Source organism: Rossellomorea yichunensis (assembly GCF_032337515.1).
Lineage (GTDB): Bacteria > Bacillota > Bacilli > Bacillales > Bacillaceae_B > Rossellomorea > Rossellomorea yichunensis.
The window spans coordinates 1-57671 of record NZ_JAVYAD010000005.1 but is presented as its reverse complement, the minus strand read 5'-3'; the positions used below and the strand labels follow the sequence as shown (position 1 = coordinate 57671).

Genomic DNA, 57671 nt, shown 5'->3' with positions numbered 1-57671 from the left:
AAATTTCGTTAAGCCAGATCGTTGGGTTCAAACGACACCGGTCATTTTGTCTTCAGAGACAGAAGAACTATATAAAGAGCGCTAAATATACTCTGTTTTAATAATTTTAATAATTGGGAAGCATAACTAGTGAGAAAGCAATTATAGGTGGATAATCGAAGAAAATGGGTTTAGTTGCAGAGGTCTGATAGAATAAACTTTTGCCGAATCACGGATTCTATGATATAATCTACAATTGCGTGTAAAGACGAAAAATAATATATATACTAGGAGTGTTACCATGACTACAAAATTCGAAACAGGAACTGTTGTAACAGGTAAAGTTACAGGCATTCAACCATACGGTGCGTTCGTTGCACTTGACGAAGAAACACAAGGATTAGTCCATATCTCTGAAATCACTCACGGCTTTGTTAAAGACGTTAGCGAGCACCTTTCAGTAGGCGACGAAGTAAAGGTTAAAGTATTATCAGTGGACGAAGCAGCTGGTAAAATCAGCCTTTCTATCCGTGCTACAGAAGAAGCTCCTGCAGCACCACAAGCAAAACCTGCAGCAGCGAAAAAACCTCGCCGTCAAGGTCAAGGAAGTGTAAAGCAAGCTAACGAAGAAACAACACCAGCTGGCTTCAACACTCTTAAAGACAAGCTTGAAGAGTGGATCGAGCAATCAGAACGTGAAGATTTAATCAAAAAATAATACAATTTTTAAGAAGACTGCCTTTCTTGAAGGGCGGTCTTTTTTTTAAATCCATTTTTTAAAAAAGAGGAGTTCTGCTCTTCCATAGAGAAACTATACTATAATTGGAAAAACCAGTTGAAAGGCGGGTTGAATTGAAAGAAAAAATAGGGAATCTATTAAATGAAAGTCAATCTCATATCCTCTATTCATATAATGATCGAAACCGATATCTACAAAATGCCATTGCGTATGTTCTCGAGGGAATCGAAAAGGGGGATTCTATTGTTCTTATTGAGAACGAGAGGAACCTGAATGTATTGCTTAAACAGTTAAATAATCAATTAACCAGCGACCAATTAAAGAAAATTCATGTTATTAGTAACTTTGATTTCTATCAATCGAGTGGTAGCTACCATCCTCCAGCCATTTATGAACAATTAACGAAATCCATTACCCCATTTTTAGAGAACGATATTTCTTTCCGTTCGTGGACAAATGTGGAATGGGGCACATTGGAAGACCCCGCATCAATCATTGAGTGGTTCGAAACAGAAACGGATCGTGCTATTCATGAGCATAATCTGACCATCGTCTGTGCGTACGAATCAGAGAAAATGCCTGACCACCTGGAAGATGCACTAAAGAAAAGTCATGGGCACATCATGACGGATGAAGATATCGTGATCTCGAAAGTATACAGTAAAACTAAATAGTCTGCGACCAGGACGATGCCACCCATGAAAGGGGGGAGTCGTCTTTTTTTATGATCTTTTCGTAAAGTTTATTGCTACTTTTCACCTAAAAAATTTATCATAAATTAACGAAAAATAAAGAATTTTTAAACAATATACTTGTCCGTACCTCATAAATGACCTATAATAACAATGAAAGCGCTTAATTAACAGAAAAATACATAAATATAGGAGGATCTTAGATGCTTTATAATAATCCGAATACTGAAGGTTCATTGGTACAATTTAAGGACAAGTATGAGAACTTTATTGGTGGAGAATATGTGCCGCCAGCAAGTGGAGAATACTTTGAAAATGTATCGCCTGTCACGGGGAAAGTTTTCACGAAAATTGCCCGTTCAAACAAAGAGGATGTAGAAAAGGCATTGGATGCTGCACATGCAGCGAAAGACGCATGGGGTAAAACCTCTGCTACGGAAAGATCCATCATCTTAAATAAAATTGCGGATCGTATGGAAGAAAACCTAGAAATGCTTGCTGTAGCCGAAACATGGGATAATGGTAAGCCGGTTCGTGAAACATTAGCGGCAGACTTACCCCTTGCGATTGACCATTTCCGTTATTTCGCCGGATGTATCAGAGGCCAGGAAGGATCTCTTGGTGAAATCGATAATGATACGGTCTCTTATCATTTCCATGAGCCAATCGGGGTTGTAGCCCAAATCATTCCTTGGAATTTCCCGATTCTGATGGGTGTTTGGAAGATTGCACCTGCCCTAGCTGCAGGAAACTGTGTAGTCTTGAAGCCTGCTGAGCAAACACCGGCTTCCATCATGGTTCTGATTGAACTCATTGAAGACCTGCTGCCTAAAGGTGTACTGAATGTGGTGCAAGGATTTGGAGTGGAAGCAGGGAAACCCCTTGCGCAAAGTAAGCGTGTTGGTAAGGTAGCCTTCACGGGTGAAACGACAACAGGTCGCCTGATCATGCAATATGCTTCTCAAAACATTATCCCTGTTACGTTAGAACTTGGTGGTAAATCACCTAATATCTTCTTTGAAGATGTAATGGATCAGGATGATGATTTCCTTGATAAAGCAGTCGAAGGTTTCGTGATGTTTGCACTTAATCAAGGAGAAGTGTGTACATGTCCTTCAAGGGCGCTAATCCAGGAATCGATCTACGATAAGTTCATGGAGCGTGCAATCGAACGAGTGAAACAAATCAAGCAGGGGAACCCGTTGGATTCAGATACAATGCTGGGTGCTCAAGCCTCTCAAGAACAATTGGATAAGATTCTATCTTATATTGAAATCGGGAAAGAAGAAGGAGCGGAATTACTCATCGGTGGTGAGCAAAATACACTGGATGGAGATCAGGAAGCAGGTTTCTATGTGAAGCCGACAGTCTTCAAAGGCAACAACAAAATGCGTATTTTCCAGGAAGAAATCTTTGGCCCTGTTGTTTCCGTTACAACGTTCAAAACGAAAGAAGAAGCCCTTGAAATCGCCAATGATACTCTTTACGGACTTGGGGCAGGTGTGTGGACGCGTGACATGAACACGGCTTACCGTTTTGGTAGAGAGGTTCAAGCAGGACGCGTATGGACTAACTGTTATCACCAATACCCGGCACATGCGGCATTCGGTGGATACAAAATGTCCGGTATCGGTCGCGAAAATCATAAAATGATGCTATCACACTATCAACAAACGAAGAATTTACTAGTTAGCTATAGCCCTAAAGCGTTAGGTTTCTTCTAAAATGGAACAGCGACTAGAGGCAACAGAACAAGCCCTCCATCTAATTGAAACGTTAAAAGGAAAGCATGGTGCCCTCCTGTTTCATCAGTCTGGAGGATGTTGTGATGGCAGTTCTCCTATGTGTTTAAGTCAAGATGATTTGATCATCGGTGACAGTGATGTATTAGTAGGTACTGTAGCCGACTGTCCTTTTTATATGAACGAACAGCAATATGAGTATTGGAAGCATTTCCGGATCATATTGGATGTAAAAGAAGGAAGGGGAGGAGTGTTCTCTTTGGAATCAACGGAAGGCGTACGCTTTATCACGGATTCTAAATTGATCAAACCATAAACGTGAAGGTTTTGGTTCTACTCTTCCAAACCCGATAATATTTTTTAGAGACAACTTTTTGTATAGGTTGTCTCTTTTTTATGCTTGATTTAATTATTTTTAATGATTACTAATTTAAAATAATTATAATTTGTGATTGACTTTCATTCTCAAGTAGTTAAAATAAAACTATAATCACTTAATAATAATTATAATCTAAAGGAGTGTTTTTAGTGGAGAAAAGAAAACTCACAACGAATCAAGGTGCCCCGATCGGCGATAACCAGAACTCAATTACAGCTGGAGAAAAAGGACCTGCACTGCTTGAAGATTATCAGCTAATTGAGAAATTGGCTCACTTCGATCGTGAAAGAGTTCCCGAAAGAGTCGTTCACGCCCGAGGAGCGGGAGCGCATGGTGTATTCATTACAAAAAACAGCATGAAAAAATATACAAAAGCCGCACTTTTTCAGGAAGCAGGCAAAGAAACACCTGTATTTGCCCGTTTTTCCACTGTCGTCCATGGCCAGCATTCTCCTGAAACCTTACGGGATCCCCGTGGATTTGCCGTGAAATTTTATACAGAAGAAGGGAACTGGGATTTTGTCGGGAATAACCTCCCTGTCTTCTTTATTCGTGATGCCATGAAGTTTCCCGATATGGTTCATTCATTAAAGCCGAATCCCCAGACGAATATCCAAGAACCAGAGAGATATTGGGATTTCATGTCCTTGACTCCGGAATCAACCAATATGCTCCTGCATCTCTACACGGATGAAGGAATCCCCGCGAACTATAGACAAATGCGCGGATCCAGTGTGCATGCGTATAAATGGGTGAATGCAGCTGGCAATACAGTGTACGTAAAGCTTAGTTGGAAGCCGAAACAAGGTATTAAGAATTTATCTGCGGAGAAAGCAGCTGAGATTCAAGGGAAAGATTTTAACCATGCAAGCCGTGATTTATATGATTCGATTGAAAAGGGAGATTTCCCTGAATGGGATCTGTATGTTCAGGTACTGGACCCAATGGATATGGATTCCTTTGATTTCGATCCTCTCGATGCGACGAAGGATTGGTCAGAAGATGACATCCCATCTCACTTTGTCGGTACGATGATTTTAAATGAAAATCCAGAAAACATCTTTTCTGAAACTGAATCAGTGGGCTTCAATCCGGGAGTGCTTGTGAATGGAATGCTTCCTTCTGAAGATAAGTTGCTGCAAGGAAGGCTATTCTCCTATTCTGATACACAGCGTTACCGGATAGGTGCCAACTACCTCCAGCTCCCGATCAACTGTCCATTTGCTCAGGTGGCGAATAATCAAAGGGACGGACATATGCCATTCAAGCAGCCAACGGGCTCAGTGAACTATGAGCCGAACAGCTTCGATGATACACCGAAAGAAGTGGCGGGATATTCGGAAATACATCAGCCGATGACGGGTGAAAGAGGAAGACAGAAAATCCGGAAAACAGATGATTTCGGTCAGGCCGGACGTATTTACAGAAGCTACCCGGATGAGGTGAAAGAGCAAGTAGTGAAGAATATTTCCAGTGAACTATCTCAAATCAACGAAAGAATAGCCTTGCGCGCGGTGTGTAATTTCTTCCGGGCAGATGTAGAGCTCGGTAAGAAGCTAGCGGAGAGTATTGGGGTGGATTTGACTCCTTATTTGCAGCATATGGAATAAGCATGGAGGAGTGAGTGCTGGTCTTTTTGTCGGTGGAGTGGTGCTGATGAAGGGGCTGGTGCTCTTTTTATGTTTGGGGAGATATTAGGTGGGTGGGAACGGGAGAAGAAGGATTCTAATCATTGAATAGTTATCAACAATGATTATCTGCCATTTTCAGGTTTTATCTTCCATATTCAAGATTTACGTGCCATTTATAATTTTTATGTGCCATATATTCATTTTACCTACCATTTTCAAAAAACGACAAAAATCGCATCTCCAAACAACCCCAATCACCACAAAAATAACAAAAGCCACTTCCAAAAAAAGAGAAGTGGCCACCGCCTTCAAAATGAATTCCGTTCGATCCCGTACTTCCTAATCCGATATTGCAAATTCTGCCGGCTCATTCCAAGTGATTTCGCCGTTTTGGTAATATTAAAGTCATGGTATTTCAATGACTTCTGAATATAATAGGTTTCTGCTTCTTCAATGAAAAGCTCCAACGGTTTGATCTCGGCTCCGGATTGGTAGAGGAACTCCGATTCATCCTGGCTTTCACCTCCGACAGCTGAGTGGTGGATGCGCTGCCTGAAACCAAATGGAAGATGATTGAAACCGATCTCCTCTTCAAAGCCAACGAGATTAAACGCTCCCTCGATGACATGCTCAAGTTCCCTCACATTGCCCGGCCAGTCATACTGTTGGAAAATCTCCCTTACTTCATTCGAAATCCCCTTGATACTCATGGCAAAATGGTGGTTGTACTGGTCAATGAAATAGTTCACGATCTCCGGTAAATCTTCTTTTCTCGAACGGAGAGAAGGGATGAAGATTGAAACAATGCTCAGCCTGTAATAAAGGTCCTTTAATAACCGCCCTTCTGCGATGGCGTCGATGGGATCCTCGTTCACCGTCGCCATCACCCGTACATCGTATGGAAGGTCCGTCCCTTGGGAAAAGAAGTTTAATAGCTTCTTTTGAAGGGAAGGGGTTAAGGAGTTGATTTCGTCGAGGAGGAGGGTTCCTCCCTGTGCTTGTTGGAAGAGGGATGGTCGGTGATCTTCCGGGTTGCTGCCTTCCCGCTCCTCATGAAATAGGATTTCTTCAAGCATATCATCGCGTAATGATGAACAGTTCTGGGTGATGAAGGGACGGTTGGCGCGTGCGCTGTCGTTATGGATGCTTTGAGCGAAAAGCTCCTTGCCTGTCCCGATTTCACCACAGATCAACACAGGGGAAGAAGTCCTTGCCGCCCGCTTTCCAGTTTCGACTGCGTCCTGCAGGCGGTGATGCTTACCGATAATGCTATCAAAGGTATATAAGCTGCTCGGGCGCTTATGTATATGATCCCTCATCACCTTTTCGAGTTTGGTGATGTCCCTGGCAATTTCAATCGCTCCAATCAACACCTCATCATGAAAAATAGGGAATGTATCGTTCATCGTGGTGATTTCGATTCCATTTATATTAAAGTAAGTTTGCTTAACGTTGAGGGTAGGCTCCTTTGTGCTTAGAACTTTAAGAAGTGTACTTTCCTCTTCGGAATGAAATTGGAAAACATCCAGCAAATTTTTATCAAGGACGTCTTCAATTTCCATGCCTTCGATTTCGCGCATTTTACGATTGTAGATGATGGTTTTCCCGGTAGAATCGATGACATGAACGCCTGATTCGATATGTTCAGCGACTTTTTCGTACATATACAAACGCTTTTCAGATTCCAGCATGCTGTCTCGCTCCTCTTCATTTTTGTTAGATCTTACTGCAAAACGTATCGTCTATTGTCTTCTTTTTGCGCAAATTTTCCATCCGTTCGATGTTAGATTCAGGAGTTGGTGTCAATGGAATCCGCAAAAAGAGTGGAATTATAAGAAATTTTAAAAAACTCTTGAAAAATGCAACTATCTTTTGCATTATTATAAGTGTAAGGGTTTTCTAAATGCAAATATTTTTTGCATGCCTGTTAACTAACCTCGTCGTTGTACAGGAGCTATCGTTGGCTACCAACCATTTGGTGGATTCAACATGTCAGGTACCGACTCCAAAGCGGGCGGACCGGATTATCTTCTGCTTCACCTTCAAGCGAAAACAACATCAGAAACACTTTAAGAGTATGAAAACGGGAAGGGGTCTTTGTCTACAGGGGCTCCAACCTTGTATATAAACAATAATATTTTTTTCATTACCTAAGGAGGAACCTATATGGCAGTAAGTACTCATTCGATTATTGAACAAACGGAGAAATATGGTGCGAAAAATTATCATCCACTTCCAATCGTCATTTCAGAAGCGGAGGGTGTATGGGTCAAAGATCCGGAAGGCAATAAGTATATGGATATGCTTAGCGCTTATTCAGCGGTCAACCAGGGACATCGTCATCCAAAGATCATCCAGGCGTTAAAAGATCAAGCAGACCGTGTGACACTGACGTCACGTGCGTTCCACAACGATCAATTAGCCCCTTGGTATGAGAAGATCTGTAAGATGACTGGTAAAGACATGGCCCTTCCAATGAATACGGGTGCCGAGGCAGTGGAAACGGCGATCAAGACAGCTCGCCGCTGGGCGTATGATGTGAAGGGTGTAGCAGAAAACAGTGCGGAAATCATCGCGTGTAACGGGAACTTCCACGGAAGAACGATGACAGCTGTTTCCCTTTCTTCAGAAGAAGAATACAAGCGTGGTTTCGGCCCGATGCTTCCAGGGATCAATTTGATTCCTTACGGTGATCTGGATGCGTTAAAAGAAGCCATCACTCCAAATACAGCCGCTTTCCTTATCGAACCGATCCAGGGAGAAGCAGGGATCGTATTCCCTCCTAAAGGCTTCATGAAAGCAGCATATGAATTATGTAAAGAAAACAACGTTCTATTCATTGCAGACGAAATTCAGGCAGGTCTTGCCCGCTCAGGGAAAATGTTCGCGTGTGAGTGGGAAGATGTTGATCCTGACATGTACATTTTAGGAAAAGCACTTGGAGGCGGAGTGTTCCCGATTTCATGTGTTGTGGCCAATGAAGAAGTATTAGGCGTATTCAACCCCGGCTCCCACGGTTCTACTTTCGGAGGGAATCCGATGGCATGTGCGGTTTCTGTCGCATCGCTGGATGTATTGATCGATGAAAACCTGGCAGATCGTTCTCTGCAAATGGGAGAATACTTTATGAGTAAACTTCGTGAGATAGATAATCCTATGATTAAGGAAGTTCGAGGCAGCGGATTATTTATCGGAGTGGAACTTAAAGAACCAGCCCGTAAATACTGTGAACAACTGAAGGAAGAAGGACTGCTTTGTAAAGAAACACATGATACAGTCATCCGTTTCGCTCCACCACTTGTCATCTCACAAGAAGATCTGGATTGGGCAATTGAAAGAATCAAAAAAGTATTGTCTTAATTCCCGCTGGGGTTAAAAGTTTTTTTCTTAAATAGAGTGGAAAAGGCATGAAAATAAAAATTATTTCTTTCCCCAGTCAATGGTTAAAGATACGGTAATATGTTACAATTACAACGTTTCAGATCACATAATAAAGAGGCGAATGTTTACAATGGGAGAAAACCTTAATCTGTTTACTTCTACACAGCATGTCATCAATGATGCTTTATCGAAGCTTGGATATACGGAAGAAATGTATGAACTTCTGAAAGAGCCGATTCGTATGTTGACCGTTCGTATCCCGGTTCGAATGGACGATGGCAGTATCAAAGTATTTACGGGCTACCGTGCACAGCATAACGACGCAGTCGGACCTACCAAGGGCGGAGTACGATTCCATCCTGAAGTGGATGAAGAGGAAGTAAAGGCTTTATCCATGTGGATGAGCTTGAAATGCGGAATTGTTGATTTGCCATACGGTGGAGGAAAGGGCGGGATCATCTGTGATCCGAGAACGATGTCTTTCACTGAACTGGAAAAGCTAAGCCGCGGTTATGTTCGTGCCATCAGTCAAATTGTCGGACCTACAAAGGATATCCCGGCACCTGATGTGTACACAAACTCACAAATCATGGCTTGGATGATGGATGAGTACAGCCGTCTTCGTGAAAATGACTCACCAGGATTCATTACAGGAAAACCGATTGTTCTTGGTGGTTCCCAAGGTCGTGAAAAGGCAACGGCTCAAGGTGTTACCATCTGTATTGACCAAGCTGCAAAGAAACGTGGCATCGACATCAAAGGTGCACGCGTCGTCATCCAAGGTTTTGGAAATGCAGGCAGTTTCTTAGCGAAGTTCATGCACGATGCCGGTGCAAAGGTCATTGCCATTTCCGATGCCCATGGTGCCCTTCATGATCCGGCTGGTTTGGATATTGATTATCTGTTAGACCGTCGGGATAGCTTCGGTACGGTAACGACACTATTTGAAAACACGATTTCAAATAAGGAATTGCTGGAGCTGGAGTGTGACATCCTTGTCCCTGCTGCGATTTCAAACCAGATCACTGAAGAGAATGTCTATGATATTAAAGCATCCATTGTGGTAGAAGCTGCAAACGGTCCGACTACCTTTGAAGCAACACGAATTCTTTCTGAAAGAGGAATCCTGCTAGTACCAGACGTGCTTGCAAGTGCGGGTGGAGTAACGGTTTCATACTTCGAATGGGTTCAGAATAACCAAGGGTATTATTGGACAGAAGAAGAAGTAAACGAGAAGCTTCATGCTAAACTTGTCGAAGCTTTCAACAATGTATACGAAACATCTCAGAATCGTCGAGTGAATATGCGACTCGCCGCATACATGGTCGGCGCACGCAAAATGGCTGAAGCCTCTAGATTCAGAGGTTGGGTGTAACGATCGCATAAGATAAGAACGTATTCTCAATTTATTGGGGATACGTTCTTTTTTCGGTTTTAAAGGATTTATCTATTTAATTACGAAATGATTAGAGAGCATCGATTATGGGTAAAATCATTGAAATTGACAACAGATGCAAATCATCGTACGATATTTATGTTCTTATGTTTAAACTATTAAACATTAATGTTCTGGAGGGATTCATGTGTCAACTGAAATGATTATAGAGGAAGCTTCTATTGAAGCGGTTGAATCAACACTTCATCAACATAAGCAATTTTTTAAGTCCGGGGTTACGCGGCCAATACAATATAGAAAAGACTTGTTAGAGAAGTTCTCAGCAGTCATAAAAAATCATGAAGCAGAAATCATCGATGCATTGAAAAAAGATTTAAATAAATCCGAGATGGAAACGTATGCGACAGAAATCGGAATCCTGCTTGAAGAAATTCGTTTCGTTCTCAAGAATATCGACGTATGGGCAGAACCTAAAAAGGTCAAAACGGCGAAAACACATATTGGCTCGAAAGCCTATACCGTCCCGGAACCTTACGGGGTAACACTGATCATAGCACCTTGGAATTACCCGATCCAACTTGCACTTGCTCCTGTCATTGGAGCGATCGCAGCCGGTAATACAGCCATCATTAAACCATCAGAATTAACTCCTTCTACATCAGCTTTATTAGCTGAAATGATCAATACTCATTTTGATCCAAGACAGCTTTTCGTAATTGAAGGAGGAGTGGAAACAACACAGCATCTCCTGAAACAGCCTTTCGATTATATTTTCTTTACCGGGAGCGTCCCAGTCGGAAAAGTAGTGATGGAAGCAGCAGCAAAGCAGTTGATTCCTGTCACTCTTGAATTGGGCGGGAAAAGCCCGTGTATCGTGGATGAAACCGCTGATATTCCTCTGGCTGCCAAGCGCATCGCATTCGGGAAAGTGACGAATGCCGGACAAACGTGTATTGCACCTGACTACCTGTTTATTCATAAAAGCAAGATAGATGAATTTATAACTGAATTTAAGAAAACGGTTATTGAATTTTATGGAACAGAACCATTAAAGAGTGAGAAATTTGGTAGGATCGTCAATGAGCGTCATTTCAATCGTTTAACAAGCTACTTGGAAGATGGAGAAATCCTCTTAGGGGGAAATGTAGATGCTGGGAGCTTAAAAATTGAACCCACTTTAATGAAGCCAAGAGATTTTACTGTACCGGTGATGCAGGATGAGATATTCGGCCCGGTTTTCCCAGTCATAGAATATGAGGAGCTTGATGAAGTCATTGATTTGGTGACAGAGCGGCCGAAGCCGTTGGCCCTGTATTTATTCACGAGCAATCCAATTACAGAAGAAAAAATAAACGGATCGATTTCCTACGGTGGCGGTTGTGTAAATGATACACTTATGCACATCGTTACACCGTACCTTCCTTTCGGGGGAGTAGGGGAGAGTGGGATTGGGAATTATCATGGAGAATCAAGCTTCTCAACCTTCTCACATTACAAAAGCATCTTAAAACAGACGACGAAGTTTGACTTAAGCTTCCGTTATCCAAGTGGAAGATTTGGTATGCAGATCATTAAGAAGTTACTGAAATAAGAAAGGTGACCCAGAGGATGGGTCACCTTTTAGAGATTGTACGGAGATCCAGTTTTTAGCGCGTAGGCTCAGTATGAGGTTCTCTTTCAAGCTCTTCTGTCGGTTTAAATAACAGCCCAAGGTTAATTAGACCGGCAATACCAACTAAACCGTATATGATTCGTGATAGAGCGGCATCTTGACCACCAAAGATGGCTGCAACAAGATCGAATTGAAAGAAGCCGATAAGTCCCCAGTTCACAGCACCAATGATGGTAAGAACCAAAGCAATGCGTTGAATTGCACTCATGTTGTTTTCCTCCTTATTGAATGGCTCATTTATAAGTTTCCCATTGCTCCTATTCCTATTCAATTTGACTGCAACAAAATTTCCTTGTGCAAGTTCTTTGCATTTTGGGGATGATATATTCGATAATAGGAAATGTGTTTAAGACATTTTGGGTAACGAAATAGTTCGGCCCTTATAAAATACAAGGAGGTAACAAAAAATGAATGACTTTACTTTTTACAATCCAACCAAATTGATTTTTGGAAAAGGGCAAGTAGAACAGCTGAAAGAATTGGTACCTCAATATGGTAAAAAAGTGCTTGTCGTGTATGGTGGCGGAAGCATTAAGCGTAATGGGTTATACGATCAGGTAATGTCTGTATTGAAGGATATTGATAGCGAAGTATTCGAGCTTACCGGAGTAGAACCGAATCCACGTCTTTCCACAGTCAGACGAGGTGTAGAGATAAGTAAAGAAAATAATATTGAATTTATATTAGCTGTGGGTGGCGGAAGTGTCATCGACTGTACAAAAGCAATTGCTGCTGGTGCAAAGTATGATGGTGATGCATGGGATCTTGTAACGAAGAAAGCTTTTGCGAAAGAAGCTCTTCCATTCGGAACAGTCCTGACTCTTGCAGCGACCGGCTCTGAAATGAATGCAGGATCAGTTATTACGAATTGGGAAACGAATGAGAAATATGGTTGGGGCAGCCCGGTGACATTCCCGCAATTCTCTATCCTGGATCCGGTAAATACCTTCACAGTACCGAAAGATCATACAATCTACGGTATGGTGGATATGATGAGTCACGTGTTTGAACAGTATTTCAATAATGCAACCAACACACCACTTCAGGACCGTATGTGTGAGTCCGTTCTGACTACGGTTATCGAAACAGCTCCGAAGTTGATCAATGATCTTGAAAACTATGAGCTTCGTGAGACGATTCTGTACTCTGGAACAATTGCCCTTAATGGAATGCTGCAAATGGGCTACAACGGTGACTGGGCCAGTCATAACATTGAACATGCCGTTTCAGCCGTATACGACATCCCACATGCAGGTGGACTCGCGATCCTATTCCCGAACTGGATGAAGCATAACTTGAAAGTGAATCCTTCACGATTTGCTCAACTGGCAGAACGAGTATTCAATGTAGACCCTGCCGGTAAGTCAGAAGAGGAAGTGGCACTGGAAGGAATCGAAAAGCTTCGTGAATTCTGGACGAGCATCGGAGCACCGTCCCGCTTGGCAGACTATGACATCGACGACAGTCAACTGGACCTGATGGCAGACAAAGCCATGGTGAACGGCGAATTCGGTAACTTCAATAAATTAAACAAAGATGACGTACTTGCGATTCTGAGAGCATCTCTATAATGAAATGTGGGAGGGACGGACCTTGTGAAGGTCCGTCCCCCTCTGTATTGGTTTGTACACCAATAATTAGGGGAATATAAGCGGGTGAGTACAGTTGTAGAAAAAAGTTTGCAATGCACACGCTTACATAAAGGGGGCTTTCTTGATTCTCGGGTCAGCTTTCGATAAAGTGAGATAGAAGAAAATATTTTAATCGGAGGATGGTTATGACACACATTCGTTTTGATTATTCAAAAGCGTTATCGTTTTTTGGAGAACATGAACTTACATACTTAAGTGATGCCGTGAAGGTTGCTCATCATTCGTTACACGAACAAACAGGTGCAGGGAACGACTTCCTGGGATGGATCGACCTTCCTGTTGAGTACGATAAAGAAGAGTTTTCCCGCATTCAAAAATCAGCAGAGAAAATTAAAAATGATTCCGATGTCCTTCTTGTCATCGGTATTGGTGGTTCTTATTTGGGAGCCCGTGCAGCGATTGAAATGCTGAACCACAGCTTCTACAATGCTCTTCCGAAAGAAAAGCGTTCCACTCCACAGGTCCTGTTTGTTGGACAAAATATCAGCTCCACATACATGAAGGACTTAATGGACCTTCTTGACGGAAAAGACTTCTCCATCAATGTGATTTCGAAGTCCGGAACTACGACTGAACCAGCGATAGCTTTCCGTATCTTCCGTAAAAAGCTGGAAGAAAAGTACGGGGTGGAAGAAGCTCGCAAACGCATCTATGCGACAACGGATAAATCGAAGGGTGCCCTTAAAACATTGGCATCTGACGAAGGCTATGAAACATTCGTTGTTCCTGATGATATCGGCGGTCGCTATTCTGTCCTTACAGCCGTTGGACTGCTTCCGATTGCTGTAAGCGGAGTGGAAATCGAGACGATGATGAACGGTGCTGCACAGGCCAGTGAAGATTTCAGTAAATCCGAGCTTACAGAGAACCCTGCTTATCAATATGCTGCTGTTCGTAACGCGCTATATAATAAAGGAAAAACGATCGAAATGCTCATTAATTATGAGCCTGGTTTACAATACTTTTCTGAATGGTGGAAGCAGCTATTTGGGGAAAGTGAAGGGAAAGACCAAAAGGGAATTTATCCTTCTTCAGCTAACTTCTCAACAGATCTTCATTCTCTTGGACAATATGTTCAAGAAGGACGCCGTGACATTTTTGAAACGGTCATCAAGGTTTCAGAGCCACGTCATGAGCTGAAAATCGAGAAGGCTGACAGTGATTTGGACGGCTTAAACTATTTAGCCGGTGAAACGGTTGATTTTGTAAACAACAAAGCGTTTGAAGGGACCCTGCTTGCCCATACAGATGGTGGCGTACCAAACCTGATCGTTGAAATTCCGGCGATGGATGCATACACATTCGGTTACCTCGTGTACTTCTTCGAGAAAGCGTGTGCGATGAGTGGATACCTGCTGGGTGTAAATCCATTTGACCAACCTGGAGTGGAAGCATACAAAGTAAATATGTTCGCCCTTCTTGGGAAACCAGGCTTTGAAGAGAAGAAGGCGGAGCTTGAAAAACGCCTTAAATAAGGAAAGAGCACTGAGGAAATCTCAGTGCTCTTTTTACATTTTTCTTTCACTTTAGGAGAAACTATCCCTAAAAGAAAGGGGATGGATCCACGTGATAGAGCTTTCATCTAATATTGAAGGACAGCATTACCAACTGTATAAGCTTGAACAGCTATTAAAGCCGCTTGGATATTCGATAGGTGGTAATTGGGATTATGATCACGGCTATTTTGATTACAAAATTGATGACGAAGTTGGCTACCAATATTTGAGAGTGCCGTTTACGTCTGTTGACGGTCAATTGGATTCAAGGGGGGCCACGGTTGAGTTCGGTAAACCGTTCCTTCTCTCTCATAAATACCAGCGTGGCTTGGACGATAACGCATCAACCGGAACCTTCTCAGGCTCGGTCAATCAATTTTCCGAACCACAAGATCCCGATGCAAGCTTCCCGGAAGAATATATTGAAGTCGGGAAAGAACTTGTAAAAGAGCTGGAGAACGTTTTATTCTCTAGTTAGAGATCACAAGCAGTTCATCCGTTTCTTCAACCAAAGTCGTCAAAGGAGGATTCACAGTCGTGTTTTCTCCTTTTTTTATGCCTAATAAGATAATATTGTTCTTCAGAAGGTGTGCACTCAATGAATGGAAATTTTCATTGATGTATTCAACGGAAACAGGGATCAGCTTCAGGTTATTTCCTTTAAGGTGGTTCAACAGCTTTAAAATCGTCTTAGACATCCCTTGAGAAATGATGCTGTTCATCATCACGTAGCTGGTTTGCATATTTGTTTGTATTACTTCATCGGCTCCAGCGCGTTTGGCATTGGCCACTTGATCCTTCTGGAGGATTTCCACGACCGTGTATAAAGCAGGATGATTCCCCTTTATCGCGAGGAGTGTTAAGACAGAATTCATGTCTGCTGTCATCTCATCTTTATTTTGGTCTGCAGTGATAATGGCAATCGAAGCTTCATGAAGGTTCACTTTGTTCAAAATTGCATCTTTAAAAGGTGTTCCTCTAACGAAATGAATATGGTTATTATTATAGGGGTTCTTTTGAAGGGTTTCATCGACAAGAATGATATCACACTGGGATTGAAGAGAAGTCAGCTGGTTAATCACTTCCCGCGTTCGTTCATTCCAGCCTACTATGACGACATGCTCTTTTCCCTTAAAGGCAGCTCTTCCTTCCAGATAGGCATTTTGTGTCATGACCGTTTCCGCTGCAAGTGTGACAAAATAAGTTGAAAGAAAGCCTGCACCTACAAGGATGAGAACAATGCCAATCAATCTGCCTTCAAATGATGTAGGAACAAAATCCCCATAACCCACCGTTGAAGTCGTAATAATCGCCCACCAGATCCCATCGAATAAGGAAGGGAAGGTATCGGGCTCTATGAAATGAATGATCGTTCCAAATGAAAGCATCAACGTAATGGCGATTGTAAATATTCGTATAACTAAAGGCCAGCGCAAGAATCCATGAAACATTTGCTGCACCATACTACCAGCTCCTTTTTCATCTGCACTGACCATTATTGCCTATTCAAGTTCGTCTAAAACTCTGAAAGCCATTCTTTCTTCAATAAACTGTACATATATGCATCATATACTTGATCATCCTGAAGGATATATTCCCTTAGTAAGCCTTCCTGTTTGAAACCGAGTTTTTCAACTACTCGTGATGAAGCCTTATTATAAGGAACGATCACTGCCCCTACACGATTCATTCCTTTATCTGCAAATAGGTAGCTGAGTAACGGGGAGAGTGCCTCACCCATGATTCCTTTACCCCAGTGATCAGGGCTAAGGTCATATCCGATTTCGCAGCGCTTATACGCTTTCGAAATGCCGTGGAAGCCACATGTCCCGATCATCTTATTCGAATGCTTCTCCTCGATGGCCCAGCGCATGGGACCACCTGTTTCCAGGTGCTTTTCGTAGTTGTCGACCATACTTACCGCCACTTCTCTCGAATCGATCGGACTCATTCCGAAATATCGGAGAACGTCCCCGGAAGTATAGAGTCCATAAAGAAAATCGACATCTTGCAAAGTGATTTGCCTTAGTAATATTCTCTCCGTTTCAAATACTGGATATTTTTCCAAAATTATCAACCCCTTTGTACATGAAAGTATACCATGTCAGGAACGGGGGAGGATGGGAAATTTCATCGTATCTTTTAGTATTGGTGATGGTTTGTCATAAGTGCAGTTTTGATGGAGAATGATTTCTAGGGACACAAATGAACTGAACAAAAAAGCCCCTGTCAGTGTAAGACAGAGGCTGATTCATTATGACTTCATTCCCGCAGATTGTGAATCCGGTCTTCCTATCCTTGAAGGAATTGATGCGTCTTTCACGTCAGTCAGGAGTGATGGATCTAATTCAGAAACGGATGCTTGACCGGAAAGGGCCATCGTCAAATCGAGATCTGCCAGTACATTCCGGATGACATCCTTCACCCCTTGTTCACCAGCCAGGGTCAATCCATACATATAGGGTCTGCCTAAGAGAACGGAACTCGCTCCCAGGGCCAATGCTTTCACTATATCCGCACCCCGTCGGATTCCACTGTCAAATAGTACAGGGATCCGTCCATTCACAACCTGACATATCATCGGCAATGAGTCTAAAGCTCCAACGGCCCCGTCAACCTGCCTTCCACCATGATTGGATACAATAATCCCATCCATTCCGTGATCGATGGCAAGCTTTGCGTCATCGGGGTGTAGAATTCCTTTAAGAAGAATCGGCAGGCTTGTATGATCTCGCAGGAACTCCAGGTCATCCCACGTCAAACTGGCATTGCCAAACACTTTGGCCCATAGGGTGGCAGCTGCCTTCGCGTCAACTTCAGGGGGATCTTTCAGCATTGAACGAAAGACAGGGTCGCTCACATAATTCCCGACTCCTTCTCCTGACAGAAAGGGAAGATACGCGTTTTCAAGGTCTGATTCACGCCATGCCATCATCGCAGCATCAAGAGTAACGACGATAGCGGAGTATCCGGACGCTTCAGCCCTCCTCAGCATACTGGCTGCAATCTCACGTTCGTTGCTCCAATAAAGCTGAAACCATCTTGGGGAGTTACCCATGACAGAAGCGATTTCCTCCATGGAGTAAGTAGAGGCTGAGCTTGCAATGAACGGAACATTCATGGATGATGCCGCACGTGCAGACGCGAGTTCCCCATCAGGGTGAACGATGGATTGGACTCCGATGGGAGCGAGCATAAGAGGGGAGGAGTAGACTTCTCCCAAGACAGTCACCTTCAGATCACGGTTTTCAACGTTGTTCAGCATACGGGGAACAATCTGCCAGCGGTCGAAGGCATTTCTGTTGGCGCGCATCGTATCTTCACCGCCCGCACCTCCCGCTACATAATAATAAGGACCGTCTTCAAGCTTTTCCCGGGCCTTTCTTTCAAGCTCTTCAAGCCGGAATGGAATGGAGGGACGGACCTTCCTCTGATAGATTTCATTTTGGACATGGTTTCCACACTGATTCATGGTATTCTTCTCCTTTCTCCTTTGCCGGAACAGGTGCAAATAATAAGAAGGAAGCGTATGTAATCGGCGAGCTTTTCCTTATAAGGAAAATGTTACTTATAGAATTCAGAAAAGTCAATTTATTGATGGTGAAAAAAGATTCCGATTAAACGTCCGGACCCTATGTTATTTATATATATAGACGTTATCTCTTCATGTGTTATAGTATCGACGGTCGTACATACATTGTCACTGAATCGATGAACCGCCAATCATCTAAAAACATAAAAAAAGGCGTCCTTATTTACAAATAAGGACGCCTCTTTATGTATGGAGCATAGCGGGATCGAACCGCTGACCTTTTGGCTGCCAGCCAAACGCTCTCCCAGCTGAGCTAATGCCCCGTGAATCGGTCAAGATTAATTATAAGAAATGTTCATAGCGTTCGTCAATCTTTTTTTATAATATTCTTAGTTTTAATCTATATAAAAGCGGCGAACCATTGTCCGCCGCTCTCCTGACATGGACTAAACATACTCACTCCACATCTTCATCCTTTCATCTATTCAACAACTCTAACCCTTTCACCATTGCCAGCGCTTCTTGATCGGCAATCACCGTGACATGCTCGTGGCGATTCAAGATAGAAGCAGGGAAGTTCTCAGAGATTTCTCCTTCTACTAACTTTTTCATGGCCACTTGTTTCGCCTCACCTGAAACAAGGAGAAGGATTTCTTTGCTTTTCATAATCGAAGAAATCCCCATCGTGATGGCTTGAGCAGGTACTTCATCAATCGAGTCAAAATAACGGGCATTAGCCTCACGTGTAGACTCGGCAAGCTCGACAATGTGGGTGTTGGATTCAAAAGGAGTACCTGGTTCATTAAAACCTATATGTCCGTTGCTGCCGATTCCCAGTATTTGAAGGTCGATTCCGCCATGTAAACGGATTTTTTCATCGTATGCCTCGCATTCCTTTTCGAGGTCGACGGCTTTTCCAGAAGGGATATGGGTGTTTTCTGAATCTATATCAATATGTTTAAATAGGTGGTCATTCATGTAATGGTAGTAGCTGTTAGGGTGTTTACCGGACAATCCGATGTATTCGTCCAGGTTAAACGAAGATACATGTTGATAGGAGGTCCTGTTCTTATTATGGTCATTTATCAATGCTTCATAAAGCCCTTGTGGTGTTCCGCCTGTGGCTAATCCAAGGGTCAGCTTATCAGATTCTTTCACCTTGGATAACAGATAGTCTGCAGCGACTTGACTCATTTCCTGGTAGTCTTTCACTTCAATTAGTTTCATGAGTATCATCCTCTCGAATATAGGCTATTTTTCCTTTACATATCGTTGTGTATACGTCTTTGTTTTCGTCTAATATGACGATATCTGCATCTTTCCGGGGAGCAAGGCTACCTTTTCGATCAAAGACATTTAATTGTCTGGCAGGGTTTTCAGCGGTCATTCTGATCGCGCTTCTCATATCTCCCCTAGTGAATTCCTGGATATTTGTAAAGGCGTCTTTCATCTTCAATACGCTTCCTGCTAAAGTGTCTTCGTCCAATAATGCTTTCCCGTCCTTAACCGTCACCATCTGACCGCCAAGATCATACTGGCCGTTTTTCAAGCATTTGGCTCTCATGGAATCAGTGATGAGGATTAATCGCTCGTCTGTAATTTGATCGAATGCCAATTGGACCACTTCCGGACGAACGTGGATGCCGTCTGAAATCAATTCCACCATTAATTCTTTTCGAAGGAAGGATGCTCCGACGATGCCAGGCTCTCGATGATGAAGTCCCGACATTTGGTTGAACAAGTGGGTAACATGGGACAATCCTGCATCGATGGCTTCCCCGATCTGATCATAGGTTGCACTGGAATGACCGACTGAAGCGACAATCCCATTCTCTTTTAAGTAAAGGATCAGTTCGTATTCATCATCAAGTTCAGGGGCAAGGGTCACCAACTTAATATTCTCTCCTGAAAGAGCATGCCAGTTTTTAAACACTTCGACATTTGGCTTCTGGATACGATTCAGAGGCTGTGCTCCTGCCTTATCCGGATTTATGAATGGACCTTCTAAATGAAGGCCGAGTATTTCTGCCTGACCGCTTTTTTGATGGTCTGACATATAGTCTGCCGTTGCCTTCAAGGCTTTTTCGATTGCACCGGATGCTTCCGTCATCGTTGTCGCAAGGAAGCTTGTGGTTCCTTCTTTCGGAAGTGTCACGGCCATCGTGTCGAGAGCTTCCCGTGTGGCATCCATTGTGTCGGCACCATTTACGCCATGAATATGAATATCTATCATTCCCGGGACAACACTATACCCATGAGGAAGTGAAATCACTTTGAATTCTTCTGTATTGGTTAACTGGGAACGCTCACCCATTTCGGTGATCATTCCATTCTCAATTTTGATATACCCTTTTTCATATACTGTATCTTCCCCATAGATGTTGCCATCCAGAATAAGCAGCTTTTCTATATTTGAGATCATTGGAATCACTCCTTGAGTACTTTACATCTCTACAATAACACCTGATAGTATAGATGTCTATACCAGTTTATTTTTGAACAGTATATTTGTAGTGAAACTGCAATCTAACTTTATAAAATCATTAATCTAACTTTTTTATTCATAAAATTGGTATAGACATCTATTCCTTTATGATGATATGATATGGACTGATTAAACGCTTTCAACTGAAACAAAAGGAGAGAATGATATGTTAGGATTCTTACAACGAATCGGTAAATCACTCATGCTTCCAATCGCGGTGCTTCCTGCAGCTGCATTATTGCTGCGCTTAGGTCAGGATGACTTATTAGGAATCGCGTTCATGTCCGAAGCAGGAGATGCCATATTTAAAAATTTAGCATTAATCTTTGCCATCGGGGTGGCAATCGGATTCTCGAAAGATGGAAATGGTACGGCTGGATTGGCTGGTGCCATTGGTTATTTGGTCTTAACGGGCGGGTTAAAAGCCCTTGATCCGGATTCCAACATGGCGATTTTCGGGGGGATCATCTCCGGGGTCGTGGCAGGTTTATTATATAACCGTTATAGTGATATTAAACTTCCGGCCTGGCTGGGATTCTTCGGGGGCAGACGTTTCGTTCCAATCGTAACCGCTGCGTCCATGGTTGCACTCGCAGGAATATTTGGAATCGTCTGGCCGCCGATCCAGAGCGGGATCAACTCCATTGGTGAATGGATCATCGGTGCGGGAGCTACGGGAGTCGGTGTGTTCGGCCTACTGAATCGTCTCTTGATTCCAGTCGGTCTGCATCACGTGTTGAATACACTTGTATGGTTCGAATTTGGGACATTTAAAGATGCAGCAGGAGAAATTGTAAAGGGAGATATTCCACGTTTCTTTGCGAGTGATCCGACAGCGGGAACGTTCCAAACAGGCTTCTTCCCTATCATGATGTTTGGTCTGCCTGCAGCGTGCCTTGCGATGATCGTGACAGCGAAAAAACATTTACGTGCCAATGTATCGGGGATGTTAATCGGGTTAGCCGTCACTTCATTCTTAACAGGGATTACAGAGCCGATTGAATTCAGTTTCATGTTCTTATCTCCTGTTCTTTATGGAATTCATGCTATATTAACAGCAAGTTCCATGGTCATCACGTACGTGCTTGGCATCCATCACGGTTTTGGTTTCTCAGCAGGTGCCTTTGATTACATCTTAAACTTTAACATCGGCCAAAAACCTTGGCTGTTATTAGGGGTAGGCATTCTTTATGGAATCATCTATTTCCTCATATTCACCTTCTTGATCAAGAAGTTTAACTTGAAAACTCCAGGTCGTGAAGATGATGAAGATGCGGTAATAGCAGATGAGAATTCAGGTGGAAATAGTAAATATGAAATAATGGCTGAACATTTTCTGAAGGATCTTGGCGGGAAAGAAAACCTGGCAGTGATCGATAACTGTGCCACACGATTACGATTACAAATCAATGACGTCACACTTGTAGATGAAAAAGCGTTAAAAGCACACGGGGCTAAAGGTGTGATGAAGGTAAACAATAAAAATCTTCAAGTCATTGTCGGGACAGATGTGGAATTTGTTGCCGATGAGTTAAGAAAGTTAAAATAAATGGAGAGAGCAGACGGGTTTGTCGTATTTGGCAAAATCGTCTGCCACTTTCACATGGACCTCGGATAATTGTCTGTTATAAACAGGGTGTATATACTAAAATAATAGATAAATCGTTATTTCGAAAGGAGAAGCGTTCGTGGTAAATAAAAATTCTCCTCTTCCTTTGTATTATCAGTTAGAAGAGCACCTAAAACATCTAATACAGTCTGAAGAGTTAAAACCGGGTGATGCCCTTCCGTCTGAGCGGGAGTTGGCGGAATCGTTCAAAATCAGCAGGATGACCGTGAGACAGGCGATTACCAATCTAGTGAATAAAAATGTGTTATATAGAGAAAAAGGGCGAGGGACATTCGTCTCTCATCGAAAAATCGAACAAAGTCTCCAAGGCTTAACAAGCTTTAGCGAAGACATGAAGAGTCGAGGACTCGAGCCAGGCAACAAATTATTACATTTTGAAATTTCTCCCGTCGGTGAGGATATTCAGGATCTTCTTTCGTTAGAAGAAGAGGAACTTGTGTATACAATGAAACGAATCCGTCTTGCAAATGGTGAACCGATGGCACTGGAAACAAGTTATATCCCGGTGAGGCTGCTGCCAGGATTGAATCAGGAAATATTGGGAAAATCACTGTATCATTATATTGAAAGTGAGTTGGACCTTCACATCAGTCATGCCACTCAATCAGTGGAAGCGGCAATTGTGACGGAAGAAGATACGAAGCATTTAAAGGTGAATAGCGGGGAGCCGGTGCTACTTATCCAACGAGATTCATTTTTAGAAGACGGTACCCCTTTTGAGTTAGTACGATCGATTTATCGAGCTGATAAATATAAATTCAAAATCAACTTGGACAGACTTTAAAAAAGAGTAGGAATCCTATTTAATGGGCTCCTACTCTTTTTCTCTATAATCCTTTTGTTAACAGAGGAATACGCTTGCGATACTTTTTAATTAACTTTTCGTTATGATCATCTGCGCCATCCACGTTTCCACTGATGAAGATAGGCGGTTCAATTCCGTCTATCACCATATATTCAATGGCACCTGCCATGACGCTGTTCAATATCGCCGCGCCGATGACGGTTGAAGATGGAGAGAATGGGACAGACACTCTTGGGTCAGTCAGCACTGCATCTCCTACAACGGAGTGATTATTAATGGCAAGATCCACTACTTCACTCAGAAATTTACCACTGGGATGTCGGGACATCTCCTTCTCTACGTAATCAAAGGAACTGATGGACACAACATAAGCACCCATTTCTTTGGCGTGAAGAGCTACTTCGATGGGAACGGGATTTTTTCCAGAAGTGGAGAGAACGATCACCACATCATGGGGCTGAATATCTTGCGCATTCATAAACTCACCCGCATACCCTTTCGCTCTTTCTAACTGAGAAGATCGTACTGCTCCTTCATGAAGCATGAGCGGCTCAATCAAAATCGGATTGATCGGAACCAGTCCACCTGCCCTGTAGAACACTTCTTCTCCAAGGATGTGAGAGTGACCGCATCCGAAGAGCTGAATAATTCCATCTTGTTGGATGGAAGAAGATATCTTTTGAGCAAGCTCTGCCATTTTTTCAGCTTCTTCGGTTTGAACAACATGTAATTTTTCCTGGATTTTTTCAAAGTATGTAGAAATCATTTTCTTCCTGCTTTCCTTTTTTCTTTCAGCATATCATATTTCTTGTGAACGTCTTAGAAGAGGGAATAAATACTGACAAACCCTACAAATACTGCTGCAATAAATGAAAAATAAGCAGAAGCTTTCTTGTTGGAATTGTATTCGAAAGCCCCAACACAAACATCATGGCACTAAAGAAAGAAGCATGATGGTCGTAATGAACTCAGGTGGATCCTCACTTACCAACCCGTACAGGGCAAAGGCGATAGCGATGGTCGAAAATAGGATTCTTAACTTGAACAACATGACATTCACTCCTGATACTATAGATTAAGACAATAATAACATTTATTTCCACTCTCATTTGAAAATCTTTGCTCTGCACACTTTACATGTTATCTTTACGCTGAATCGTGGTAACATAAGGAGTAATGAACTGTACGGAGGACATCTATGCGTATTTTTAGAATTTTAAACAACAATGCTGTTGTAGTGGTGGACGGGCCGCAGGAGAAAATTGTGATGGGGAGCGGGATTGCTTTTCAGAAGAAGAGAAATGATATCATCCCCAAGAACAAAATTGAAAAGATCTTTGTCCTTCATGAGCAATCCTCAGAGAAATTCCAGCAGCTCCTGGCAACCTTGCCGGAGGAACATATTGAAATCGCTGAAAACATCATCAGCTTTGCAGAGGGGCATTTAAATGCCCCTCTTAGCGATCATATCCATATTGCACTGACGGATCACCTTTCATTTGCGCTTGAAAGACTGCAGCAAGGAATCCCAATCCAAAATAAGCTCTTGAACGAAATCAAGCTCCTATATAAAAAGGAATTTGAAGTCGGAGTGTGGGCAAAAGAAGAGATCAGGCGGAAACTCGGTATCGAAATCCCTGATGATGAGGCGGCTCATATTGCCCTTCATATTCATACTGCAAAGATGGATGCCCCGTCTATGAGCGAATCATTGAAGCACGCAACGATTCTGAGGGAATTTGTCGAGCAGGTAGAGTCCCTTCTGTCCATAAAAGTAGAAGAGTCGAGCATCAACTACCAACGATTGATCACCCATCTCCGTTTTGCATTAAATCGGATTGAGCAGGGAGACCAGTTTGATCCCATTGATGAAGACATGCTTGAACTCATACAGATGAAATACCAAAGGGCTTACGAGTGCTCAAAGGAAATTACAAAGTATCTGCAACAAGAATACAGCATTGACTTCCCACCATCAGAGGTTGCGTATATCGCTCTGCATATCGAACGCCTCATAAAGTAAATGGTTGACGGTATCGCTTTCATCTTGTAGAATAAACTCATCAATTTCATACAGTAGGATTGTTACTGTTCATGCAGGCAAGACCTAGAATCTTTAAGACGATAATGGTAAGCGTCTCTCTTTGACCTACCTCTATCCTCTTAAGGGTACTAGGTCTTTTTTTATTGATTCTTTTAAAGGTTCTTTTTGAAACTTTGTTGCTTGTGCATAAGCTAGTGTTGGGTGATTTCCGCTGCAGGTGCTCGCTTTCCGCGGGGCGTGAGTTGAGCCTCCTCGGGCTTTGCCCTGTAGGGTCTCAACTTTCCCGCAATTCCCGCAGGAGTCGAGCACCTTCCGCTCCAATCAACTTAGTATGAATCCTTAAATAGGAATAAATAAAAAACAAGAAATTTAGCAAACAACCTCATTTAAGGTGATCAAAGATAGCATTCCTATTAAGGAAGGAGGATTTTGCTTTTGTTACATTGTTCAGTGACATGTTTTAGCTCTGTCACGACAAACTCTTAAAGATGGTGAGGGGAACTGCGTAGACTCCTGCGGAAGTACGGTCGTGCCGAGACCCCGTTCGGCTAAGCTGAGGAGGCTCGGCCGAACGTCCGCGGAAAGCGAAGCAGTTCCCCTCACCATCCAGAACTCTCTGATTGACAGAGCCCGAGCAGACCATATGTAAAATCAACAATCTTTGAGAAAAGAGTCTTTTTAATTAAATATTTTTTTAAAAAAACAGGAGGGATTCATGATGAACTATCGTGAAGTTGCAGAACAGCTTGTCCCGTTATTGGGCGGCAAGAATAATGTTGTAAGTGCCACTCATTGTGCGACGCGTCTTCGTCTCGTGATTGACGATGAAAGTCAGATAGATAAAAGTGCCATCGAGGAATTGGATGGTGTGAAAGGGGCATTCTCAAGCTCCGGTCAGTTCCAGATAATATTCGGGACAGGGAATGTAAACAAAGTATTTGAACATTTCGGCCCTCTTGTTGGTGCATCTGTTGAAGATAAGTCTCCAACAGGTGAGACTCACAGCGATGCAGCAAAACGGAAGATGAACCCGTTTGCCCGTTTTGCCCGTACACTCTCAAACATCTTTGTACCGATCATCCCGGCAATCGTAGCGGCTGGTATGTTAATGGGGCTCCTTGGCCTGATGAGAACATATAAATGGGTCGATCCTGAAAGCGGTCTATTCGTTATGCTGGACATGTTCTCTTCTGCAGCCTTCATCATTTTACCGATCTTGATAGGGATGAGTGCTGCGAAGGAATTTGGTGCGAATGGTTATTTAGGTGCTGTTATCGGGGGAATCATGACCCACCCTGCATTACTGAATCCGTGGGGTCTTGCCGATGCCCAGCCGGACACCCTTGATTTCTTCGGATTTGGTGTAGAAATGCTCGGATACCAAGGTACGGTTATTCCTGTACTATTAACCGTTTACTTAATGGCAAAGATTGAAAAAGGCTTACGCAAAATTGTACCGAATACCGTTGATTTATTGGTGACACCGTTCTTGACGGTCATCTTCACAGGATTTACCGCCCTGCTTATCGTTGGACCACTTGGAAGAGTCCTTGGTAACGGAATTACAACGGTTCTGGATGTTGTCTACAACACAGCTGGACTGATAGCGGGACTCATATTCGGTGGATTGTATTCAACGATCGTATTAACCGGTGTTCATCACAGCTTCCATGCCATCGAGGCTGAGCTGTTATCAAACATCGGCGGAAACTATTTGCTGCCGATTTGGGCAATGGCGAACGTCGCACAAGGTGGGGCAACACTCGCTGTCTTCTTTAAAACGAAAAATAAGAAAACGAAGGAAATTGCTGTACCGGCAGCCGTGTCTGCTTTCCTGGGAATTACAGAGCCGGCGATATTCGGGGTTAACTTGAAGCATCGCCGTCCGTTTATAGGAGCAGCCATCGGTGGAGCGCTTGGTGGAGCATACGTGGTATTCACTCAAGTGATGGCGAACGGAATAGGACTAACGGGTATTCCGATGTTCGCAATTGCTCAAGATCCACTCAACTATGGAATCGGATTTATCATCGCTGTAGCAGGCGCATTTGCAGCAACCTTATTACTGGGTTGGAAAGAAGAAGCAAAATAGAAATCTTTATCCTTACTAGTCACCTGACTAGTAAGGATTTGCTATATTTAAAGTAGAATCCATTAGAACGAGGAGGAACTCGATATGAAACAAGGAATTATCTCACTGGGTGAAGCACTGATAGACTTCATCCCTCTGGACGAACAAAATACTACCTATCAAAAAAGTCCCGGAGGAGCTCCTGCGAATGTAGCAGTTGGACTCGCTAGATTAGGCGCGAGGTCCACCTTTGCAGGAAAAGTGGGAGATGATGTATTAGGGAGGTTCCTGCAAGAGACTCTTCAGGAATATGGGGTTCGGACCAATCAGATGCTTTTAACTCCTGATGCCCGTTCGGGAGTGGTATTTGTTACGAACGGAGAAGACGGGGAGCGCAGCTTTGACTTTTATATTGATCCGAGTGCCGACCGATTCCTCCAGGTGAATGATATAGACGAAGAGGATTTCTTAACTCATAAAATCCTTCATTTTGGTTCCATCTCCCTGATCAGCTCTCCGGCGAAGGAAGCGACGCATCATGCTGTGAAAGTGGCGAAAGAGAATGGCTTATTGGTTTCGTATGATCCGAATTTACGATTAGGATTATGGGATTCTGAGGAAAGCGCCCGAGAAACGATTAAGAGCATGCTGCCTGAAGCGGATGTATTGAAGATCTCTGAGGAGGAACTGGAATTTATCACTGGTGAAAAGAAGATTGAAGCAGGGGTAGCCAAACTGAAAGCATACAATATTCCTTTCTTGATTATCACGATGGGGGCAGAAGGAAGCTTTGTGTACGTAGGAGATGCTCGGCAGTATGTACCTGCCATGAAGGTGAAAGCAGTGGATACAACCGGGGCAGGGGATGCGTTTGTATCCGGGATCCTCTATTCAGTACATGAATACACTGGGGATATTGAATCTTTATCAATTGAAGAAGCAGCACGAATGGCTCAGTTTGCAGCCGTGTCCGGTGCACTTGCTGCCTCAACCAAAGGGGCAATGACTGCTTTGCCTTCCTTAAAGGAAGTAAACCATCATCTGAAGAGGGGGGAGGCTTGATGACCAGAGATGAACAATTGCGACAAACAGCCTATGAAGAAATGGAAAAGCACAAGGGTGTTGTAGAGCAGGATCCATACCGCCTTCATTATCACCTCATGCCGCCTGTAGGGCTTTTGAATGACCCAAACGGATTCATCCAATTCAAAGGGGTCTATCATCTCTATTATCAGTGGATGCCTTTTAAAACCGGACATGGTGCAAAGTTTTGGGGGCATTACTCGTCAAGGGACTTAATGAACTGGACGCATGAAGACATCGCCCTCACGCCGGCAGAATGGTATGAGAAAAATGGTTGTTATTCCGGAAGTGCCATAGAGCATGACGGGAAAATCTATGCTTACTATACAGGGAACGTAAAGGACGAGGAAAGGAATCGGGAATCTTATCAGTGCTTAGCTCTTTCAGAAGACAGCATTCATTTTGACAAGAAAGGCCCTGTCGTTCACTTACCGGAAGGATTTACAGCCCATTTTCGCGATCCCAAGGTGTGGGAACAAGATGGAACGTATTTTATGGTCGTAGGTGCACAGACAACAGAGTTAAAGGGGGCTGTCGCTTTATTGCAATCGGAGGATCTCCTTGATTGGGAGTATCGGGGTGTTCTTACCGGCGGAGGGCAGGGGGAACTTGCCAATTTCGGTTATATGTTTGAATGTCCAGACCTTTTTAAGTTAGGAGATCAGGACATCCTAATTTTCTCCCCGCAGGGAATTGAAGCTTCTGGAATGAAGTATCAGAATGTATATCAGGCAGGCTATGTTGCCGGTCAGTTTGATTCAGCTACAGGAACGTTTAAACATGGGAATTTCGAGGAATTGGACCGCGGCTTTGACTTCTATGCTCCACAAACGACAGTCGATGACAAAGGACGCCGTATCCTATTTGCCTGGATGAGTGTACCTGATCAAAATGAACAGGATCATCCCACCATTGAACATAAATGGCTTCATACGATGACTCTGCCTCGGGAGTTAAAGTTTGTGAACGGTAAAGTGAGACAAGTTCCCCTTGAAGAATTACGGGATTTAAGAGCAGGAGAAGCTATAGAACACAAGGTTGTATTGGATAAAGAAAGCCGGGAACTCAATGGTGTAAATGGAAAAGCGTTTGAAATGGAGATCAGGGATCTGTCTTTTTCTGAAGGGTGGTTTGATCTTTCCATTGGAGATGGATGCAGGCTCATTTATTCTGTCGGGGAAAAGATAGTGACTCTTGAGCGCAAAAGCTATGTAAATGGAGTGGTAGAGAAGAGGCAATGTAAAGTGGTGAATTTAGATTCGTTGAGGGTGTTTGTCGACACTTCCTCTATTGAAGTATTTATAAATGAAGGAGAAGAAACGTTTACAAGCCGATTCTATCCATCACCAAATAACGATACTGTACTTTTCAGATCCTCAAATCAGGCTCGATTTACCATTAGAAAATGGGATCTGGACCATGTAAACTTGAAATAGACTGCCGATACGGTGGTCTATTTTCTTTTTCATACTACTAGATAGATGTTATAGTAAGATAATATAAATCAGATTTCCTGAAAGGATTTTTCATGATGAATTATAAAATGATTGTACTGGACTTAGATGATACATTATTACGAGATGACCAAACGATTTCAAAGCGTACAAAAGATGCTTTGCTTCTGGCACAGGAAGCGGGAGTGAAAGTTGTTCTGGCATCCGGCCGCCCAACGTTTGGAATGAGATGGGTTGCAAAAGAACTGAAGCTTGAGCAATATGGAAGCTATATTCTTTCTTTCAATGGATCGAAAATAATAGATTGCAAGACAAACGAAGAGAAATACAGTCGAACATTATCAGCTGAAACGGTTCATCGCTTATACGATTTAAGTAGACGGGAAGAGGTTGGCATTCTGACATATGCTGATGATGCGATTGTTGTAGAAGAACCAAGTGAATTTGCTTCTATTGAAAGTGAACTGACAGGACTGCCTGTAAAGGTCGTTCCAAACTTTAAAGAAGCGATTCAGGAGCCTGTTGTAAAGGCACTCATGTTAAAAGAAGCCGGTCGATTGGTAGACGTCGAGAAAAAGCTTCAAGCCGAACTGGAAGGTGAACTGAGTGTGATGCGCTCCAAGCCATTCTTCCTGGAGTTTACGCAGCTGGGCGTGACGAAGGGGGCAAGCCTTGACTACCTGATCAAGCCAATGGGCATTAAAGCAGAAGAGGTCATTGCCATCGGAGACAGCTATAACGACCTTACCATGATTGAATTCGCCGGTCTTGGCGTTGCGATGGGAAATGCTCCTGAGGATATTCGAGAGAAAGCTGATTTTGTTACAGCTTCTAATATGGCAGATGGTGTAGCAGAAGTAGTTGAGGAGTTTGTATTGAACAGATTGTCCCGCGTTTAATGGATTTAGGGTGATTGGAGTCCTTGAATTGGCTCTAGTCACCCATAAAAAGAGCAAAACCCAAAAAATTAGATTCAACCCCTATCCTTACTTATCATCGCACTCCCGATCAAACTCCATTCCCCGCTCCTCGATATCCGGAAGCTTCCGGTTGACTAATTTCGGAGGAAGGGGCTGAATTCCGAGAAAACAGTTGCAGTCGATGCTGATACATTTGTCGGTTTGATATAGGGTAAATAATTCATCGACATCGTCGGTAATGTATCCGTCTATATCCATTCCGACCAGTAGACTCAGTGTTGCACAGCCATCATCTATATCGATGAGCTTAAAGAATATGGTGCAGTTGGTGTGGAGGTGTGCTCGAAACGGCTCGCTATCTTCCTTTGTGTATAGTATAAATGGAATGGTGTCTACCTTGTCGTATTCACAAATGAACTTAAATTTCTGAGTGGCCAATTGGAATTGTTCCAGTAATAATTCATTCAGGGTTACGCATATACAGCTATCGTGATGACAAATCATCGCCTTAAATCCTCCTTTCACCTGTCTCTTATCATTAGTGTATTTTAGTCTGGAAAAGTGGTGTAGTGCATATATAACGGTTTAGATTGATTCTAAATAAAATTGAATGTCTTTAGAGGCATCTTTTGCACGCCTCTCTGATTCCTGCACGGACTCCCCGCTCGCCATAACATACCCATAACGATGCCCCATGGAAGTTGGAGGGCGAAGTGTTTTTCCATTTTTGGGTTTTATATATACTTCAATGATGCCTTCTTGTTGTTCTGCCATGTTTTTTCCAATCACTTTTAACAGCTTGCCAGTTTTGTTGACAGTCATGTAGTAGGTGTAGATATGTTTTTCCCATTTGCGTTCGCTATGATGAGGTTTACTAAGATATACCCTTAACGTTTCCTCCACTATGCTCAGTCCATATGCTTCTTCTATCATTTTGTTCATTGCTCCCCCGGAGATTCGAGGGTTGACTTCAATGAGTTTCCATTTATTCTTCACCAGCCGCATTTCTAAATGACAGCTTCCGTTAACAAAGCCAAGGTCATTGACAATCTCTCCAACCTTTCTGACTAGTACCGGATGATGGTATACGGGTGAAACACTATACCCGGTGACAATGAATCGTTTATGATAGTCGATTTGCTGTTTGACGACCACTGTGATCACGGGCTTGCGTTCTTTGATGACCACTTCTATTAAGTATTGAGGTCCCTCTAAGTATTCTTCTACAAGAAGACTTGGAGGTTTTTTTCGCTTTAATTTTTTTATGCCTGCAGTCAGCTCATCTTGATTACGAATGAGAAGGACATCCTTTGACCCGTTAGAAACGGGTGATTTTAATACTACAGGATATGAGAAGGTCTTTACACCATCTTTAGAAAAGGGAGGATCCATTTTAATGAAATCAGAAGAATATTCTTTTCCGGTCAGTTTCGTTCGGAGCACTGTTTTATCCATACAATCAGCAATCGGTTCCAAGGAAATGTCGGTTCCACAGAATTCATTAGACAGCCGGGCTGCTACATAAACGTAAGAATCGAGAAAACTGATTATGCACGCAATTTTCTTTCCTTCCTGCTGAAGTGTAGATATTTCTCTCCTGATTTCTTCTTCATGCCTTAAATCTACTTCGTACATTTCGTCGACATCCTGAAAGAGTTCTCTTTCTCTTATAAACTTCCTGCGGTTAGTAAATAGAATAGTGGAGTAGCCCAATTTTTTTCCTGCTTCAATACCGTCCCGTGGGGAGCCTGATTGGTTTGTACCTATATAGAGGATGTATTCATTCATGGGGGAAAAGCAGCTCCTTTATGTGTTTAGTCTCTACTCAGTATATGAGCTGTTTTTTGATAAGTATGGGCAACTAAAGGTGAAAACAGATAATTGGACGAGAATTTGCTAGACTCCTGTTAAAAAACGAAACAGCTTGACTACCACCTGCAAGGATAGAGTGAATAGAGGGGAAGCGGCTCTTTACATATATAAAATATTTAGGGGTATCATCATTGAATCAGCCTACACCCCCAAAGTATCAACAGAATAAACTGTACAGTAATGCAATGCTCGTACCCATCCTGAGCTTTGAAAGAGAATATGATAAATGAAGGAGCGTACCTTGAATGAAGTCTATCATCTTTATAGAAACCACTAAGTCAGGTTCAAGCAGGGAAGCAATTAAGACGGCAGACAGACTTGGATTTTATACCGTCCTGTTCACTGAAAGACCAAATTTTGTGGCGAAGCGGGAGGAATTTCCCGATGTCCATTTGATGAAATTATGTAATCTCAGTGATATGAAAGTACTGCAAAAGGAAGTAAAAGCCCTAATTTTGAAAGGGATAGAAATTTCCGCTATTGTGAGCTATGTCGATCCCCATAGCTACACAGCATGTACTCTTGCCGATCACTTTAATTTAAATCATTTTTCAACTGAAGGAATGAAAAATATTCAAAATAAAATTCAATCACGGGAACTGCTGAAGAACTCATCAGTAACTCCAGAATATTGGACGGTTGTAACAAAGGCAGAATGTAAGGAGTTAGAACCGAAAATCAAGAATAAGTTTCCTTTGGTCATGAAATCCCCAAAATCTACCGGCTCTAAAGATGTGTACAAGGTTGGAAATCTAATAGAGTATCGGAAGCGGTATAATACGTTGAGTACCCTTTATGAAAATCAGCCGATATTAATAGAAGAATACCTTCCGGAACCTCAGTATCTGGTGGAAGTGGTGGTTCACAAAGGAAAGGTTCATATTATGGCAATCATCAAACAGGATATTCAGTATAATAGACGCTTTATCGTGATGGGTTATAAATTATTACTGAATCCAGGGGTAAGATTTTCAAATGGTCTGATGAAAGCGATAAAAGAGATCGTTGCCAAGCATGGGCTCGAGACCGGACCTTGTCACTTAGAGCTTCGCCGCAAAGGAAATCAGTGGAAGTTGATTGAAATAAATGCACGTATTTCAGGTGCCGGAATGAATAATATGATCAAAGCAGCCTATGGAATCAATCTGGTTGAAGAAATGTTGAAAATGGCGCTGGGGAATGATCCGGATTTAACGCCTAAGTTTCAAAAGAATGTGTACATGCAGTACGTCACGGTGGAGAAAAAAGGGACACTCGAGAAAGTTACAGGAAAAAGAAAAGCCCTTGCCTCCCAGGGGGTAGTAGAAGTTTATGTCAAGCCCCGTAAAGGATCAGTGATTACACCGCCCTTGTCTATGGGACACCGGTACGCCTATGTAACCGCTGTTGGAAATACAGCAATAGAAGCTGAGGCGAACGCGAAGAAAGCAGCTGCAGAAATTCAGTTTTGGATTAAAGAGTCTCCGAAGGAAAAGATTACAACGGTCATTCAATAAGAAAAAGGGAGGGTGTGCATTTTCCTCCCTTTTTTCATGTACAAGTCAAAAAATGTGTACCTAGTAAAGAAAACGCCTTGTTTAAGCTTTAGCGGCTTTAAACAAGGCGTATCATTTTTATATGAATTTTTCTCTTCAGATGGTGTTCAATCCGTAGGATGTTAACCAAAAATCTTCTTGCAATATTCCACCGTATCCACCATCTCAAGGCCGCTTGCTCCTTTAATCAGAATCGTCCAGTTTGGTTGGATGATTTTTTCTAGTTTAGCATTTAATTCATTCATATAATGTCGGTTAAAGTGAAAGATTCTCTGTTTGTTCATACCAGCTTCTCTTGCGCCGGCTCCAATATTTTTGGAAAGGTTGCCATAGGTAAAGAGGTAATCAATCTTTTTCTCAGCGACGTATCTTCCTATTTCTTTGTGAACGGCTTCATGTTTGTCTCCAAAGCCTGCCATACTTCCCAGAACTGCCACTTTCTTTTCACCCTCCAATTTCGTAAGTACGTCGAGTGCTCCTTTCATGGCATCAGGGAAAGCATGGACTGTATCATCAATCAGCGTGATATTGCTTTTCAGCTGCATAACATCAAGCCTGTGCTTTGGCTTCTTAACTTCATTCAATCCTTGTTTAATTTCTTCAGGCTTAAAGCCGAGAAGGTCCGAAATGGCGATGGCGAGAAGGGCATTGTAAACATAAAATTCTCCATGGTATGGGATGGAAAAGGTATGTGATTTACCAGAAAGCTTTAGGTCAAAGCTGATACCTTCCACGCTGTAGCGCAGATTTTTTGCCTGGTAATCTGATGGGGAATGAATGCTGACCTTCTTCAGTACTCCTGTGAAATTCTTAGTGTGAAGAAGCTTTGAATTCTTGTCATCTCCATTTAAGAATAAATGTCCATCACGATCCATTCCCTTAATAAGCTCCGATTTAGCAGCAGCTATTCCCCTGATATCGCCATTGAAGTTGCCAATATGGGCAGTACCGATATTGGTGATCGCTCCTATGTTAGGCTGGATTATCTTGCAATGCTTTTGGATTACGCCGGGAAACGCCATTCCATACTCAAGTACAATAGCCCGATGAATGAAGTTGATTTCATCCTGGTGCTTTTCTGTATGGTCGGTCCGGTTCCAATAATCACTGGATTCGAAGATAATCCAGCGGGTTCTGAGAATAGACGCGATGAATGATTTGGTAGTTGTTTTGCCTGAGCTTCCGGTTACAGCAATGATCGGTCTTTCAACGGAGAAATCTTTATCCATAGTAATCCTCCTTTCATTATTTACTTGGATTTTTCCTTGGCTAAATAGATGCAGTATTGTATGGTGTTTTTGACAACATCCATCTCAAGATAAAAGGTCGGGGGACATCCTGGTCTCCAGTTCACTTCATAGATCCATATTTTCCCCAGGTCATCCAAAGCAACATCAATTCCAAGCTCATCAATACTTTCTGAATAACGTTCCTTTTGCAATTCGTCCAAATGCCGGGCAAGGAGCAAAGAAAAGTTTTCTAAATAGCGCTTAATGTTAAAGTAATCATGATTTCCAAATTCCTGCTTCAAAAAAGGAACCAGATAATTCATCGAACCGCCGTTGTTAATGTTTGAGACAATCGTTCCCGGTGCGCCGATCCTCGGATAGATAGAGGTAATGACCCATTTCCCATCACCGTCTTTTTGAACGTGAAGCCGAAAGTCAAATACGCTTCCATCTTTTGTCCGGCAATTGATATAAGGCTGGACGAGAAATTCCTCTTCTTGAATATGATCTGAAACAAATACTTTTAATTCATCATAGGAAAAAAGATGATCGTCCGTGTTCAGTAACACTCTAAAATCATTTCCGACACGTTCAATATAAATAATAGATATACCTTTACGCCCGTTTACAGGTTTAAAGACAATCTTCCGATAAGCTTCCAAAAAAGAAAAGAAGTGATTCGTCCCTCTTACTACTTCTGAGGGAATCAAATATTGTGTGAACTCTCCAGCTTCCTTCAGTCGTTTATAAACCGCCATTTTATTGCCGATCGAATGGGTGGTAAATGGAATAGTCTTCTTCAGCTTCTGAATAACGTCATTGGATTTAGCAAGCTTTTCAGGGCTTCCTGTGTTATAGATAACATCAGGAAACGGAAATGTTCCTTCCACCCACTTTCCGTCTTTATATTCAAATCCGGAAATGGTTTTCCTTATAAAATCTACTCCCCCTGGAGAAAAATAGACCATCTGCGTTCCTTCTGCCTTGGCAACAGCTGCATAAGCGTATGATTTAATAACACTATCAGGATGCTTTCGGTGGTGCAGCATTCCAATTCGAATCAATTGACTAACCTCCTTTAAAATATCTTCTTCCTTACTAGTAAATGATGGTCGTCCCGTTGGGGGAACGACACTTGTGATTAGGTATATCGCCTTTTTTACATCGTTCAACTCATGAATAAATGGCATTCCATAAAAGTCTATAGAGATAACTTGTGTGTCCCCTGAAGCAAATTTCCAACCCAAAGAGAATGACATTTCCCGAAAGGCTTGCGATGATGGCAGCCTTTCCTTGTGCTTGATCATAGTCAGGCCAGTAGCCTGCAAGTAACGAATCAGGATTATTCTTATATATTGCGACCACCTTCATATTGCCGGTATTCGTAAACCAGGCTGGCCGGTAAACAAAACCGGTATCTTCAGCGTGATATCCTTTGGTTATGGGATGGTTCTCATAGTGGATCTGCAATAATGCATTTTTATTCCAGCCGCCAGAATGAACCTCAGCTTCACTCAGCTCAAGAATAGAGGTTAAGGCTTTAGAAGCGCCAGCACCTATTCCGATCACTTTTCCACCCTTTTTTACAAAGGCATGAAGGTTATTCCGGCAGGCTTCCTGTTGAGCGGGGGAATCGAGTACGAAATCGCGGTAAAGGCTTCTTATGTTTGATGGTGGATAAAATAAGTGCTCATACCCGTTGTAAATAAGAACATTCACAGAGGATAATGCTTCTTCTGAAGCTAAATCCTTCGCTCTAAATTCCTGGAACGGAATATTCATTTGCTGCAGGGCAAGCTTCAGCCCTGAATGAGCCTTTTTATGAAAAAGGCCATCATCTATAAGAATGCCTACAGAAACAGGTGCACCTGCGCTTGTTTCTTTAGGTTTAGAGTTTTTTTTCAAATATTTGAAGGGTTTCATACCTGCATCTACCTTTTCAAATACAGGGTGACAGTTGACCCCCCAGCTTAATGGAAGACTCCAGGAACAAAATTCAGATATTCTTTCAGATCCTGACGAGAGATCTTCCCCTTTAGTGAGGAAACAGTAAGCTATATTCGCTCGTGCTTGATTCATTGGGACAATGGTGGTGCCTGCTGAAAATGAATGTCCTTCATACGTGAAATCTTTCGTAGAGGAGTACAGCTTTATTCCATTCTTCTGAAGATGTCGCTTTAGTTTCCTGAACTCTGAATGGCGTTCGTTCTTTTCTGTCAGTACGTAGTATTTTGGAAAAAAGTCCTGTGAGTGAGTGGGATGAACATTCTTGATTCCACGCTGGAAAAAGGCAGCTTGATTTTTGTTTAGTTCCTCTTTGTGCTTTGAAATATGGGTAAGAGCAGCTGAAAGAGCTAAAAGAAGCCAGGTGATGCCATCCTCTGAACGGCTCGGTGATTCAATGGTAATCCCAATCGCACCATGCAGCATCGAATACATCGAACAGCAATATGGACTATAGTCATCCCATCCACCTTTTCCATCACGGTAAGGAATGAATGTCCCTTTTAACGACTTAAACCTCTTAGAAGAAAACGTTTCTTTTTCTGCAATTAGAAAGTCTTCCATGCGCTGAGCAAGGGGCAGTGCGCCCTTCAGATATAAATCATATTCATAAGCCGGGTTGTGGGGTGGGGTACAGGGTTCAATCAATCCAATGTGAGAGGATTTTTTCCATACATACCCATGCAAGTCCAATACGACGGCAGGCTTTTCTTTCACAATGAGATTGACGATGCTCTCTGTTTCAGGCTGTGATTGTGTAATGAAATCCCTGTTTATATCAAAGCCCTCTGCATTATAGCGTGTCTTATGCACATATCCGTCTGGATTACAGCAAATGACACAAAATATAATCAAATCATCCAGCCATTTCGTGCTATCGCCATCTTTTTGAATCTTATTCAAAAAACGCATTAAAGCTGTCGATCCGGTGGCTTCATGTCCATGAATGGAAGCGGTAATGACGATTGGCGTTTTCTTGCGTCCCCCTAAAGAGCTTTTCCTTGTTTGAACTATTTTTGTTCCGGAATCGGCAGGCTTTTGAATCGTAACACACCAAATGTCCCGACCTTCAATGGATTTGCCGATTGAGGAGAGGGAAAGGAATGGACATTGTTTCGTTTTCTTCTCTATTAATGCTTCTAGTTTTTTATAAGAAAGTATAGTACTTCCCATGTAGTCATAGCCTCCTTTCTATAGTTAATTCAAGGGGAGGTAATTCTGCTATGGACAAGTGTCCCTTTAGGACAAAATGATGCATTTTCACTGCCGGATGTCTTTCTGAACCTCAACCGCTTTTCGACTCAACCGATTTCTTGACAACCACTAGGAACAGCCATCTTGTGGTAACAGCCTTATATAAATAGCCTTTAGCCGTTTCCTCAGTGAAAACTTGTACATATATTAATACATAGAAGAGGGTTAACAGATTAAGAGAGGTGATTCCCATGAATATATCGATTGAGAAATCCACATTTAAGGAGCTGGAGCCTCTCATTCTACTTGCTGGTAAAGATGGAATGAGGGTTAATGACGTGCCGGGATCTGTATGGTTTTGTGCAATAGTGGATGGAGAGATGGCTGGATTTGTTTCTTGTTATATAAGAGAGAAGCATGGAAAGGCGGTATTTAAAAGTGATTATGTTCGGGGGGAGTACAGACGGAGGGGCATCTATCGAAAACTTTTTGAAACGAGATTGAACTACGTGAAGAAATTCAATGTGAGAAAGATTAAAGCTTCCTGTACGAAAATGTCTTTAGAGTGCTTCTTATCTTACGGTTTTAAGAAAACAGAAAGCAGGTCAAGGAAATATACAGATGTTTTGATGTTTGTAGATTAGATTACTAGATGAGCAGGAGGAACGAAATGATTACGCTGAAATTAACGGATATCAGAAGGCTGTTAAATGGAAGGCTGGTAAGTGGTTCTGAAAATATGAACATCCATGATGCGATAATATTCCATCAGCATAAGTTAAAGAAGAGTCATACACTGGTTTTCATGGATAAAAGGAAGGCGATCAGTGAGAAAAAATGGAAGAGAATGATAAGAAATGCTCCTTGTGCCGTGATAACAGATCATGACCAAGATTCTGTAAACGAGGATGAGGGATTGACCATCATTCAAGTAGAAAATGTAAGAGAAGCCTTTATGAAGTTTGTAACAGGCTACCGGAAAATATGCTCACTCCCGATTGTTGCCATCACGGGGACATGCGGGAAAACAACGACCCGGGAGATGCTCACACATATTATGGAGGAGAATCATTCTGTCACTTCAACGGAGTGGAATGATAACGCCCCCCATAGGTCTTTTGAATACCTGATGAAGATAAATGAAAGCACAGACTTCGGTATATTCGAAACAGGCTTGGGCGGACCGGGTGATCTACGGTATCACTGTAAGGTTTATCAACCGGACATCGGGGTTATTACCAACATCGGAAGTTACCACCTTGATCGTTGCAAGACCTTCGAAGGATACCTTGCAGCTAAAGCGGAAATGCTTGAAGGACTGCAGAATAAAGGAACGCTACTCTTAAATGCAGATGATCCGAACATTTCTAAAATCAGCTTGGAGGAGTATAAAGGAACCGTTCATTATTTCAGTATCCATAAGCATTCCGACTTCAGGGGAACCTCAATATCCATCAGTGAAGAAGGAACCCGTTTCATCTTACAAGCAAACGGCAAAGAATACCCTGCCTTTATCCCAGAAATCGGAGAGCATCACGTCTACAATGGATTGGCTGCTTTACGGGCAGCGATAGAACTCGGGGAAGACATTGAAACGGGAATCAGAAGGTTAAGTAGCTTTAAAAATATAGAAAGGCACTTTGAACTGTGTAAAGGACGGAACGGGTCAACCATCATCGATGATACTTGGAACGTCAACCCTACCTCTTTAAGAGAAGCCATTAAAACACTTTCTATTATAGGAAAAGGAAAGAAACGTGTTGCTCTTCTCGGAAATATCGAGAGGCTTGGCGCAGAGTCAAAGGATGTACACAAGCAAATCGGAAAATACGTGGTGGAATGTGGCATAGATGTCCTGATCACGTATGGAAAGAAAGCGCAGTATATAGCGGAGCAGGCAGCAAGGGAGAGTCAGGATATCATCGTGCATCCTTTTACCAGTATTAAAGGGATGGACAAAACGATTTTGAATCATCTGGATGAAGACACATATGTGCTGGTGAAGTGCCGGGCCGGCAGTAGACCCTTGATGAGATTAAGAAAACGCTTGATGGAATCTGAGTAAGAATGGAAAAGGGAGGGTGAATGGTGAAACGTTTACAGCTAAAGGAAGTAATAGAGGTGGTGGGAGGGCGCTTGGTTCATGGTTCAAAGGATGTAGTGGTGAAAGATGCAGTCATTTATCATCTCCATCCCATCATTCAGAGCCACACCATGATCTTTTTAGATAGAAGGCAGCCATTCAACTATGAGAAAATACAACATCTGGAACCCTTTGTCATCATTAGTGATGCGAGGAATAGCAGGGAGAAATATCAGGAAGCCTTTGCGGTGATTGAGGTGGAAAATATCAGAAAAGCCATATTTGCATTTGCTGAATATTATAGAAGCTTATTCAATATACCCGTTATTGCCATTACTGGAACGGATGGTAAAACAACGACTAAAGATATGATTGTTCATATTTTAAAAAAGCAGTATTCCGTTCAGTCCACTGTAAGAAGCAGAAATGCGCCAAGGAAGTCCTTCGAATATCTGATGGGAATCGATGAGGATACAGAAGTGGGTGTATTCGAAACCGGCTTGGGGGCTCCCGGAAATCTTCGATATCATTGTGATATCTTCCAGCCTACCATCGGAATCATCACGAACATAGGAATCTTTCATTTGGATAAATGTAAAACATTGGAAAATTATATCTTAGCAAAGGGAGAAATCATTGAAGGTTTAAAAAACAAAGGGACTTTACTTGTAAATGGAGACGATGAAAATATAGCAACACTTCCATTAAAAGACTATAAAGGGAAGCTGGTTTCCTTTGGGAAATCCGCAGGGACAGATTTGAGAGCTACTGATATTAAAATGGATTCAAGTCAAACCAAGTTCACGATGACATATGATTATAAACAATATTCCGTGGTTCTGCCTTGTCTCGGCGAGCATCAGGCTTATAATGCAATGGCAGCGATCGGTGCTGTACTGAATGTGGGTGTGGATATCACCAATGCCATCAATGCACTGCAATCGTTTAATGTACTGGAGAAACACTTACAAGTGAAGCAGGGGATCAAGGATTCTACCATCATTGATGATTCATGGAGTTTAACTCCCGGAGCATTAAAAGAGGCATTGAAAGTCCTGCAATCCATTGCGTACAACCGGAAAAAGATCGTATTAATCGGCGATATCGGCAGGTTGGGAGATCACACGACAAAAACGCATTTAGAAGTTGGGGAGATGATTTCGGAGCAAAACATAGATGTTCTCATAACCTATGGACAGAACTCTAAAAAAATCGCTGATAGAGTAGAAGAAAAAAACACGCATATCCAAGTATACTCATATTTAAATATTCAAGACGTATATCAAAAGGTCATCTCATTATTATCACCTGATAGTTTATGTTTGTTTAAGTGTTCAAATACAGATAATGATCTAATGGAACTTAAAGAACATATTATCAAGAAAGGTGAAATGGAAAGGAAGCAGCATGATGAACGATAACATTAGGACAGGAGTGAGACAATGAAACCTCTGCCACTGAAAGAATTGATAGGTGTGATGAACGGAGAGGTCGTATACGGGGATGAAAATTTCGTCGTGAAGGATGCAATGGTTTCACATTTACACAGAATAAAAGAGAAACATACGTTAATTTTTTTGAAGAAGCGCAAAGCCTTTCACATTGATAAGGCGAAAAGATATTCGCCTTATGTCATCGTAACCGATAAAAGCGATGAAGAACTGAAGGATATAGAAGCTGCCGGTATGATAAGGGTCCAAGATGCAGATGACGCCTTCTGGGCTTTTACCCGGTATTACCGGCAATTATTTGAACTGCCGATCGTCGCAGTTACAGGTACTTGTGGAAAAACCACTACCAAAGAAATGCTTTCCCACCTTTTATCCTCCACACATTCCATTCAATCCACCATCAGAAGCAGGAATGCCACCAGGAAATCCTTCCAATATCTAATGCGAATCGATGAAAATACAGATGCTGCCGTGTTTGAAACGGGTCTGAACGGTCCGGGTAATCTTCACTATCATTGCAAGGTGTTTCAGCCCACGATTGGAATCATTACAACGATCGGTGTCGATCATTTGGATAAGTGTAAGACGTTAGACGGATATATTAAAGCAAAATCCGAGATCGTATCAGGTGTCAGGAAAGGTGGCACTCTTATCCTAAACAGCGAGGATGAAAACACAAAAAAAATATCTCTCACAGGTTTCACCGGCGATATCATTTATTGTGGAACAAGTGAAAGTGCTGATTATAGGGCAAGTGATATGGTTTACAAAAAGAACGGAATGTCATTTACTTTGCACCATAAAGAGAAGACTTATAGAGCCTATTTACCGGGATATGGTGAGCATCAGATTTACAATGCGCTGTTTGCTCTTGCAGCAGCCCATAAAATCGGGTTGAACCTTAAGAAGGCAGTGATACGATTGAGGGCTTTTGAAAATCTGGAACGGCATCTCCAGGTTGAAGAGGGCATCAATGCTTCTGTGATCATCGATGACACGTGGAGCTCAAACCCAACATCAGTCGCAGCAGCCATTCAAGTATTGGAAACTCTGGGAAATAATAAAACAAACGCTTTATTATTAGGTGATATTGCCTATTTAGGAAGTCATGTAAGGGGAATTTATCATGATTTAGGAAAATTAATTGCATCTACAAAAATCGATATCTTAATTGCGGTGGGGGAAAATACAAAGCATTTAGCAGAGCAGGCAAAAAAATATGGGTTTAAAGGAAAGGTATTCACAGCAGCTTCAACAGCTCTTGTAAAGGAATATGTCGAAAATCTGCTAGATGAAAAAACCATTCTTTTAGTTAAGGGTTCTATGATGGATAGAGAATTAATAGGGCTTGCAAAGTCCCTTAAAATGAAAGAATAAACAGGTGAGAATAAAGACCTATTCACTTACCCCCGCATGTATGACAAAACATCCTTGGCAATTATTACATCCATTTTTGGGTGAAAATCAATGTTATACTTTCTGTGGTTAATTATTAGAAAATTTCACTTTATTCACAGGAGGTAGAAACATGAAGAAATTAATGACAACAGCGGTTTGCACAGTTGCTTTGACGTTCAGCTCTGTGTCTATTCCGCTTGTGCAGCAAGCAAATGCAGCAACAGCTCCCCAACAAGCTGAGGTAGAGCAGAAAGCTGATAATATCATATCTACTGCAAAGAGTTTAATAGGCAAAGCGACATACGAAAGGTATGTTTATAACCCGCCACATCAATTTGGCTGCAGTGGGTTCATTTACTATGCCTTCAAACAGAACGGTATCGACCTTGCAACAAGGGATACAAACGTACAGGCTCAATTAGGTGAGTATGTACCAAAGGATCAGCTGCAAAAGGGAGACATTGTTTTCTTTGACTCAAATCCGAATGATAATGATCCTGTGACTCATAATGGAATATATATAGGCGATAACAAGATCATTCATATGGCAGACGAAGAGAATGATATTCTTATCTCAGACTTAGACGGAAAAGAATATTATCAGAAAAACTATAAAACAGCACGCCGTGTACTTCCTTCCTTTATGTTTGATCAAGCAGCATCCTCAACTGGGGAAAAGGTAGTTGAAATTGCGGAAGGTTTAATTGGAAAAGCATCTTACGGCACGCCTTATAATGAAGAAACCTTGACCTTCAATGGTGCAGGAATGACTTATTATTCGTTTAAACAAGTAGGAATCGACCTGAAATCAAAAACAGCCAGTGAACAATCAAAACTGGGTGAACCGGTTAAACGTCAAGACCTTCAAAAGGGTGACCTTGTGTTCCTTTCAAATAATTCAAGTAACGGAAAGATTGTTCATGTAGGTGTTTATGCCGGGAATGATCAAATCGTCCACGCTGCCGGTTCTCAAGCAGGAATCAAGAAAAGCGTTATTCTTAACGGCTACTACGACGAACATTATGTTACAGCGCGCCGTGTGATTGATGTGAAAGCGGCTGATACAGAAGATCAACCTGAAACGACAGAACCTGAAGCACCTTCAGTGGAACCTCAACCGGATGGACAGACACCTACTGCCCCTCAGGAAAAACCTGAACCAGAAACGGATGTTCAACCTGAGGAAAAACCAGAGAACACGGAAGACAAGCCTGCCCCTGCTCAAGATAAAGGCACAGAAGTATCAAGCCTGGCAGAAGATTTAATGGGAAAAGCTCAGTATGGGTATTCTTATGATGAAAGTACAATGAGCTTCAACAGTGCGGGACTTGCTTATTATGTATTTAAACAGAACGGAATCGATCTTCAGGATAAAACTGCAGCAGGTCAAGCGACAAAAGGCCAAAGCATCAGCAAATCCCAATTGAAGAAAGGCGACTTAGTGTTCTTCTCGAATTCTTCAAGTAATGGAAAAATTGTCAACACCGCGATCTACGTAGGCAACAATGAAGTAATCATGTCTGCCGGCAAGAGCGTGGGCGTAGTTAAGCGAAACCTGGATAGAAGCTGGTACCAAGAAAATTACGTAACTGCCCGCAGAATCATTCAATAGCAAAAGCTTATAAAACAAAAGTTTGTGTTCTTTTCCAAAGTCTAAATCTAAAATGACCGGAGTCCTTTAAAGGATTTCGGTCATTTTTTTTGTTTTGGAGACTTTTGAAAAGGCTCTTTTCGTTAAGTTTGTTTAATAACATTGAATCTGATAGGGCTCTGTCAATCAGTGTGTGCTGGATGGTGAGGGGAACTGCTCCGCTTGCAGCTAGCGTTCGGCCGAGCCTCCTCAGCTTCGCTTCCGGGGTCTCGGCACGACCATACTTCCGCAGGAGTCTACGCAGTTCCCCTCACCATCTATAAGAGATTTTCTTGACAGAAATTAAAAAGGCGCTTTTTATAAGAGGTTGCTTTCTAAAAATTAATTTTATCTTTTTTAGATTTTATTAAAAAACACATTGCTTAGAAAGTTGATTCTCGCTGCAGGTGCTCGACTCCTGCGGGAATAGCGGGAAAGTTGAGACCCCGCAGGGCAAAGCCCGAGGAGGCTCAACTCACGCCCCGCGGAAAGCGAGCACCTGGAGCGGAAATCAACCACTACTCGCTTTTTCATAAGCAACAAAGTTTACGAAAACAGCCTTACGAAAAGAAATATCGAAAACAGGAAAAATATGTATAAACACCGGTAATCTATGATACTATTAAAAATAATAATCCAACAGGAGGACAATCCATTGAGGGGTATTGGCGGTATTTTACTTAAATTCTTCTTATCTATAGTAGGCATTATTTTTATAGGCGGACTGCCCGTTCTCCTTTCCGGTATAGGGCATCGTGAATTAAGGTTGCAGGCGTATTGGCAATCCATTAAAGAAATCGTGTCTGCCCTGTTTCACCCGGGGGATTTAACATATGTCACTATCGGTGGCCAAAAAGAACGCGACTTGTTTCCTTATTTGTGGGAGCCGATCACCTATTCGTTACTCGTGTTGTTTTCTGCCTTTCTTCTGGCCGGCTTCTTAAGTATTCTCCTCACGATCCTCACCATGTTGTTTTCTCAAAAAAACCGGAATCGAATCAAGTTTATGTTTTATTTATTCGAATCCGTTCCGGATGTACTGGTTATCCTGAGTGCTCAATTACTTGTCCTCTTTCTCTATAAACAAACAGAGATACTGTTTTTTGAAATTGCTTCAGTTGATATGGAACGGGCCTTTCTTCTGCCGGTTCTGGTATTGGCGATTCTGCCCACAGTTCAGTTGTTCAGGATGTCTATTCTTTCATTTGAGAATGAAGAAAGAAAAGACTATGTCACATTGGCACAATCCATTGGACTCGGTAAACTGGTGATAGTAACCTTTCATATTTTAAGGAATGCGGTTATCTCCGTGTTCTTTCAATCAAAAAAGACCATCTGGTTTATGCTCTCTAATCTATTTGTGCTGGAGCTGCTATTCAATATAGCAGGAATAACCCGCTTCTTAATGTCGACGTTGCAGCCGAAAATGTTTACCATTGCGGTTCTTTCCATTTTCATTCCTTTGTTTGTCTTCTACACAGTGGGAGAAATCGTTCTCTCAAAAAAAGCGAACAAGGGGGAGGAAATATAATATGAAGAAAAGTGTGTGGCAAAATCCATTATTTCTTATCGGATTTACGTTTATTGCCCTCATGCTCCTGTCCAGTTTTATGTATTCGTTGGTGTGGGGGAATGAAGTGAGAAGACTGTATTTCATTAGTATTGATGGTGTTGTTGTGGAATCCTCCCCGATATCACCTAAATGGCTATTCCCATTTGGAACCGACCCCCAGGGGCTTGATATGCTCGGTAAAATCATTATCGGAGCAAAGTACACGATTTTAACCGCATTAGTGATTGCCTTTCTACGTGTATTATTAGCGATCCCGATCGGACTCATTCTAGGGACATTTCTTGTGAAGTATAAGAAATACATCAATGGCTGGATCGATTCCTTCCATTACATCCCCTTAACGATTCTTGCTTATTTTTTGTTGGAACCGATTCTTTGGGAACCATTTGGCGGGTTTCCTAATTCGATCGTTGAACGCTTCATCATTGAAATATTGATTTTGACCTTCCTTATTGTGCCCATTTTGTCAGTTTTGTTTGGCAACGAAGTCTCTATGCTCTACAAACAGGAATTCATCATGAGTGCGAAAACACTTGGAGCGGGAAAATGGCGGATCATTTTCAAACATATTTTACCCGGATTGAAAGAAAAGCTTGTGATCGTACTTGGACAGCAATTCATGCAGACCCTGATCATCTTTATTCATTTAGGGTTACTGACCCTGTTCCTAGGGGGAACCGATGTAGACTATCAAATGATCAAAGACCCTCCAAGATCCATCACCTACGAATGGTCGGGGCTGATCGGGGACTCATTCAGGTACCTTCAAGGAGCACCGTGGGTTCCACTGACACCTATTCTGTTCTTTTCTGCCACAATGCTATCAATTTCATTGATGATAGAGGGATATGTCCAGACAACGAGCGGCCATTCTTATTATAAAGAGAAATTCAAAGCGGCTTATCGGCCACATAATGAAAGAAAAGGTTCACCGGTGCAGGATGACTTTGATAAGGTAAAAATGTAGAAGGGCATGCGCATAATAATTGAAGAAGAAAACAAAGAACTTGGTAAAAATTTCATAGTATCTTTAGGTTTGTATAAGAGAATTCCAGGGAATAAGTTTACACTGAGTAAACAATCTTAAATCACTATTAACATTTCTAGTATATATATCCACAAGATTGGGAAAGTATGGGTCGTTCACGAATCGTTCAAAATGAACAAAGCCTTGACAGCTCAAGCTTTCCTGCCTCGCTTGATACGGAATGTCGAATTTTCATGAAATATTTTTGTTACGAATCTCAACAAAATGTTATACACATGAAATTATTTTTTGTTATAATACTCGTTGTTGATTCAAATGAATTTACATTTGCTAAACAAATTCTTAATAAACTTTCAGTCATACATGATTTAAATAAATACTAATAAAAAAGGTGATGAAGCATGAACTTCTTAAAAAGACAGTTTGATGATATGCGTACTGGGAAGTTATCGTTCTTCTTTACAGTCGTTATACTATTTTGGATTAAGACTTATGCCGTATATTTAGCTGAATTTAACCTGGGAATACAAAATGCGCTTCAGCATTTTCTTTTATTTTTTAACCCATTAAGTTCTGCCCTATTATTCTTTGCCTTCGCATTATTCTGGAAAGGCAAAGGACGATATATTGCGTTTATCGTTATTAATTTGTTAATGTCCTTCGTTCTATACGCGAACGTCGTGTACTACCGCTTCTTTAATGACTTTATTACAGTACCTGTTATTTTACAGGCGAAAACGAATAACGGTCTTGGTGGCAGTGCACTCGAATTGATCAGTCCAATCGATATTTTATATTTCTTGGATCTATTCATCATCATTGGATTAATGGTTCTTAAGAAAGTGAAGCCACAGGAGAAATTGCGTTTCCGTTCAGTATTTGCGGTCATGACATCTGCAGTCCTTGTGTTCTTATTGAACTTAGGGTTAGCAAACATTGATCGTCCTGAATTATTGACTCGCAGTTTTGACCGTAACTATCTGGTGAAGTATCTTGGTACTCACAACTTTACGCTTTATGATATTGTTCAAAACTCTAAAACATCTGCTAAGCGTGCTATGGCCGACAGTAATGAAGTTTCAGAAGTTGAAAATTACGTAAAAGCAAATAAAGTAGACCCAAATCCTGAATACTTTGGTAAAGCAAAAGGGAAAAACGTTATCTACATCTCTATGGAATCACTGCAAACATTTATGATTGGCAGAGAGCTAAATGGAGAGGAAGTTACACCATTCTTGAACTCTCTAGTGGATAGTAAAGAAGCGATGTACTTTGATAACTTCTTCCATCAAACAGGTCAGGGGAAAACATCTGATTCTGAGTTTATTATTGAAAACTCATTATTCCCTCTTCCTCAAGGTGCTGTATTCATGACGCATGCTAACAATACGTATCAATCAGCTCCTTCGATCCTAAAGGGAAAAGGATATACGTCAGCGGTATTCCACGGTAACTACAAAACATTCTGGAACCGTTCTGAGATGTACCGTTCGATGGGGTATGACAAATTTTTCGATGCAACTTATTATGATATGAGTAATCCAGAAGAACAGCTTCCTTATGGATTAAAGGATAAGCCGTTCTTTGAAGACTCAATACCGATGCTGGAAAGCTTAAAACAACCGTTCTACACAAAATTCATTACGTTATCCAATCACTTCCCGTTTGACCGTCATGAGGAAGATGCTAATTTCCCTCAAGGTGAAACAGGTAACGGTGTAGTGGATCGATATTTCCAAACGTCTCATTACATGGATCAGGTATTAGAAGACTTTGTGAATGATTTAAAAGAAAAAGGTCTATATGAAGATACGATGATCGTTCTTTATGGTGATCACTATGGAATTTCTGATAACCATAATAAGGCGATGTCCGAGGTATTAGGTAAAGAAGTGGGTAACTATGAAAGTGCTCAGCTGCAACGGGTACCATTGTTCATTCTTAACTCTGGTGCAGAAGGTGGAGTTAACCATACGTTCGGTGGACAGATTGATCTTCGCCCTACAATTATGCACCTTCTGGGAGAAGAGACTAAAGATTATCTAAGCTTCGGTCAGGACCTGCTTTCTGAAGAGCGCAAGCAAATCGTACCTTTCCGTAATGGTGATGTCATTACAGATAAGTACTCTGAAATTAAAGGAGTCTGCTACGATAACGAAACAGGTCAACCTGTAGAAGAAGGAAACAATGCCTGTGAAGAAGCAAGTAAGGAAGCGAACAAGCGTTTAGAGCTTTCCGATAAAGTGGTTTACGAAGATCTACTGCGCTTCTATAAACCTGAAGGATATAAACCGATAGATCGCTCGGATTATCAGTATAATAATCCAAATCCAAAAAGCTCAGAAGATCCTGAAGCTTCACAAGAAGAAAACCACGAATAAAATAAGTAACTTTAAACAAGCTCCATCCACCAATTTTGGTGAGATGGGGCTTGTTTTTTTGTTGGTTGGGTTGATGGGTTTTGTGAAGGGGGCGGATTCAACCGTTGAATGAATCGTTAGCGTTTGTCAGGCAAATATCGGCATGGATTTGACATACGAATAATGGCTCGAATTTAACAGTTGAATAATGAAAGGAATTCAACAGGAGAATAAAAAAGAAACGGATGGTTGTTTTTGATTGATTTATGATAGAAAATGATTACTTTTGATTAAAAGTGATTGATTTTTGTAACCGTTCTCATTATAATGAAAGTAACAAGAAACGGAGAAAGTAGGAGAATGCTATGTTAACGGAGGAACGACATCGAATCATCTTAGACTTGTTGAAGGAGAAAGATGCGATAAAAATCCAAGAGATTGTGGGTGTTACGAACGCTTCTGAGTCAACGATCCGCCGGGACTTAACACAGCTCGAGCAAGAGAAGTTTCTGAAACGTATACATGGTGGGGCTGCTAGGCTTCAAGGGAAATTGAAGGAATTGAGCGTTTCTGAAAAATCATCCAAAAGCTTTCATGAAAAGCAGTCCATCGGTCAATATGCTGCTTCCCTCGTAGAAGAAGGCGATTGCATCTTTTTGGATGCAGGCACGACGACCTTGAATCTCATCGACCATCTACCGGAAATGGATATTGTAGTTGTAACGAACGGGTTGACCCATGTGGACGTCCTCATTCAAAAAGGTTTTAAAACGTATATGATCGGCGGATACGTAAAGCCGGTGACAAGAGCGATGGTCGGGAGTGGAGCGGTTGAATCCTTACGACAGTATCGATTTGATAAAGCATTTATGGGGGCGAACGGGGTTCATGCTCAATATGGATTCACGACTCCTGATCCCGAGGAGGCTCAAGTAAAGCGTATGGCCATTGAATTATCAAGAGAAGCCATTTTCTTAACGGATGACTCCAAGTTTGGAGAAATTGCATTTAGCAAAATTGTGGATCTCGATAAAGCCATGATTATAACGAACGCACTGGACGGCGAACATGACAAGGAAATGATGAAACAAACTACGATAAAGGTTGTGACACCATGATATATACCTTAACACTGAACCCTTCTGTCGATTACATTATGGAACTTGACTCCTTTCAAAAAGGAGGTCTAAACCGAAGTGAGAAAGAAAGTGCATTTCCCGGAGGCAAAGGGATCAATGTCTCCCGTGTTTTACATGTACTGAATGTAGAAAGTGTTGCTCTTGGATTTGCAGGAGGATTTACCGGTGAGTATATTAAACAATTTTTAAATAAAGAAAAGATAAAAACTGAATTTGTCGAAGTAGAAGAAGCTTCACGAATTAACGTGAAGGTTAAGTCCGATGATGAAACGGAAATCAACGGTAGTGGACCATCGATTCGTGAGGCACATATAAAGCAGTTACTCCAGCAAATATCATCATTAACAGAAGAAGACATGATCGTTCTGGCTGGAAGCATACCTGGATCGGTGCCTAAATCATTTTACCAGGAGATTGCTGAGCGATGTAAGGAACAAGGAACGAAAGTGATTATCGATGCCGAGAAGAACTTGATTCAGCCAGTTCTTTCCTTGAATCCCTTCTTGATCAAACCGAATCATCATGAGCTGGGGGAGATGTTTGATGTGAAGATCGAGTCAGTTGATGATGCGGTTCACTACGGAAAGAAGTTGAAGGATTACGGAGTAGAAAACGTGATGGTTTCAATGGCGGAAAAAGGTGCCCTCTTACTGACCGGTAAAGAGGTATTGTATTCTTCCGTACCAAGTGGAGAGTTGCAAAGCTCGGTCGGAGCAGGAGATTCTACCGTTGCCGGATTCCTTGCGGGACTATCAAGGGGCTGGAGCATTGAGGATGCATTCCGCTTAGGAACCTCGGCTGGAACTGCCACGGCTTATTCAATCGGTCTTTGCTCATCGGAGAAAGTGGAAAGCTTATTTACAGAAATTCAGATTACGAAAAAATAGGGGGGAACAAACATGAGAATTACGGAATTATTGACGAAAGATACGATTCAGCTAAATATATCTTCTGCATCCAAAACGGGCGTTATCGATGAATTGGTTTCCGTATTAGATAAAAGCGGGAAGCTAGAGGACCCTAAAGAATTCAAGCAAGCGATTCTTAATCGCGAAGCGCAAAGTACAACAGGTATTGGGGAAGGTATCGCCATTCCACACGCGAAAACATCGGCAGTCAAAACACCTGCGATTGCATTTGGTAAATCAGAACAAGGAGTAGACTATGAATCTCTCGATGGGGCTCCTGCTCATTTGTTCTTTATGATTGCAGCAACAGAAGGGGCCAATCAAACACATTTAGAAGCGTTAAGCCGTCTTTCTTCTATGCTGATGGACTCCGAGGTCCGCAAAGCGTTAGTGAATGCTTCATCAAAAGAAGAAGTTTTAGAAATTATTAATGTTCATGATCAAGAGGACGAGGAAGAGATCCCTGTTGAAACTTCCACAAGCGAAGGAAAGGTCCTGGCCGTAACGGCATGTCCTACAGGGATTGCTCATACGTATATGGCAGCAGATGCGTTGAAAGCCAAGGCGAAAGAAATTGGTGTGAATCTAAAAGTAGAGACGAATGGATCTGGTGGAGCAAAGAACGTCTTAACCTCTGCAGAGATTGAAAGCGCTGTAGCTATAATCGTAGCTGCCGATACGAAAGTGGAAATGAATCGGTTTAAAGGAAAGCCTGTGATTGAGGTTCCTGTTGCAGAAGCGATTAGACGTCCTGAAGAATTATTGAATCAGGCTATGAAACAAGAAGCGCCTCTATATAAAGGTAGAGAGCAATCTGGTGAGACTGGGGCCGGTCCTGAGAAAAAACAAAAGTCAGGCTTTTACAAGCATCTGATGAATGGTGTTTCTAACATGCTCCCTTTCGTTGTAGGTGGAGGGATCCTGATTGCGATCTCGTTCTTATTCGGCATTCAGTCAGCGAATCCTGATTCTCCTGAGTATAATGAATTTGCAGCCATGCTAATGAAAATCGGCGGAGATAATGCCTTCTACTTAATGGTGCCTGTCTTAGCGGGATTCATTGCCATGAGTATAGCTGACCGACCAGGATTTGCCCCTGGTATGATTGGCGGGTTGATTGCTGCAACGGGTCAAAGCGGGTTCTTAGGTGGAATTATTGCCGGTTTCTTAGCAGGTTATGTAGTTCTCGGAATCAAGCGTTTAACAAACAATTTCCCTCCTTCATTGGAAGGGATCAAACCGGTATTGATCTATCCGTTGCTGGGAATTTTCATTACTGGATTCATCATGCTTCAGTTCCTTGTGGAGCCACTGAGTGCAGTGAATACGGGTATTCAAAACTGGCTGGATGGATTAGGAACAGGGAACCTGATTTTACTCGGACTTGTTCTTGGCGGCATGATGGCAGTCGACATGGGAGGTCCGATCAACAAAGCGGCCTTTACATTCGGGATTGCCATGATTGAAGGTGGGAACCTTGCTCCCCATGCAGCCATCATGGCTGGTGGAATGGTACCACCACTGGGGCTTGCACTGGCAACGACACTATTCAAGAAGAAGTTCAATGATAATGAGCGAAAAGCGGGTATCGCGGCTTACTTTATGGGAGCATCCTTTATTACAGAAGGAGCGATTCCATTTGCTGCAGCCGATCCGTTCCGGGTCATCCCTTCTATTGTGACAGGTTCTGCGGTTGCAGGAGCGTTAGCGATGTTCTTTGGGATTGGTTTACCTGCCCCCCACGGTGGATTATTCGTATTCCCGGTAGTAGAAGGGAATCCGTTCCTATATCTGTTAGCAGTACTGATTGGCTCTATTATTACAGCCGTAATGGTTGGGTTATTAAAGAAGCCGATTAAATGATTCATGAAAGAACCAGGTGAACTCCACCTGGTTTTTTTGATTTTTGCGTTTTAAAAGGTTCGTTCCAGGTAAAAAGTATAGGTAGATGATGGAGAGGGGAAAGGTTATGGAGATGATAGATTATCTGGAGATCCCAGATGAGTTTTACACTGCTCTTATTCGTATTATGTTAATCGTTCTACTGAGCGGCTTAATTGGTATAGAGAGGGAATTTAAAAATCACCCTGCAGGTTTACGCACTCATATTCTTGTGGGTGTCGGCTCCTGTTTATTGATGCTTGTTTCCCTATATGGATTCGAACCGTTTTTAGACGAACACCCTCAATTAGTTGGTTTTGATCCAAGTCGGATTCCTTCCTATGTTATTTCGGGAATCGGCTTTCTTGGTGCGGGAACGATTATGGTCCATGGAGGCGTGACGGTTCGAGGTTTAACCACTGCCGCCAGTATTTGGGTTGTTGCAGGCTTAGGGTTGGTAGTCGGCATTGGGATGTATTATTTAGCGATCTTTACAACACTGGTAATCGTCGTGACGTTATTTTTCTTGAACAACCTGGAAAGCTTTTATAAGGAAAAAGTGAAGCATAAGAAGCTCCTGCTCCTTAGTCTGATTGTGCAAAAGGGGAAGGGTAATATCACGTCTATAAATGACGCACTTCATGATCATGGAATCGAGATCACTCAATACCAAATTGAAGAAGGAGATGAAATGGAGGGGGTGGATGCCTTTAAATATTCCCTTCTTATATTAACTCCAAGTGTCCTTCGATTTAATGAAGTACTGGAAGTTGTCCAGGATTTAGAATGTGTGAAAAAGTTCCAGCTTCACAAAAAATGAAAAGGAAAGAGGGTGTTCATGCATCCTCATTCCTTAACTTCTATAAGCTTTCAATTTCCACATCTTTTATCCCTTCTATTTCTGAAATCGTATAGTAAATGTCTACCGTCTTTTTTCTGAAGTCCACAATGATTTTCAATTCCAAAAGGTGCTGCTGATTCTTTAAGTCTTTGATCCGGATATTTTCAATAGAAATTTCTTCAGCTTTAATTCGTTCAATAATCGATTTGATCTCTTTTTTCTCCAAGATGATAGCACGCAGGGAAAGCTCTTTTTCCCGCAATCGTTTCGGTCCTAAATACGTAATGATAATCGGCACCACTTCAACGGAGACAATCAAGAGGATCACACCAGCCGTAGCTTCCATATAGAAGCCTGCTCCAACAGCAATTCCAATTCCTGCCGCCCCCCAGATCATGGCTGCTGTCGTTAACCCTGAGATACTGTCATTCCCTCTTCGTAAAATCACACCTGCCCCTAAGAAACCGATCCCTGAAACAATCTGAGCTGCCAGTCGCAAAGGATCCATCGTGATATTTACTTTATCCGATCCCTCCGAAATATAAGCAGACTCTATAGAGACAATCGTTAATAAACAACTCACGATACATATAACGAGAGACGTCTTTAAACCTACAGGCTTTCGCTTTAATTCTCTCTCAAGCCCTATGATTAATCCTAAAACCGCAGATACACCCAGCTTTATCATGAATGTTGTATCTAATAGTTCCATCAAGCCCCCTCCAGTTCTACGTGTATCCCTGAAAATTCATGTAGTAATTTACCCCTGCTGATTATAAAATAGGAGCAACGAATACATATCAGGAGGTTTGTCATGTCAGACACAAAGGTTAATCCATATCTATTACTCGCAATCGGAGTCATCTCCGTATCAACCTCTGCTATCCTGGTAAAAGTATCGAGTGCGCCAGCAGGTGTTTTGGCCTTTTACCGGTTGTTTTTCACAGTTCTATTAATGTCCCCAGTATTTTTCTTAAAGTATGTGAAGGAACTGAAAGTTATTACTCTAAGAGATTGGATGTTTTCAATTTTAGCCGGGGTCTTTCTGGCCTTTCACTTCATACTCTGGTTTGAATCCTTAAATTATACTTCGGTTGCCAGTTCTACGGTACTCGTCACATTGCAGCCATTATTCGCTTTTATCGGGGCTTACTTGTTCTTTCAGGAAAAACTAACAGGGAGAGCCATCATCTCGGCGGTTTTAGCTGTTAGTGGGAGTATCATCATAAGCTGGGGAGATTTTAAAATAAGCGGAAGCGCGCTATGGGGAGATATTTTAGCATTGGTGGCATGCGCTCTCGTAACAGGATACCTGTTATTCGGGCAGACGATAAGAAAACGGCTATCCCTCATTACCTACACGTATTTGGTCTATGCGATCAGCTCAGTCGTTTTATTCTTATATGTCATGATGCGTTCCGAAAGCCTTGGGCCATATCCGAAAGAGGATTGGGTCTACTTTCTATTGCTTGCCATTATCCCGACGCTATTAGGTCATTCATTATTCAACTGGTCCCTGAAGTGGTTAAGCACCTCAACCATCTCTATGGCCATCCTATTTGAACCAATCGGCGCTTCAATCCTTGCATATTGGCTCTTAGCTGAAAAAGTGATGATGACTCAAGTGGTTGGAGGTCTTGTCATAATCATCGGCGTTACCTTCTTCTTAATAGAAGAAAGGAAATTAAAAAAGATGGTCCAAAAAGTCAACGAGGTGAAAAAGAATGAAGAACTTCCGCTTTAGAAAGGCAAACCTTCAAGACTCACCCGGGTTAGCATACGTACACGTCCATAGCTGGAGAACGACGTACAAAGGAATCGTTTCAGAAAACTATCTTCAGTCTTTATCAATAGAAGAAAGAGAACAAAAGTGGGTACAAATCCTTTCCGGAACTCATCATACGTATGTATGTGAATTGGATGATGGGAAAATCATCGGCTTTGTTTCATTTGGGAAAGAGCGTTCAGGCGAGTATGAAGGGGAATTGTATGCCATTTATCTTCTGGAAGAATATCAAGGTAAAGGCATCGGGAAAGAGTTCTTAAAAATTGCCGCTACACGTCTTAAAGAACAAGGATACAACTCTATGTGGATCTGGGTGTTGAAAGAGAATCCCTCCAAACATTTCTATTATGCCTTTAAACCTACACTCATTAAGGAAGAGGTATTAACCATTGGTGGTGAGTCGCACCAGGAAGAAGGGTTGCTGCTGGAACTGAAGTAAAAAGGAGTAAAGGAGCCGTCACTCCTTTACTCCTTTTTACTTTATTCACTTAACTAGAGCCCCTTTAAGAAAATACGTATGTAAAACCAGAAAACACAAACGCCATGACGACGGAAAAGATGAAGGTCATTCCTCTTACAGGTGTAGTACTTTCGCTTATCTTAAGAGCTTGTACATATGAATACGCAAACAGATACACAGCCATGATGAAAGATAGAGATAATGCGACGTTAGAAAGCATGATAATAGTCTCCTTTCAGGAATGCGTAGTAATAATGTATATGGAGGTTTACTGTTAAACAGAACAACAGAAGGGATGGATAAAGTTTTTAAAGTTTTCCTTAAAAATATATTGCAATAACATTAACAGCATGTTATATTTATAAGCGTCGCTGATGCAGCAAACAACATTTCGGAAAAATAAATGCAAAAAGTTGTTGACGCGAGAATGAAAGATGTGTTATATTAATAAAGTCGCTTCAGAGCGGAGCGGACAAGCCTTGAACCTTGAAAACTGAACAAAACAAGACAATACGTCAACGTTAATTCTAGATTTATTTTTAAAGAGCTATTCAAA

General features: G+C 42.0%; 50 protein-coding genes and 1 tRNA gene (1 of these 51 running past the window's edge). 34 read left to right on the top strand and 17 right to left on the bottom strand.

Going from position 1 to position 57671, the window contains the following annotated elements; all coding sequences use genetic code 11:
• From RSX31_RS14280 to RSX31_RS14255, 6 genes are all read left to right on the top strand, one after another.
• Positions 1 to 85 carry the final stretch of a hypothetical protein gene (locus RSX31_RS14280; protein WP_315634986.1) on the top strand. Its footprint begins 1172 nt before the window's first position, so only the last 85 of its 1257 coding nucleotides appear in the window; the start codon falls outside the window, past its left edge; it ends in the stop codon at positions 83 to 85.
• 195 nt (positions 86 to 280) lie between these two features.
• On the top strand, positions 281 to 697 hold the full coding sequence (gene yugI / locus RSX31_RS14275; protein ID WP_044338107.1) for a S1 domain-containing post-transcriptional regulator GSP13: 417 nt from the start codon (positions 281 to 283) through the stop codon (positions 695 to 697).
• Between the two features lie 134 nt (positions 698 to 831).
• Positions 832 to 1392 carry an MEDS domain-containing protein gene (locus RSX31_RS14270; protein ID WP_187443626.1) on the top strand — a complete coding sequence of 187 codons (561 nt, stop codon included), beginning with the start codon at positions 832 to 834 and terminating at the stop codon, positions 1390 to 1392.
• Between the two features lie 221 nt (positions 1393 to 1613).
• Positions 1614 to 3134: an aldehyde dehydrogenase gene (gene adh / locus RSX31_RS14265; RefSeq protein WP_148970723.1), complete on the top strand. Its 1521-nt coding sequence runs from the start codon at positions 1614 to 1616 to the stop codon at positions 3132 to 3134.
• 1 nt (position 3135) lies between these two features.
• Complete coding sequence (locus RSX31_RS14260) at positions 3136 to 3468, top strand: DUF779 domain-containing protein (RefSeq protein WP_148970722.1); 333 nt, start codon at positions 3136 to 3138, stop codon at positions 3466 to 3468.
• Between the two features lie 212 nt (positions 3469 to 3680).
• Positions 3681 to 5141, top strand: a complete 1461-nt coding sequence (locus RSX31_RS14255) for a catalase (RefSeq protein ID WP_315634984.1) — start codon at positions 3681 to 3683, stop codon at positions 5139 to 5141.
• A gap of 329 nt (positions 5142 to 5470) precedes the next feature.
• Here the strand turns inward: RSX31_RS14255 and RSX31_RS14250 are convergent, their stop codons facing one another.
• A complete protein-coding gene (locus tag RSX31_RS14250) occupies positions 5471 to 6853 on the bottom strand; it encodes a sigma-54 interaction domain-containing protein (protein ID WP_315634983.1) in 1383 nt (460 codons plus the stop codon).
• Positions 6854 to 7328: 475 nt separating this feature from the next.
• On the opposite strand from RSX31_RS14250, the gene RSX31_RS14245 reads away from it, so the two are divergent.
• From RSX31_RS14245 to RSX31_RS14235, 3 genes are all read left to right on the top strand, one after another.
• Positions 7329 to 8522 (top strand): ornithine--oxo-acid transaminase, encoded by a 1194-nt coding sequence (locus RSX31_RS14245; RefSeq protein ID WP_148970719.1) that lies wholly within the window; start codon positions 7329 to 7331, stop codon positions 8520 to 8522.
• 151 nt (positions 8523 to 8673) lie between these two features.
• Positions 8674 to 9918 (top strand): Glu/Leu/Phe/Val family dehydrogenase, encoded by a 1245-nt coding sequence (locus tag RSX31_RS14240; protein WP_148970825.1) that lies wholly within the window; start codon positions 8674 to 8676, stop codon positions 9916 to 9918.
• Positions 9919 to 10138: 220 nt separating this feature from the next.
• A complete protein-coding gene (locus RSX31_RS14235; RefSeq protein ID WP_315635206.1) occupies positions 10139 to 11530 on the top strand; it encodes an aldehyde dehydrogenase in 1392 nt (463 codons plus the stop codon).
• A 55-nt stretch (positions 11531 to 11585) separates the two neighbouring features.
• On the opposite strand, the gene RSX31_RS14230 is transcribed toward RSX31_RS14235, so the two are convergent.
• Complete coding sequence (locus RSX31_RS14230) at positions 11586 to 11819, bottom strand: DUF378 domain-containing protein (RefSeq protein ID WP_044338099.1); 234 nt, start codon at positions 11817 to 11819, stop codon at positions 11586 to 11588.
• 199 nt (positions 11820 to 12018) lie between these two features.
• Between RSX31_RS14230 and RSX31_RS14225 the strand changes: the two genes are divergently transcribed.
• The 3 genes from RSX31_RS14225 (at position 12019) to RSX31_RS14215 (ending at position 15237) form a co-directional block, all read left to right on the top strand.
• Positions 12019 to 13182 carry an iron-containing alcohol dehydrogenase gene (locus tag RSX31_RS14225; protein WP_315634982.1) on the top strand — a complete coding sequence of 388 codons (1164 nt, stop codon included), beginning with the start codon at positions 12019 to 12021 and terminating at the stop codon, positions 13180 to 13182.
• 206 nt (positions 13183 to 13388) lie between these two features.
• Complete coding sequence (locus RSX31_RS14220) at positions 13389 to 14738, top strand: glucose-6-phosphate isomerase (RefSeq protein ID WP_315634981.1); 1350 nt, start codon at positions 13389 to 13391, stop codon at positions 14736 to 14738.
• Positions 14739 to 14829: 91 nt separating this feature from the next.
• A complete protein-coding gene (locus tag RSX31_RS14215; RefSeq protein ID WP_148970716.1) occupies positions 14830 to 15237 on the top strand; it encodes a YugN-like family protein in 408 nt (135 codons plus the stop codon).
• Here the strand turns inward: RSX31_RS14215 and RSX31_RS14210 are convergent.
• From RSX31_RS14210 to nagA, 6 genes are all read right to left on the bottom strand, one after another.
• The gene (locus RSX31_RS14210) at positions 15230 to 16222 is read right to left on the bottom strand and encodes a potassium channel family protein (protein ID WP_148970715.1); all 993 of its coding nucleotides are present in this window, start codon (positions 16220 to 16222) and stop codon (positions 15230 to 15232) included. The genes RSX31_RS14215 and RSX31_RS14210 overlap by 8 nt on opposite strands.
• Before the next feature lie 53 nt (positions 16223 to 16275).
• The gene (locus RSX31_RS14205) at positions 16276 to 16827 is read right to left on the bottom strand and encodes a GNAT family N-acetyltransferase (RefSeq protein ID WP_315634980.1); all 552 of its coding nucleotides are present in this window, start codon (positions 16825 to 16827) and stop codon (positions 16276 to 16278) included.
• Positions 16828 to 17013: 186 nt separating this feature from the next.
• The gene (locus RSX31_RS14200; RefSeq protein ID WP_315634979.1) at positions 17014 to 18231 is read right to left on the bottom strand and encodes a lactate 2-monooxygenase; all 1218 of its coding nucleotides are present in this window, start codon (positions 18229 to 18231) and stop codon (positions 17014 to 17016) included.
• A 310-nt stretch (positions 18232 to 18541) separates the two neighbouring features.
• Positions 18542 to 18614: transfer RNA gene (locus tag RSX31_RS14195), tRNA-Ala, on the bottom strand.
• A gap of 154 nt (positions 18615 to 18768) precedes the next feature.
• Positions 18769 to 19518, bottom strand: a complete 750-nt coding sequence (gene nagB, locus RSX31_RS14190) for a glucosamine-6-phosphate deaminase (RefSeq protein ID WP_148995211.1) — start codon at positions 19516 to 19518, stop codon at positions 18769 to 18771.
• The gene (gene nagA, locus RSX31_RS14185) at positions 19505 to 20713 is read right to left on the bottom strand and encodes an N-acetylglucosamine-6-phosphate deacetylase (RefSeq protein ID WP_315634978.1); all 1209 of its coding nucleotides are present in this window, start codon (positions 20711 to 20713) and stop codon (positions 19505 to 19507) included. Before nagA ends, nagB begins: the two co-directional genes overlap by 14 nt.
• 229 nt (positions 20714 to 20942) lie before the next feature.
• Here nagA and nagE point away from each other — a divergent pair, with 229 nt between their 5' ends.
• Positions 20943 to 22325, top strand: a complete 1383-nt coding sequence (nagE, locus tag RSX31_RS14180) for an N-acetylglucosamine-specific PTS transporter subunit IIBC (RefSeq protein ID WP_315634977.1) — start codon at positions 20943 to 20945, stop codon at positions 22323 to 22325.
• 139 nt (positions 22326 to 22464) lie between these two features.
• Complete coding sequence (locus tag RSX31_RS14175; RefSeq protein ID WP_315634976.1) at positions 22465 to 23190, top strand: GntR family transcriptional regulator; 726 nt, start codon at positions 22465 to 22467, stop codon at positions 23188 to 23190.
• Between the two features lie 43 nt (positions 23191 to 23233).
• On the opposite strand, the gene RSX31_RS14170 is transcribed toward RSX31_RS14175, so the two are convergent.
• A complete protein-coding gene (locus RSX31_RS14170; protein WP_315634975.1) occupies positions 23234 to 23977 on the bottom strand; it encodes an SIS domain-containing protein in 744 nt (247 codons plus the stop codon).
• Positions 23978 to 24139: 162 nt separating this feature from the next.
• The gene (locus RSX31_RS14165) at positions 24140 to 24262 is read right to left on the bottom strand and encodes a hypothetical protein (protein WP_315634974.1); all 123 of its coding nucleotides are present in this window, start codon (positions 24260 to 24262) and stop codon (positions 24140 to 24142) included.
• 147 nt (positions 24263 to 24409) lie between these two features.
• Between RSX31_RS14165 and RSX31_RS14160 the strand changes: the two genes are divergently transcribed.
• From RSX31_RS14160 to RSX31_RS14140, 5 genes are all read left to right on the top strand, one after another.
• Positions 24410 to 25234: a PRD domain-containing protein gene (locus tag RSX31_RS14160; protein ID WP_315634973.1), complete on the top strand. Its 825-nt coding sequence runs from the start codon at positions 24410 to 24412 to the stop codon at positions 25232 to 25234.
• 739 nt (positions 25235 to 25973) lie between these two features.
• The gene (locus RSX31_RS14155; protein ID WP_315634972.1) at positions 25974 to 27347 is read left to right on the top strand and encodes a sucrose-specific PTS transporter subunit IIBC; all 1374 of its coding nucleotides are present in this window, start codon (positions 25974 to 25976) and stop codon (positions 27345 to 27347) included.
• An 84-nt stretch (positions 27348 to 27431) separates the two neighbouring features.
• Positions 27432 to 28388, top strand: coding sequence for an aminoimidazole riboside kinase (locus RSX31_RS14150; RefSeq protein WP_315634971.1), 957 nt, complete (start codon positions 27432 to 27434; stop codon positions 28386 to 28388).
• Positions 28388 to 29845 (top strand): glycoside hydrolase family 32 protein, encoded by a 1458-nt coding sequence (locus RSX31_RS14145; RefSeq protein ID WP_315634970.1) that lies wholly within the window; start codon positions 28388 to 28390, stop codon positions 29843 to 29845. Before RSX31_RS14150 ends, RSX31_RS14145 begins: the two co-directional genes overlap by 1 nt.
• Positions 29846 to 29940: 95 nt before the next feature.
• A complete protein-coding gene (locus RSX31_RS14140) occupies positions 29941 to 30762 on the top strand; it encodes a Cof-type HAD-IIB family hydrolase (protein ID WP_315634969.1) in 822 nt (273 codons plus the stop codon).
• Positions 30763 to 30849: 87 nt separating this feature from the next.
• Here the strand turns inward: RSX31_RS14140 and RSX31_RS14135 are convergent, their stop codons facing one another.
• Together RSX31_RS14135 and RSX31_RS14130 are read right to left on the bottom strand one after the other, a co-directional pair.
• Positions 30850 to 31287 carry a CotY/CotZ family spore coat protein gene (locus tag RSX31_RS14135; protein ID WP_148970703.1) on the bottom strand — a complete coding sequence of 146 codons (438 nt, stop codon included), beginning with the start codon at positions 31285 to 31287 and terminating at the stop codon, positions 30850 to 30852.
• Positions 31288 to 31368: 81 nt separating this feature from the next.
• Positions 31369 to 32571, bottom strand: a complete 1203-nt coding sequence (locus RSX31_RS14130) for an ATP-grasp domain-containing protein (RefSeq protein WP_148995205.1) — start codon at positions 32569 to 32571, stop codon at positions 31369 to 31371.
• Between the two features lie 329 nt (positions 32572 to 32900).
• On the opposite strand from RSX31_RS14130, the gene RSX31_RS14125 reads away from it, so the two are divergent.
• Entirely contained in the window at positions 32901 to 34151 is a 1251-nt protein-coding gene (locus RSX31_RS14125) for an ATP-grasp domain-containing protein (protein ID WP_148995204.1), read from the top strand.
• A gap of 161 nt (positions 34152 to 34312) precedes the next feature.
• Here RSX31_RS14125 and RSX31_RS14120 read toward each other — a convergent pair whose 3' ends face one another.
• The 3 genes from RSX31_RS14120 to RSX31_RS14110 form a co-directional block, all read right to left on the bottom strand.
• The gene (locus tag RSX31_RS14120) at positions 34313 to 35419 is read right to left on the bottom strand and encodes a UDP-N-acetylmuramoyl-tripeptide--D-alanyl-D-alanine ligase (protein WP_282139253.1); all 1107 of its coding nucleotides are present in this window, start codon (positions 35417 to 35419) and stop codon (positions 34313 to 34315) included.
• Positions 35420 to 35439: 20 nt separating this feature from the next.
• Positions 35440 to 36483: a YheC/YheD family endospore coat-associated protein gene (locus RSX31_RS14115; protein ID WP_315634968.1), complete on the bottom strand. Its 1044-nt coding sequence runs from the start codon at positions 36481 to 36483 to the stop codon at positions 35440 to 35442.
• Positions 36484 to 36592: 109 nt separating this feature from the next.
• Complete coding sequence (locus tag RSX31_RS14110) at positions 36593 to 38596, bottom strand: DUF2817 domain-containing protein (protein ID WP_315634967.1); 2004 nt, start codon at positions 38594 to 38596, stop codon at positions 36593 to 36595.
• Positions 38597 to 38868: 272 nt separating this feature from the next.
• Between RSX31_RS14110 and RSX31_RS14105 the strand changes: the two genes are divergently transcribed.
• The 12 genes from RSX31_RS14105 to RSX31_RS14050 all read left to right on the top strand — a co-directional run bounded on the left by RSX31_RS14105 (position 38869) and on the right by RSX31_RS14050 (position 54848).
• A complete protein-coding gene (locus RSX31_RS14105; protein WP_148995202.1) occupies positions 38869 to 39261 on the top strand; it encodes a GNAT family N-acetyltransferase in 393 nt (130 codons plus the stop codon).
• Positions 39262 to 39287: 26 nt separating this feature from the next.
• Positions 39288 to 40682, top strand: coding sequence for a UDP-N-acetylmuramoyl-tripeptide--D-alanyl-D-alanine ligase (locus tag RSX31_RS14100; RefSeq protein ID WP_187443618.1), 1395 nt, complete (start codon positions 39288 to 39290; stop codon positions 40680 to 40682).
• A 23-nt stretch (positions 40683 to 40705) separates the two neighbouring features.
• Positions 40706 to 42121 (top strand): Mur ligase family protein, encoded by a 1416-nt coding sequence (locus RSX31_RS14095; protein ID WP_315634966.1) that lies wholly within the window; start codon positions 40706 to 40708, stop codon positions 42119 to 42121.
• 21 nt (positions 42122 to 42142) lie between these two features.
• Complete coding sequence (locus RSX31_RS14090; RefSeq protein WP_315634965.1) at positions 42143 to 43528, top strand: UDP-N-acetylmuramoyl-tripeptide--D-alanyl-D-alanine ligase; 1386 nt, start codon at positions 42143 to 42145, stop codon at positions 43526 to 43528.
• A gap of 151 nt (positions 43529 to 43679) precedes the next feature.
• The gene (locus tag RSX31_RS14085) at positions 43680 to 45161 is read left to right on the top strand and encodes a C40 family peptidase (protein ID WP_315634964.1); all 1482 of its coding nucleotides are present in this window, start codon (positions 43680 to 43682) and stop codon (positions 45159 to 45161) included.
• 673 nt (positions 45162 to 45834) lie between these two features.
• The gene (locus RSX31_RS14080; protein WP_315634963.1) at positions 45835 to 46710 is read left to right on the top strand and encodes an ABC transporter permease subunit; all 876 of its coding nucleotides are present in this window, start codon (positions 45835 to 45837) and stop codon (positions 46708 to 46710) included.
• Between the two features lies 1 nt (position 46711).
• A complete protein-coding gene (locus RSX31_RS14075) occupies positions 46712 to 47719 on the top strand; it encodes an ABC transporter permease (protein ID WP_315634962.1) in 1008 nt (335 codons plus the stop codon).
• Between the two features lie 422 nt (positions 47720 to 48141).
• On the top strand, positions 48142 to 50121 hold the full coding sequence (locus RSX31_RS14070; RefSeq protein ID WP_315634961.1) for an LTA synthase family protein: 1980 nt from the start codon (positions 48142 to 48144) through the stop codon (positions 50119 to 50121).
• A 344-nt stretch (positions 50122 to 50465) separates the two neighbouring features.
• Positions 50466 to 51218, top strand: coding sequence for a DeoR/GlpR family DNA-binding transcription regulator (locus tag RSX31_RS14065; protein ID WP_315634960.1), 753 nt, complete (start codon positions 50466 to 50468; stop codon positions 51216 to 51218).
• Entirely contained in the window at positions 51215 to 52126 is a 912-nt protein-coding gene (gene pfkB / locus RSX31_RS14060) for a 1-phosphofructokinase (RefSeq protein ID WP_315634959.1), read from the top strand. The genes RSX31_RS14065 and pfkB overlap by 4 nt, the downstream gene beginning before the upstream one ends.
• Before the next feature lie 12 nt (positions 52127 to 52138).
• Positions 52139 to 54010, top strand: coding sequence for a PTS fructose transporter subunit IIABC (locus RSX31_RS14055; RefSeq protein ID WP_315634958.1), 1872 nt, complete (start codon positions 52139 to 52141; stop codon positions 54008 to 54010).
• Between the two features lie 106 nt (positions 54011 to 54116).
• On the top strand, positions 54117 to 54848 hold the full coding sequence (locus RSX31_RS14050; protein ID WP_148995192.1) for an MgtC/SapB family protein: 732 nt from the start codon (positions 54117 to 54119) through the stop codon (positions 54846 to 54848).
• A gap of 40 nt (positions 54849 to 54888) precedes the next feature.
• On the opposite strand, the gene RSX31_RS14045 is transcribed toward RSX31_RS14050, so the two are convergent.
• Positions 54889 to 55581, bottom strand: coding sequence for an MgtC/SapB family protein (locus RSX31_RS14045; RefSeq protein WP_148995191.1), 693 nt, complete (start codon positions 55579 to 55581; stop codon positions 54889 to 54891).
• Between the two features lie 102 nt (positions 55582 to 55683).
• On the opposite strand from RSX31_RS14045, the gene RSX31_RS14040 reads away from it, so the two are divergent.
• Both RSX31_RS14040 and RSX31_RS14035 read left to right on the top strand, forming a co-directional pair.
• The gene (locus RSX31_RS14040; protein WP_148995190.1) at positions 55684 to 56613 is read left to right on the top strand and encodes a DMT family transporter; all 930 of its coding nucleotides are present in this window, start codon (positions 55684 to 55686) and stop codon (positions 56611 to 56613) included.
• Positions 56594 to 57094 carry a GNAT family N-acetyltransferase gene (locus RSX31_RS14035; protein WP_315634957.1) on the top strand — a complete coding sequence of 167 codons (501 nt, stop codon included), beginning with the start codon at positions 56594 to 56596 and terminating at the stop codon, positions 57092 to 57094. Before RSX31_RS14040 ends, RSX31_RS14035 begins: the two co-directional genes overlap by 20 nt.
• A gap of 64 nt (positions 57095 to 57158) precedes the next feature.
• On the opposite strand, the gene RSX31_RS14030 is transcribed toward RSX31_RS14035, so the two are convergent.
• Positions 57159 to 57335, bottom strand: a complete 177-nt coding sequence (locus tag RSX31_RS14030) for a hypothetical protein (protein ID WP_187443431.1) — start codon at positions 57333 to 57335, stop codon at positions 57159 to 57161.
• Positions 57336 to 57671: the final 336 nt, after the last annotated feature.

Bases quoted from the DNA above. Each gene is read 5' to 3' on its own strand.
- RSX31_RS14150 (WP_315634971.1), top strand. From the start codon at position 27,432: ATGAAACAAGGAATTATCTCACTGGGTGAAGCACTGATAGACTTCATC.
- RSX31_RS14245 (WP_148970719.1), top strand. From the start codon at position 7,329: ATGGCAGTAAGTACTCATTCGATTATTGAACAAACGGAGAAATATGGT.
- RSX31_RS14045 (WP_148995191.1), bottom strand. From the start codon at position 55,581: ATGGAACTATTAGATACAACATTCATGATAAAGCTGGGTGTATCTGCG.
- RSX31_RS14160 (WP_315634973.1), top strand. From the start codon at position 24,410: ATGCGTATTTTTAGAATTTTAAACAACAATGCTGTTGTAGTGGTGGAC.
- RSX31_RS14085 (WP_315634964.1), top strand. From the start codon at position 43,680: ATGAAGAAATTAATGACAACAGCGGTTTGCACAGTTGCTTTGACGTTC.
- RSX31_RS14210 (WP_148970715.1), bottom strand. From the start codon at position 16,222: ATGGTGCAGCAAATGTTTCATGGATTCTTGCGCTGGCCTTTAGTTATA.
- RSX31_RS14240 (WP_148970825.1), top strand. From the start codon at position 8,674: ATGGGAGAAAACCTTAATCTGTTTACTTCTACACAGCATGTCATCAAT.
- RSX31_RS14055 (WP_315634958.1), top strand. From the start codon at position 52,139: ATGAGAATTACGGAATTATTGACGAAAGATACGATTCAGCTAAATATA.
- RSX31_RS14200 (WP_315634979.1), bottom strand. From the start codon at position 18,231: ATGAATCAGTGTGGAAACCATGTCCAAAATGAAATCTATCAGAGGAAG.
- RSX31_RS14170 (WP_315634975.1), bottom strand. From the start codon at position 23,977: ATGATTTCTACATACTTTGAAAAAATCCAGGAAAAATTACATGTTGTT.
- RSX31_RS14070 (WP_315634961.1), top strand. From the start codon at position 48,142: ATGAACTTCTTAAAAAGACAGTTTGATGATATGCGTACTGGGAAGTTA.
- RSX31_RS14145 (WP_315634970.1), top strand. From the start codon at position 28,388: ATGACCAGAGATGAACAATTGCGACAAACAGCCTATGAAGAAATGGAA.
- RSX31_RS14110 (WP_315634967.1), bottom strand. From the start codon at position 38,596: ATGGGAAGTACTATACTTTCTTATAAAAAACTAGAAGCATTAATAGAG.
- RSX31_RS14105 (WP_148995202.1), top strand. From the start codon at position 38,869: ATGAATATATCGATTGAGAAATCCACATTTAAGGAGCTGGAGCCTCTC.
- nagB (WP_148995211.1), bottom strand. From the start codon at position 19,518: ATGAAACTAATTGAAGTGAAAGACTACCAGGAAATGAGTCAAGTCGCT.
- RSX31_RS14130 (WP_148995205.1), bottom strand. From the start codon at position 32,571: ATGAATGAATACATCCTCTATATAGGTACAAACCAATCAGGCTCCCCA.
- RSX31_RS14225 (WP_315634982.1), top strand. From the start codon at position 12,019: ATGAATGACTTTACTTTTTACAATCCAACCAAATTGATTTTTGGAAAA.
- nagE (WP_315634977.1), top strand. From the start codon at position 20,943: ATGTTAGGATTCTTACAACGAATCGGTAAATCACTCATGCTTCCAATC.
- RSX31_RS14220 (WP_315634981.1), top strand. From the start codon at position 13,389: ATGACACACATTCGTTTTGATTATTCAAAAGCGTTATCGTTTTTTGGA.
- RSX31_RS14155 (WP_315634972.1), top strand. From the start codon at position 25,974: ATGAACTATCGTGAAGTTGCAGAACAGCTTGTCCCGTTATTGGGCGGC.
- RSX31_RS14230 (WP_044338099.1), bottom strand. From the start codon at position 11,819: ATGAGTGCAATTCAACGCATTGCTTTGGTTCTTACCATCATTGGTGCT.
- RSX31_RS14260 (WP_148970722.1), top strand. From the start codon at position 3,136: ATGGAACAGCGACTAGAGGCAACAGAACAAGCCCTCCATCTAATTGAA.
- RSX31_RS14135 (WP_148970703.1), bottom strand. From the start codon at position 31,287: ATGATTTGTCATCACGATAGCTGTATATGCGTAACCCTGAATGAATTA.
- RSX31_RS14065 (WP_315634960.1), top strand. From the start codon at position 50,466: ATGTTAACGGAGGAACGACATCGAATCATCTTAGACTTGTTGAAGGAG.
- RSX31_RS14040 (WP_148995190.1), top strand. From the start codon at position 55,684: ATGTCAGACACAAAGGTTAATCCATATCTATTACTCGCAATCGGAGTC.
- RSX31_RS14250 (WP_315634983.1), bottom strand. From the start codon at position 6,853: ATGCTGGAATCTGAAAAGCGTTTGTATATGTACGAAAAAGTCGCTGAA.
- adh (WP_148970723.1), top strand. From the start codon at position 1,614: ATGCTTTATAATAATCCGAATACTGAAGGTTCATTGGTACAATTTAAG.
- RSX31_RS14100 (WP_187443618.1), top strand. From the start codon at position 39,288: ATGATTACGCTGAAATTAACGGATATCAGAAGGCTGTTAAATGGAAGG.
- RSX31_RS14140 (WP_315634969.1), top strand. From the start codon at position 29,941: ATGAATTATAAAATGATTGTACTGGACTTAGATGATACATTATTACGA.
- RSX31_RS14075 (WP_315634962.1), top strand. From the start codon at position 46,712: ATGAAGAAAAGTGTGTGGCAAAATCCATTATTTCTTATCGGATTTACG.
- RSX31_RS14165 (WP_315634974.1), bottom strand. From the start codon at position 24,262: ATGTTGTTCAAGTTAAGAATCCTATTTTCGACCATCGCTATCGCCTTT.
- RSX31_RS14050 (WP_148995192.1), top strand. From the start codon at position 54,117: ATGGAGATGATAGATTATCTGGAGATCCCAGATGAGTTTTACACTGCT.
- RSX31_RS14090 (WP_315634965.1), top strand. From the start codon at position 42,143: ATGAAACCTCTGCCACTGAAAGAATTGATAGGTGTGATGAACGGAGAG.
- RSX31_RS14030 (WP_187443431.1), bottom strand. From the start codon at position 57,335: ATGCTTTCTAACGTCGCATTATCTCTATCTTTCATCATGGCTGTGTAT.
- RSX31_RS14125 (WP_148995204.1), top strand. From the start codon at position 32,901: ATGAAGTCTATCATCTTTATAGAAACCACTAAGTCAGGTTCAAGCAGG.
- RSX31_RS14035 (WP_315634957.1), top strand. From the start codon at position 56,594: ATGAAGAACTTCCGCTTTAGAAAGGCAAACCTTCAAGACTCACCCGGG.
- RSX31_RS14120 (WP_282139253.1), bottom strand. From the start codon at position 35,419: ATGGATAAAGATTTCTCCGTTGAAAGACCGATCATTGCTGTAACCGGA.
- pfkB (WP_315634959.1), top strand. From the start codon at position 51,215: ATGATATATACCTTAACACTGAACCCTTCTGTCGATTACATTATGGAA.
- RSX31_RS14235 (WP_315635206.1), top strand. From the start codon at position 10,139: ATGATTATAGAGGAAGCTTCTATTGAAGCGGTTGAATCAACACTTCAT.
- nagA (WP_315634978.1), bottom strand. From the start codon at position 20,713: ATGATCTCAAATATAGAAAAGCTGCTTATTCTGGATGGCAACATCTAT.
- yugI (WP_044338107.1), top strand. From the start codon at position 281: ATGACTACAAAATTCGAAACAGGAACTGTTGTAACAGGTAAAGTTACA.